Source organism: Amycolatopsis sp. NPDC003861 (assembly GCF_053605405.1).
This window is the reverse complement of the sequence record NZ_JBSGJD010000011.1, coordinates 1-57,671: the sequence shown is the minus strand read 5'-3', so window position 1 is coordinate 57,671 and position 57,671 is coordinate 1. Positions and strand designations below refer to the sequence as shown.

The window sequence follows — 57,671 nt, the reverse complement described above, 5'->3', positions numbered from 1 at the left end:
GCCATTTGTCCCTGATCAGCGACCTGGAGCTGGGATGGCCAGGGGAGTTGAGGGTGGCGGTCAGCGTGGAGTTATGGTGTTTGGCGGCCCGCGGGGGCTGGACGGAGAGATCGTGGTCTACAACGTAGCCGGGCAGATCGACTTCGGTTTCCTTCAAGGGCGCAGCAGCCGCCACGCGGGCCTACTACTCAACTCATGCGCAGCGGCTTGATCGTGAACAATTGGGTGCGCGGTGAACGCGCTTGGTTGGGTTTTGATCGTGCTGATCCACCGGCTCCGCATACAGAAATAGCCTGAACGTCGCGCTGAGGAATCTTTGCGAGCAGCTCGTGGAAGTCTGTGTCAGGAGCTTGCCTACGCGAGTGATGAGTTCGCGTAACGCGGCGTGAACCGCGAGCGACTGGCTGCGGGGAGAGGACGCCGGACGACCCCGCGGTGGATTGGTTGCCGGCGGCAGGACCATGACTGACAAGGGGAGTCAGGTGGAATCCAGACCGCTCGTCGTGTTGGGATGACGGCGTCCGCCGCGATTGGTGCACGTGGATGGTGGACCGCGTCGAGACGGCCGATTTCGTGGTTGTCATTGCCTCGCCGGCCTACCGAGCAGTGGGTGACGGCCTCGGGCTGGCCGACTGCCATCGCGGTGTGCAGACTGAAGCAGCTCTGTTGCGCGACCGCCTGCACGCAGACCGCCAACTGTGGACGAAACGTATTCTCCGGTCGTGCTGCCCGGTGTTCCCAGACTGGCTACCCGTCGTCGCGTGGCCCAGCACTGGCTCCCGCTCCGGTCGCGGCGACGGCACCGTCACCTACGCGCCGTAGGAGGAGCTGCCGGCGCCGGCGTGGGCGGCGAACATGGCCGCGCCCGAACTGCACATCTCGCAGTGGCAGATCGACTTCGCCGGTGCGAGGCAACCGCCGCACTGGCTGGTGTTCGACCTCGACCTCGGACCTGGGGCGTCGATCGTGGACAGCTGCCGGGTCTTGGAACAACTCCGCGGTCTGCTCGCCGCTGACAGACTCACCGGGTGCGCCGAGACCTCGGCCGGACGACTAGGTTGATTTGACGTGGCTGCTTAACCCGGTATCAGGTGCCCTTCGCAAGTCTGTGGTGTTTGCCTACCATCTTGGGCAGTTCGGACACTCGCGTTGCTGTTGGTCCCATCTGGGCAGATCGTGTTCGACCAGATCACATCCTTGATCGTCGCGCCCTTCAGATCTGAGTCTCTCAGGCTGGCGCCAGTGAGGTTCGCGCCGGTCAAGTTCGCGTTGCGTAAAGATGCTCCGTTGAGGTTAGTGTTCCGCAGGTCCGCATAAAGGAGTGATGGAATTGGCTGGTCGGGCTTCGCGGGATTGGCGGCCCAGGCGAACAGTATGATTCCTGCGGCCCCGACGAGGACGCCGAGTGCGATCTGCTGACGTAGCTTGCGGAAGCGTGCATCCAAGTCAACTGTGGCGCCGAGGTCTGACAGTTCGTCCATCAATCTGACGAGGTCCGAGAGGCCCTCACGGTCAGGCTCTGATTCGTCGTAGAGATCCTTGATCTCGGGGAGGGAACCATACTGGCCAAGGGATGATGGATGCTCGTGGAGATACCAGCCCACAGGGTTTCGTGCTCGGCTTCTCCACTTCTTGTATTTTGACTGCGAGGCAGTCTCGACTCTGTTCCATTCCGCAACAATGTCGTCAAAGGTCCAGCGTTTCCCGGAGAGGATGTCGACGACTCGCCACATCGCCCAAAGGATCGCGGCTAAGCCGGCTATGACACCGGCAACGGCAAAATAGAAGCGTGTCGAGTCTACTGGAAGAGATCCGATACTCGATAGTTGGCTTCCGGCGATTAGGACAACGCCAATGCCGCCGAGGCTAGCGATGAACCACTTCGCGGCGCTGCGAATTATCTCTCGCGCCGAAGAGAGTTGGGTCGTAGATTCCGCGTCTGGTGTTGATGCCATGACTAGCCACTAACCTATGTCGTTGTTGGGGTGGGCGGCAAAAACGGTAGGTCGCGGCTTTACTTTAATCTTGGGTTGCCGCTTCTTTGCTGGCTCGGCCTTTTTTGACGTTCTTGTAATCGCAGTTGATGTTGTTGCTGGGGATTTCATGTGGATCTTGGCGGAGTGAAGTGAGTGCCTTGCTTCGGTCAGCGCCTTGATGAGCGCCGCATTTCGCGTTCTCCTGGCTGCTGTCAGGGCTTCGTTGACGGCGACCTCGGCAGCGTCAAGCTTGTCCTGGAGGGAGCGGCCGCGCACTCTTGGCTTTCCTGGGGTAGTCATGGCATGTCACCGGCCCTCTCCTCGCCAGGTTGCTTCTGAGGTCTCCACTTGTTGTTTATGCAGGTCGCGAGAGCGTGAACTTGTGTTACCGCCGTGATCAACTTGAAACCTCTGGAGCTACGGGTTGAAATGCTGCGTGTTTGGTTAGGCGAGTCGTGGGCATGCTCCCGATCGGTGCGCCTGATGTTCGGACCTGTGGTCAAGGGATAGCTCCGAGGCGCCTTGTCCAGTCGCCACGTGGCGGGGATCAACGGCCCATGACCGCGGCTCGACCAAAGCGGTGAGCACGTGGAAGCGCTCCAGCAGCAGGTCTGCTGTATCCGGACGTGGTCGGCGAGGGCCTCGTCCGGTTCCATCTGCCCTGGCGCCGTCAGCACGCTGGGCGCGGGCGTACCGAACTACCGCGCTGCGAAGGCCGTAGGCGCGGTATTCTGTATCGTTGATCGTGGTGGCTCGACCGCCCGGGTGGACGAGCCGTGGGAATCCAACGCGCCCTGCTGGCCGGCTGAGCGCGTCGGCCATCGAGACCGAGGGCAAGAGGTCGGGATTGCCGTCGGCCTGCATAACGCCCTATTCAGGGGGCGGGTGGTCGGCGCGTACGTCGTCGTCGAAGATCGTGAGGTCTCGGACGCGTTCCCGGGCGGCAATGCGGTCCTGCATCGGCGGCTTGCGCTGCTGCCCCGTGACGTCCTGAGCGCCTGTTACTCGGCGCGGCGGCTCAGCTTACCGGCGGTCCGCGCCGCCAGCGAGCAGAACACTGCGGGCAGTGGCCGCTTGTCCTGGAGGCGGCGGGCCGCCACGATGCCGGCTTCCGCCACGCCGCTGATCGGGATCGTGCGCAGTCTCGGGCCCGGAGGAGCTTGTCGGTACGCCCAGGGGGCAGGGCAGATGGTGCCGTGCAACCCCACAGCCAGCATCAGCTCAGTGGCCGTGCAGGCCGGTTCCCCGACGAATCGCGGAGCCTCCTCGTTGCGGAGTTCACTCATCGTCCAGAACCGCCGGATGGGATCGGGGACCAGGGTGCCTATGTGCGGTAGCGGCTCGCTCAGGTAGTCCGCGACGCCGACCTCGTCGGCTTCCCAGAACGGATGCCTGCGCGACACCACCAGGCCCCGCGGCTCCGCCACCAGCGCCTCCCAGGTCAGCAACTCAGGATCCAGCGGCGGATACAGCAACGCCGCGTCCACCTCCCCGTCAAGCAGCGGCGTGACGTAGTCGGGCAGGCCGAGTTCGTGCAACGACAGCCGCACATGCGGGCACGCGGTCCTGAACGCGCTCACGATGGGCACGTGCAGTTCGTCCGGCAGCGGAGGACACACGCCGATCCGCAGGACCGTGCCTTCCGCCGCCATCCGCCGCACCTCGGACGCGGCATCGTCGATGGCTTCCTGGATGGCCCGGACCCGCCGGTAGAACACCTCTCCCACCGGCGACAGCCGGGTGCCCTCCGGACCGCGGTGGAACAGGGGGGCGCCGAGTTCGTGCTCGAGTTGCCGGACTTGCTGGCTCAACGTCGGCTGCGAGACATGAAGGCGAGCAGCTGCCTGAGTGAAGCTGCTGTGCTCGGCGACAGCCACGAAGTAGCGGAAATGACGAAGTTCCACTTGGCCACCTTTTGACCGACGGACATAGCCGAGCGTTATTGTCCCATAGCCACGGCGACTTTGACCTCGGCCCTTCGGGTTGACAGGCTGGTGCTCGAGACGGCCGACGGTTCCGGTGAACTCCGGGTGCACAGCGGAATCGGTGGCCGATGAACCTGCCGAGAAAGGAATCGCATGCGAAAGTCTTTTCCGATTCGAACGCCTGTTGCGGCGACGGCACTTCTCGCCATGGTGACAGCCGCAACGCCAGCCATGGCGGCGCCGTTGAGCCCCCTGGAACGCTGCACGAGCGGGCTGATCCCGACGACCGACTTGGTGCTCGAGCATCCCGGCGCGGTGAGCGTGGGTTACCCGAACGTCGCCGACCAGCCGAACATCATCTTTCCCGGCGACGTCTTCGCGATTTATTCCTCCGGCTCGGTCACCATCGACTACTGGGGCAACTCCTACGGGCCCGGCGGCAAGTCCGGCGACTTCGCCGGCAACGACTATCCCTTTCCCGGCCTGCCGAAGTACAGCTCGGTGCTCCGGTTCAACAACAATCCGACCGGCTGGATAGGCAAGCCGGACCTCACCGTCAACTGGGCGGGCTGCCACCTGTGGACCAGTTCGGCACCCGTGCGCGTCGGGTTCATCGTGAACGACAACGGTATGGGCGACAACAGCGGCCAGTGGCGATACCACATCATGCATTACAAGCCGTGACGACCCCCGGGCCGAGGATGGGGCAAATGATGCGCGGCCTGCCCGCGACGTTCGACGCGGTGCTGAGAGCGCAGCAGCTCAGCGGCTTGGATCGCTGTCAAATTCGAACGGACAAGACACTTGTTTGTCCGGCCGAAGTTGTCGGTGACACTGTCGGGTTCGTGGTAGTTGCCGGGGCGGTGGGTGCTGCTGGCTGCGCCGAGGGGTTCGCCCATGCGGGTGTTATGCCCCGGTACTTCGGATGGGAAGGGTGCAGGGCTCGTAGCGTCGGAGCGTTCCAGCGGCACGCGGCGGCCGGGAGACAGACGATGACGGTCTACGACCAGCAGCGCAACGACAGCACAGGCGCGGACGAGCAGGACCCCGCAGGGGCGGTCGTCGAGGTTCAAAACACGGCGGTCATGGCCACGGCATCGAGTGTGGTGCAGGCCCACACGATCACCGGCGGTGTCCACCACCACCACCACCACGCCCCGCCTCCTCGGCCGGTGCCGCGGCAGTTGCCCCCGGCCCCGCACGGGTTCGTCGGTCGGGTCGGCCACCTGGCCGACCTCGACCGCCGCGCGCCCGCTGCCGGCCCTGAGAAGGCGTCAAGTGGGGGCCGGCAGCAGCGGACAACGATGGTGGTGATCTCGGCGATCGGCGGGGCCGGCGGGATCGGCAAGACCTGGCTGGCCCTCGCGTGGGCACACCGCAACCTCGACCGGTTCCCCGACGGGCAACTGTTCGTCGACCTGCACGGGTTCGGCGCTACCGGACGGCCGACCGAACCGGCCGACGCGGTACGCGCGTTCCTCGATGCCCTCGGCGTCGACCCCGGCGGACTCCCACCAGACCTGGACACCCAGGCCGCGTTGTACCGCAGCCTGGTCGCTGGCAAGCAGATGCTGATCGTGCTGGACAACGCCGCCACCACCGACCAGGTCCTCCCGCTGCTGCCGGGCAGTGCGACCTGCACCGTGCTGGTCACCGGCCGCACCAAGCTGCCCTCCCTGATCGACCGGTACGATGCCCGCCACATGCCTCTGGACGTACTCACCCACGCCGAGGCCCGTGCCCTGCTGACCGGGCGCCTCGGCGACCAGCGGGTCGACGCCGAACCCGACGTGACCAACGAGCTGATCAAGTTGTGCGGAGGCCACCCGCTGGCGTTGGCCATCACGTCCCGCCACGCCGCCACCTGCCCGCAGGTCCCCCTGGCCGAGTTCGCCGCCGAACTGCGCGACCTGGGTCTGGAGATGCTCGACCACGACACCGACCCCACCGCTAGCCTGCCTGCGGTGCTGTCCTGGTCCCTGCGCCACCTCACCGACCATCAGCGGACGGTGTTCGCGCTGCTCGGGATAGCTCCCGGCCCGGACACCGACCTGCCGGCCGCGGCCTCCCTCACCGGGCGGCCCCAGGCACAGACGCGCCAGGCCCTGCGCGTCCTGGAGGACCACTCCCTGCTCGACCGGCGCCCGCACGATCGCTACTCGATGCACGACCTGATCCGCGCCTACGCTGCCACCACCGCCCACGAGCACCTCTCAGAGCCGGTGCGGCGCGCGGCACTGGAGCGGGTGGTCGACTTCTACCTCCACACCGCGCACACCGCCGACCACCTCCTGGCACCCCATCGTGCGCCGATCCGGCTCGACCCATCCGCCCCCGGCACCCACCCTCATTTGCTGCCGGACCATCCGACCGCACTTGCTTGGATGGACACTCACCACCCGCACCTGCTGGCCGCTCAATACACCGCCGCCGCCTACCACCGTCATCAAGCCGTGTGGCAGTTGGCCTGGACGCTGGGCACCTTCCACTGGCGGCGGGGCCACCGCAACGACGAGTTGGCCGTGTGGCAAGCCGCTGCCGACGCCACCACCCACCTACCCGGCTGCCCCCTCCGCGCCCATGCCCACCGACGCCTCGGCACCGCCCACTCCCGGCTGGGGCGACACGAGCAAGCCACCAGGCACCTGCACTACGCCCTCGCCCTGGCGGAGCACCACCATGACTCATCCCAACAGGCTCACACCCACCGCGCCCTAGCGCGGGCCTGGGGGCGCCGAGGCGACGACTGGCAGGCCTTCGAGCACGCCCGCCATGCCCAGGACCTCTTCCACCCTGCACCACCCGCTGGGGGAAGCCGATGCGCTCAACCTGATGGGCTGGTTTGCCGCCCGGCTGGACGACTACGACACCGCCCGCACCCACTGCCAGACCGCCCTCGCCCTAAATCGCCACCACCACGACCCCGACGGCGAAGCGAACGCCCTGGACAGCCTGGGCTTCATCGACCACCACACCGGCCACCACCGCAAGGCCATCAACCAGTACCGGCAGACCCTCACCCTGCGCCGCACCCTCGGCAACACCACCGCGATTACCGACACCCTCGACAGCCTTGGCCACCCCCACGTCGCCCTCGGCCAGCACGATCAAGCTCGCGCAGCCTGGCAAGAGGCCCTGGAGCTGTACCGGCAACAAGGCCGCGACGACGACATCACCCGCATACAGCGACAACTCGACGACCTTGACACCCAGGACCACGACCAACCACTCCAGAACACCGAAGCGGCCAACTAGGTCCGGACAGCCCGCCACCGTCCAGACCTACTTGGCGGATCGCAGGTCGTCGGCGAGCCTGTCCGCCAACGTCATCCGAAAGGACATGGTCGACCAGCGTGGTGTTCTGCTGGGCTTGCACGTCGAACCTCGCCACCGGCGCCGCGGCGTGGATCAGGGGCTGGCTCGCGCGGCGCGCCACGGTGGCCAGCCCGCCGATATCCGCGGCCGCGAGGACCTTCTGCGTCGCCGCCACGACGCCGGTCGGCACCTAGACGGACAGAGCGCCGCGAGCCCGCATCAGCTGTTCGAACACTTGCTGTCCGCAGCGCTGGAAGTCATAAGGTTACACCCGGCAAGGTTGCAGGGGCGGCATGCGAAGCTCCCGCAGCGGGTAGAGCCGGGTCGGGCGGGCGGCGGTGGCACAGCCGCGCGTCGTGACGCTCTGGCGATCATCACAGGCTAGGGTGCACGCGAGCGGGTCGGCGCCTACCGGAGGGCCAGGTCGAATGTACATATCGCGAGTCCACCTCGCGAACGTGAAGGGTTTTTACGGCGATCGCACCGTCGATCTGGAGTTTCGTCGCCCTTCCGGCGAATATGCCGGATGGACTGTGCTAGCGGGACGTAACGGTTCGGGCAAGACGTCATTGCTGCGCGGGATCGCCCTGGCAATCGGTGGGCCAGCCGTGGCGCGGAACCTGGTCCTGGGGTTCGAGAACTGGGTGTCCGCCGGTGAGCGCGAGGCGGTCGCCGAGGTCGTACTGGCCTTCGAGGCAGGGGCGGACCGCTTCACGTCGGGCCGACCCCCGGCAGGGACTTTCCGGGCGGGATTGTCGTGGGAAGCCCATGACGATGTCCACGCCGGCCGCCGCCCCGCGCAGCCTGCCATGCAGGAGTACATCTCCGGGCGCGCGTCGCGAGGCCCAGCCCGGCGGGGCCCCTGGCAGGACAATCCGGTCGGGTGGTTCTGCGCTGCCTATGGTCCGTTCCGGCGGCTGGTCGGCGGCACCGGCGACAGTGCAACTCCCAGCTGATCAAGCGGCAGTGGATTCTCGGAGGCCTGATCAACGAGTACGAACGAGCCGCGTGGGGCCACTGGTCAGCGCCAGTGATCGACTTTTAGAACCCCGCAGATACGACATCGGCCACTGGTGGTATTTGGTGCACGCTAGCGGTTCCTGGTGAGCCAGGTGGCGATCTGGGTCCGGTTTTGAACCCCGAGTCGTTCCATGATTGCCTTGACGTGAGATTCGACCGTTTTGAGGGCCACAAACAGCTGATCCGCGATGGCTTGATTGCTCTTTCCCAGAGCTATCAGTTCTGCCACTTGTCGCTGACGCACTGTCAGTTTCGCCGGGGCTGGACGTTGTTCTGGAGGCGATGTCCGAGTCTTCAGCGCGAGTGCGACAGCTTGCTCGTAGGTCAACTTGGCGCCAGCCTCGCGAGCCTTGTTGTAAGCCAGGCGTGAAACGTTCTGCCGGGCATTTCGGTTGGCTTCGGTGCTGGTGTCGTGCAACCGGTTTCGATTGCTTGGTTCAGAAGCTGTCGTGCGCAGGTGAAGTGCTGAATTCAGCAGCTGGATCGCTCTTTCCCAATCTCCGTCTGCGGCCGCGACCCAACCCATTGCATCGATTCCCCAACGGATACCTGTATGGCTTCCAGACTCATGATTGAGACGCAGGAATTTGGAGAAATGGTCTGCGGCGTCGTCGATGTTACCTTTGTCCCACATGGTCAGGCCGCGTATCCAGTGGGCACCCGAAAGGGCGAGTGTTGTATGATCGGCTTCTGCATCGTCGAAGCATTGTGCGCTGAGCTGATCGATGGCGCTGTCGCCCACAAGAAAGGCGGCGATCGCCGCGTACTGAATGGCCAGGTGTGCGTAGGATCTGTTGCTGGCCGTGCGAAACGACGTATAGGCTGCAGTCAGGCCTGTGATCGCTTCGCGGTCGTTCCGGGCGAACATCAGGTGCATTCCCGCGATAAGGTGGGCGATCGCGTCGGCTGGGAACGGAGGTGCCGACCGCGCCGCACGGAACGCTTGTTCCCGGCATGCATCCACGAGCAGGCCTGCTTGGGGGTCCGCCTGTTGCATAGCCAGCCAGGCCAGCAGGGCGCGGCCGCGGAGAACCAGAGTGGAGGGTGCTTGGCCGCCGGCGGCCTTGATAGCGGCGTGAAGCCAGCGTCGGCCTTCCTCGGTTGTGGCGATGTGGAACCAGATTCGTGCCTCTCCGAGTGCCACCGCGAGCTGCAGTGCCATTTCATGGTGGGCGGGCTGGGACAGGCACCAGTCGAGGGCGCTGCGGATGTCCGGCATGGCTTTGCGGACACGGCCGATCATCTCCACGTCGCGCGCGGAGAAGTAGGCGGAGGCGGCTTCGACCGCAAGGTGCCGGCAGTAGCCGGCATGGCGGATCCGCCACCGGTCCGGCTCAGCCGAGTCGAGCCCGGCCAGCTCTTCCTGGCCGAACTGCCGGATTGCCTCGAGTAAGCGGTAGCGCACGCTCCCACCGGTGTCGCGTTCGACGGACACGATGGATTTGCGGGCGAGTGCGTCGAGAAGCTGGGTGACCGGCTCGCCGTCCACCGTCGTACCGGGCGTGTCATCGGTGCTGTCGGCGCACACGGCCTGGACATCGTCGATGTCGAAGGATGCGCTGAAGACCGAAAGCCGTGCCCAGAGGGTCCGCTGGCCCGAGGAACACGTGCGGTGACTCCACTGGATGGCCGCGTGGAGTGACTGATGATGTTGCGGTGTGTCCCGTCTGCCGTTGACGAGCAGGCCGAGCTGGTCGTCCAATTGCGCGACCATGTCGGCCACGGAACGGGTGTACAACCCCGCCGCGGCGAGTTCGATCGCGAGCGGGATGCCGTCGAGCCGCCGGACGAGCTGGGCGACGAGGGCACCGTCGGCGGAAGCTGCGAAGCCCGGCACGCCCGCCGCGGCCGCACGTGTTGCCAGAAGCTGCACTGCGTCGTAGGGCATGGCGCCGACGAGAACGTCGCTCGTCGACCACTCGCTGGATGCGGGTGGCACCGACAGCGGCGGCACCACGATCACCTGCTCGGACTCGAGCATGAGCGGTTCGCGGCTGGTCGCCAGGACCCGCAGCAGCGGCGCCGCGGCCAGCAACTGCGCGACCATGTCCGCCACGTCGTCGATGAGTTGCTCGCAGTTGTCCAGCACCAGCAGCAGCTCGCGGGGCCGGACGGACTCGAGCAGGGCGTTCATGCCGCTCTGTTCCGTTCGGTAGTGCACCCCCAACACGCCGGAGACCGCCGGTACCAGCAGTGCCGGGTCCGTGTGCGGTGTCAGGTCGACGACTTCGGCACCGTCGGCGAATCCGGCGGCGATCTCCGTGGCAACCTCCAGGGCCAGCCGGGTCTTGCCGATTCCGGCGGGACCGGTCAGCGTCAGCGGACGTGCCTCACTCACTCGCTCGAGCACTGATGCCAGCAATGGCTCACGGCCGATGAACGCGCCAGGCGCCGGCAACGGGGGAACGTCGGCAGTGTGAATGCTGCAGTCCGGGTGCGGCGTCTCCACGTGGGCATTATCCAACGGATCGTCCGGCGTCGCACCGAGATCGGATCCCCCGTCCTTCGTTGATTCGCCGGGTTGACCGGATCCGGTCGCGGTGATCTGCTGATTTCCGGGTATACCCGGATGCGCCGAGCCGTCGTCGATGCGAGGGTGATGCCGAGGTGACGGAGCGTGTGGCTGCCGGGGCCGAGCGCAACCGGCGCCTCGCTCACCGACGAGGTTCGGAGTCAAACAGGAGGGCCGATGGACACAGTCGCTCATGAGCCGCTCCCGTATCCGTTCGGAGCGCCGGTGGCGCTGGAAGAGCACCCTCGTTTCGAAGATTTGAGGCGAGGCGAAGCGCCAGTCCGGATCACGATGCCCTACGGCGGGGATGCCTGGCTGGTGACGCGGTACGAGCAGGTGCGGTTCGTGCTCTCCGATCCGCGTTTCTCCCGTGCGGCGGCGGCCGGTGCCGACATCCCGCGGGCGCGGCCGGGCTTCGAGCCGGTGGGCAACCTGTTGTGCATGGATCCGCCGGAGCACGGCCGGATCCGGTCTCTGGTCGCGAAAGCCTTCACGGTCCGCCGGGTGGAACGGCTGCGGCCCCGGGTCCAGGAGATCGTCGACGGGCTGCTCGACGCGATGATCACGGCCGGTCCGCCGGCCGATTTCGCCGCGGCGGTGGCGTGGGAGCTGCCGGTGCAGGTGATCTGCGAGCTGCTCGGAGTTCCGCACGCCGACCGCGAGCTGGTCCGCAGGTGCACGGAGACCATCGTGGCCGTTGGCACCAGCGTCACCCCCGCCGACGTCGCCGACGCACGTGACCAGCTGGTCGGCTGCTTGTCGGCCCTGATCGACCAGCGGAAGGCCGAACCGGGCGACGACCTCTTGGCCGCGCTCGTGGCTGCGCGCGACGAGGGCGAGCGGCTCGGCGACAACGAGCTGCTCATGCTGGGTGTCGCCCTGCTGACCGGCGGCCATGAATCCACCGCGAACCAGATCGGCAGCTTCGTCTACCAGCTGCTGTCTCAGCCGCAGTTGTGGAGCAGGCTGGTCGATGACCCGGAGCTGGTGCCGGCCGCGGTCGAGGAGTTGCTGCGGTTCGTGCCGCTGGTGACCGTGACCGATCTGGCCCGGATCGCCACCGAGGACCTCGAGATCGGTGGCCGGAGGATCCGTGCCGGAGATGCGGTCCTGGTCCAGCTGGATTCCGCGAACTGCGACGAGCAGGTGTTCCCGCACGCGGGGGAGATCGACTTCGGCCGTCAGGTCAACCACCACCTCGCTTTCGGCTTCGGCGTGCATCGCTGCGTCGGTGCACCACTCGCCAGGCTGGAGCTGCGTGTGGTGCTCGAGACCCTGGTCCGGCGGCTCCCGGCCCTGCATCTCGCCGTGCCGGCGGAGGAGGTCGAATGGTTGACGGACCGCTTGATCCGGGGCGTCCGGAAACTTCCGGTCGGCTGGGAGGCCGGTGCGGCGAAGAGGAGGGCGATCCGCTGGTGATCATCCATCCTCGGGGCTGATCCCGCCGTAGGCTGTCACTGGGTGGCGGCAGCTCGGCGCCGCGGGGTGCCCGAGCCGCTCAATCGGGCTGTTGACGGCTTGGCGTAGTGAACGCGGCATCGGCAAGGCCTGAGGTATGCGAAGAGGAGGCGGCGGTCCGGCCGCTGGGGGAGGGACTGACAGTGAGCTCAGACGGGGAGGCCGGAGCGGTCCGAATGGATGTCCGCTTCCGGATCCTCGGGCCTGTCGAGCTGACGATCGGGCAAGACGTCGTTTCGGTGCCGCCGGGACGGCAGCAGATCATTCTCGGCGCACTGTTGCTCGGGGCCAACCGGGTGGTGAGCACCGACTTCCTCATCGACGCGGTCTGGGAGCAACGGCCTCCGTCGACGGCGCGCAGCCAGGTGCAGATCTGCATTTCCGCGCTGAGGCAGGCATTTCGCAGCCGCGGGCTGCCCAGCCCGATCGCCACCCGCGCCGGTGGCTACGTGCTGACGGTGGCTGACGGCGGGCTCGACGTGCAGGTGTTCGAAGGCCTCGTGGGCCGTGCCGACGCCGCCGAGCGGGCGGGCCGGCTGGAAGACGCCGTCGAGCTCCTGAGACAGGCGCAGGCGCTGTGGCGCGGGCCGGTGCTGGGTGGTGACGTCAGCGCCGCGTTGCGAAGCGGCGCCGTCCGGTTGGAGGAGGAGCGGCTGCAGGCACTGGAGAACCGGATCGATCTGGAACTGCGGCTGGGCCGGCGTCACCGACTGGTCGGGGACATGACCGGTCTGGTTGAGCAGTACCCGCTGCGGGAACGGCTCCGTGGCTTGTTGATGCTCGCCCTGTACCGCTCGGGACGGTCCGCCGAAGCGCTCGACGTCTACCGTGCCGGCCGCGCGACCACGATCGCGGAGCTGGGCATCGAACCGGGTGAGGACCTGAACCGACTGCACCTGGGGATTCTGGCCAGAGACGACGCTCTTCAGGCCGACGACGAGAGGCCCGCGGCACCCGCGCCGCAACCGGTGACCGAGCCGCATCTATTGCCCGCCGACACGTCGGACTTCGCGGGCCGGGAGGAGCTGATCGAACAGGCCGAGGACGTGCTGCTGCCCGGTGCCGGGCAGGGGCAGGCGGTCCGGATCCTGGTGGTCACGGGCAAGGCGGGCGTCGGGAAGACGACGCTCGCGATGCACGTCTCGCACCGGTTGGCCGAGCACTTCGTCGACGGCCAGTTGTACTGCAACTTCGCCGGTATGTCGGGATCCGCCCTCGATCCCGTCGACGTGCTCGGTCGTTTTCTCCGTGCCCTCGGGCTGCCCAGGTCGAGCGTGCCCGACGACGTGGACGAGCGGGCTGAGATGTATCGCAGCCGGCTGGGTGGGAGGCGGATCCTGGTGGTGCTGGACGACGTGACGGCCGAAAGCCAGGTCACGCCGTTGCTGCCGGGCAGTGAGAGCTGTGCGGTGATCGTCACCTGCAGGACGCGGCTGACCGGCATCTCGGGAGCCAGGCTGCTGGACGTCGACGTTCTGGAGCCGGGCCCGGCGGTTCGGCTGCTGGCGAGCGTCATCGGCGGCGACCGGGTGCACAGGGAGCCGGCCGCCGCGGAAGCACTGGTGAAACTGGTGGGTGGCCTGCCGCTCGCCCTGCGGATCGTGGCCGCGCGACTGGCCGCGCGGTCCTACTGGTCACTGGCGTCCATGCTGGGACGGCTGGCTGACGAGCGACACCGGCTGGACGAGCTCGCGTACGGCGACATGGAGGTGCGGGCGAGCCTGTTGCTGACCTACGAAGGGCTGGATCCCCGGCCGGCGCGGCTTTTCCGGCTGCTCAGCCTGGCCGCCGGTGACGGCGTTCCGGCTTGGGCCGGCGCGGCAATGCTGGACGTCGACGTGGAGCAGGCGACCGACGCGCTCGAAGTGCTGGTCGACTCGCAACTGCTTGAGGTGGTGGGCATGGACCCGGCGGGCCGTCCCCGCTACGGCTTCCACGACATCATCCGGGTGTTCGCCAAGGAACGGCTCGCCGAACAGGAAACACCCGATGTGCGGGCCGAGGCGCTGCACAGGATGCTCGGCGGCTGGCTGGCGTTCGTCGACCAGGCACATCGGAAGGTCTACGGTGGCGAGTTCACGGTGTTGCGGGGCAACGCGCGGCGCTGGCCACTGCCGGGCGACGTGGTGCTCGACGATCCGCTGCTGTGGCTGGAGATGGAGCGGATCAACCTGTGCCGGGCCGTCGGACAGGCCGCCGACGCGGGACTGCACGAACTGTGCTGGGAACTCGCGGTGCGATCGGTGACGCTGTTCGAGGCGCACAGCTACTTCGACGAATGGCAGCAGACCCATGATCGGGCGCTGGAGGCGGTGCGCCGGGCAGGGAACCGGCGCGGCGAGGCCGCACTGACCTGTTCGCTGGGTTCGCTGCACCTGACCCGGCACCGGCTCGGGCGCGCACGCTCGGTTCTGCAACCCGCGTTACGGCTGTTCAGCGAACTCGGCGACGACCACGGACTGGCGCTGACGCGCCGCAACCTGGCGCTTGTCGACTACAACCAGGGCGACCGTGAGCGGTCGGCCGACGAGTACCGGCTCGCGTTGGAGGGCTTCCGGCGGGTGGGTGACCTGGTCGGCGAGGCCCATGTGCTCAGCCAGGTCGCCCGCATCGAACTGGACGCCGGCGGCTACGGACACGCCATCGAGGAGTTAAACAGGGCGCTCGCCATCTGTCGTGAGGTGGGTGGCCAGCGGGTCGAGACGCAGGTGCTCTACTGGCTGGGCGAGGCCATGTTCCGGCAGCGCCGGTACGAGCAGGCCGAACTGCTCACCGGTGTCGTGCTGGACATGGTGCGCCGCAACGGGGATGCCGTCGGGGAAAGCCACGCGTTGCACACCCTCGGCCTCATCAAGGGTCGCGCCGGCGATCGGGAGCAGGCCGAGAAGCTGTTGCGGGCCGCGATCGACGTGTGCGAGCAGATCGCGGATCCCGTCGGCGCGGCCGCGGTGACGCTGGACCTGGCGGCCCTGCTCGGCGAGCACGAGGAGTACAGCCGGGCCGTCACGCTTGCCGAGCAGGCGCTGCGGGTCTTCGTGGACAGGGGCGCACCGGCGTTGGAGGCCAGAGCCCGTGACGTGTTCGAGTCGCTGACCGACACCCGTGGGACGTTGGACACGGAATAGTCCGTGTCCGCGCGCTCAGTGGCCCCACGGCGTGTCGCCCGGTGCTACGGCCGCGCTGTGGCCCCACGACGTGTCGTCCGGAGCCACCACCGCGCCGTGGCCGTCCCGCAGTCCGGTGGCCGAGGCGGGGAAACTGGGGCACAGCAGCAACGTCAGCAGCAGGATGCCGATCGCCGCGACAGGACGCACGAAACGCATGTCAACTTCTCCCATCGGTGGTGGAATACCTGGTGCCCCCGCCGGTGACGTTTTCCGGGACGGCTTGGGAACGACGCTAGGGCCGTACCACATCGATTGCTTATCGCGGTCCTTTTCCCGGCCCCATCGCCGCTGTTCCTCGCGCGTTGGTCTCGTGATAGCGCCGTGATAGGGCGCTATCGAGGATGGGAATCGCCGGCCGGACAGGTCGGCACGCGCGGTTCCGCGCGGACGTGCAGGGGAGCGGATACGTCATGCATTTTCGTGTGCTCGGACCCCTCGAGGTCAGCACCAACGGGGGACAGTTGTCCTTCTCGCCGCGGCAGCGGGTCGTTCTCTCGATGTTGCTGCTCGAACCCAACCGGGTCGTCGCCGTCGAGCGACTCGTCGACGCCGTGTGGGACACCGACCCGCCCTCGACGGCGAGGGAACAGATCCAGATCTGTGTGTCGGCCATCCGGCGGACCCTGCTGGGCGCGGACTCGCCGGGCACGATCGTCACGCGTGCTCCCGGCTACTCGATCGAGTGCACCGACGAACACCTGGACCTGCTGGAGTTCGACCGTCTGGTGGCGAGTGCCCGCCAGGCGTCGGGCCAGCACCGGCCCGCCGACGCCGTCGCCGAATTCCTGCGGGCGCTGGCGTTGTGGCGGGGAGCGCCGTTGGCCGGCGTCACCAGCGAACTGGTCGGCTCCATCGGCACCCTGCTGGCCGAACGGCGGCTCGGCGTGGTCGAGGAATGCGTCGCCGTCCGGCTGCACCTCGGCCACGAGCACGAACTGGTCAGCGAACTGCACGAACTCGTGCTCGCCCATCCCTTCCGCGAGCGCCTGCGGGCCCACCTCATGGTGGCTCTCCACCGGGCGGGTCGCCGCGCCGAGGCGCTGGAGACCTACCGGGTCGGGCGCCGGTTGCTGGTGGAGAAGCTCGGACTCGAGCCCGGCGAGGAGTTGCGCGCCATCGAGCACGCGATCCTCGCGGGTGACACCAAAGCCGTCGCCGGCGCTCCCCCGACGACCGAACCGGTGATCGACACCACCACCGTTCCCACGTTGCTGCCCGCCGACATCGGCGACTTCGTCGGCCGCCACGACGCGCTCCGGCAGACGCGGAACGCGTTGTGCCGGAACAGAAGCGGCAATTCGCACGCGGTCCGCATCGCACTCGTCACCGGGCGCCCGTGGATCGGCAAGACCACGCTGGCCGTCCACGCGGCACACGCCTGCGCGGAACAGTTTCCGGACGGCCAGCTTTTCGCACGACTGGATGGCGGCACCAGCCGGCCACGTGCGGCGGGCGATGTCCTGGCCCGCTTCCTGGGCGCGTTGGGCGTCCCCGAGTCCGCGATACCGGAGGGTACCGAAGCGCGCGCCGAGATGTACCGCGACCGGGTCGGTGATCGCCGGGTGCTGGTCGTGCTCGACGACGCCGCGAGCGAACAACAGGTGTTCCCGCTGTTGCCGGGCAGCCCGTCCTGTGCCGTCCTGGTCACCAGTAGGACCAGGCTGGCCGGGCTACCGGGTGCGACGCCCGTCGGCGTCGGCGCGCTCGGTCCGCCGGAGGCCGTCGAACTGGTGACGGAGGTCATCGGCCGGAACCGTGCGGCTGTCGAGTCGGGTGACGTCGCGGCACTGGTCGAGGTGTGCTCCGGTGAGCCACTCGCGCTGCGGCTGGCCGCGGTCCAACTGGCCGGCCGGCCGCACTGGCGGGTGCGCACGCTGGTGTCGCGGCTGGCCGAGGAGGAGCGCCGGCTGGACGCGCTCTCCCACGGTCGGCTGGACATGGTGGCCACCGTCGGCGAGGTGTACAAGTGCCTGAGCCCGTCCGGTCAACGGCTGATCCGCCGCATCGGCGTGCTGGGTGCCTCGGCGTTCGTCGGGACGATGTGCGCGCCGTTGCTGGAAACGGACGCCGATGCCGCCGAGGACGCCCTCACCGAACTGGTGGATGCGGGCCTGCTCGACGCGGAGCGGGTGGACAACGGGCCCGTCGTCTTCCACCTCCGCGGACTGCTGTGGGTGCTCGCCCGGCGGCTGGCCAGGGATGAACCGACGGCGGACCGGGCCGCGACACTGCGGCGCGTGTTCGGTGGTCGGTGGGCCCGCACCACGCCGGGTGCGGCGCGGACAGCACGGGGCGAGGTGCTGCTCCCGGCGTGCGCCACGACGCGTGAGGCATGGCCCGCCGTGCGACGCAGGGCCTGACCGGATGCTGATCGACTTCGTTGCCGTCCCGATAGGCCACCGATGGCGCACCCGGGTTCCCTGGAACCGGCAGCGACGATCCGACAACCGGGGGACGAACGGAGAGGGTGTGCCTGTGGCTTCCGGAGAACTTCCATCCCGGGTCGGCGTGCTGTGCGGTGCCGCCGCTGCAGCCCGCGAGCCGTACCGGGAGTTCGCACGCGAGCTCGGCATACGGCTCGGTCGCGCCGGCGTCGGGCTGGTGCACGGGGGCGTCGCCGCCGGGCTGGTCGGTGTCGCCGTACGTGCGGTGGTCACCGCCGGCGGTGAGGTGATCAGCGTCGTGCCGCATGGGCTGCTGCGAGCCGAGGACGGGCCGATACGGAGGCGCCAAGTGCACGTGGTGCGGACGATCACGGACCAGCAACGGATGGTGCACCGGCTTGCCGACGGTTTCGTCGTACTGCCGGGCGGTCTGGACACGCTCGACCAGTTCTGCGCGGTGGTGGCCAGGAACGACATGGCCAAGCCGGTCGTCGTCGCCAACCAGAACGGCTACTTCGACCCGTTGCTGGCCCAACTCGACCGCGCCGTCGCCGAGGCGTTCGTGACACCGGCGCGGCGCGGCGCGATCGAGTCGGCGACCACGATGGACGGTGTGTTGCGCGGGCTCGCCGCGCGCGCCACGTCAGTCGACGGGCAGGGGGTGCGCGGACCGCGTGAGGCTGCGCACGGCGGATGGCACGTCGGTCGAGCTGACCAGCAGGCGGCGGTCGGCGGGGGAGACGAAGCCCTCCTCGGCCGCCTGGTCGACCAACCGCAGTAGCGCGTCGAAGTAGCCGTCGACGTTCAACAGCACGATCCGCTTGCGGTGCAGGCCGATCTTGCTCCAGGCGAGTGTCTCGAACAGCTCGTCGAGCGTGCCGTAGCCCCCGGGCAGCGCCACGAACGCGTCGGCCAGGCCGTACATCATCGCCTTGCGCTCGTGCATCGTGTCGACGACGTGGCATTCGTCGATGTCCCGCTTGACCGGGTCATGGGTGGTCAGGTGGCGGGTGATCACGCCGATGACGTGGCCGCCCGCTCCCATCGTGGCGTCGGCCACCGTTCCCATGAGCCCACGGGCGCTGCCGCCGTACACCAGGCCGATCCCGTTGTCGCCAAGGGCGGTGCCCAGTTCCCGTGCGCACACGAGGAAACCTGGTCGCCGGCCCGGCCGTGCCCCGCAGAACACACCCACCCGGCCCACGGTCGCCTCGCGCGGCGGCGACCCGGCGGAGCGATCGTCGATCGACGTCATCGTGCCACCCTGAGCGCGGTGCGCAGCAGCGTGTCGGCGCCGGCCACCAGGTGAGCGGGAGCGGTGTACTCCTGCGGCGCGTGGCTGACTCCGTCCCGGCTGGGGACGAAGATCATCCCGATGGGTGCGGCATTCGCCACGATCTGGGCGTCGTGGCCGGCACCGCTGGACATGGCCGTGCAGCGCAGGTCCAGTTCGTCCGCCGCGGCGGCGATCGCGGCGGACAGCCGGTCGTCGGTTCGGGTCGGCGTGGCCGCGACATGAGCCTCGGCGTCGATGAGGGTCCCGGTGGCGCGGGCGAGCCGGGCCAGTTCGGCGGTCAGCGCCCGCTCGGCCGCGGCCAGCCGCACCACGTCCGGATCGCGGAACTCCGCGGTCAGCCGGACGACGCCGGGGATCACGTTGGTGACGTTGGGCTCGCCGTCGATCCGGCCGACCGTGCTCACCCGGCACAGATCGCGGCCGGCCGCGAGTTCCCGCACCGCCAGCACCACCTTGGCCGCGGCTGCCAGGGCATCCTGCCGCATCGACATCGGCGTCGTGCCGGCGTGCCCCTGCGCTCCCCGCACCACGACGTCCATGATCGTGCGTCCGGTGATCGCCTCCACCACGCCAATCGGCGTGTCCCGTGCCTCCAGTACCGGTCCCTGCTCGATGTGCAGCTCCAGGTAGCCGGCGATGGCACCGTCGGGCCACGCGGCGTCGGCCACGGTGTCGAGATCACCTCCGGCCAGCCGCAACGCGTCCGCCAGTGAGCGGCCGTCGCCGTCGGTCATGGTGGCCGCGCGGTCGACGTCCAGCCGGCCGGTCAGGCCGAGCGATCCGAAGAACGGGTACGGGAAGCGCGCGCCCTCCTCGTTGGTGAACGCCACCGCGACCGGTTCGTGGGTGAGATCGGTCCCGCTGTGCGCGAGCGTCCGCACCACCTCGCACGCGGCGATCACACCGTAGGCGCCGTCCAGCCGGCCGCCGTGCACGACGGTGTCCAGATGGGAGCCGAGCAGCAGGACGGGCCGGGACGCAGACAGCTCGGGGCGGTGCACGATCAGGTTGCCGGCCTGGTCGGTGCGGGCGACGAGACCGCTGCGCCGGTACCGGCGGGCGAGCCAGTGACGGGCGTCGGTCTCGGTGGCGCTCAGGCCGGTCCGGGTGATGCCCGGACCGGGTTGCGCCCCGAACTCCGCGAGCTCGTCCAGGCCACGCAGCAGGCGGGCGCCGTCGACGCGCGGTGTCGCGTGCCGAACAATGGAATTCACTCGAATAGTCATGGCCTCCGGCCCCCGCGATAAATCTGGCGATAACATGAAATGCCGAACCGTATGGATGCCGATCTGTCAGGCGACAGGAAAACACGCGTCGCTATCGACCGGGCATCGGCCCACGATCGCCGGACGCGCTTCCTTATTCCGTGCTTGACGTGGCGATGTTCCGTGTGCTCATGTGGAATGGCCGGGTGGTGCCGGGGCGAACCGTCCTCAGGCCGAGCCAGGGCAATTCGCGGATACCACCTGAATTTCCGACAACGTGCGGTCGCAGCAGCCGGTGTGGAGGCCTTCCGATGACGACTGTGTTCGCCGATGTGGTCGAGGCGCAACGGATTCCGACCGTGCTGCGGCTCGGCGCAAACCTGTATGCGCTCGCCTACCGGCTGATGAAGATGGTCCCGGCGCGGTACATCCTGCGCCATGCGCACCACACCGGACTGCTCGGCCGGCACACCACGGTGGTGGAGACGACATCCGGCACGTTCGGCCTCGCGCTGGCCATGCAGTGCGCGATCACCGGTCATCCGCTCGTGCTGGTCAGCGATCCGGTGATCGACGCGCGGCTGCGCAGGCAACTGGAAGACCTCGGTGCCACGGTGGACATCGTCGACCACCAGCCGGTCGACGGCGGGTACCAGGCGGCCAGGCTGGCCAGGCTGGCGGAGATCCGCGCCGGGTTGCCGGACACGTTCTGCCCCGAGCAGTACTCCAATCCGGACAACCCGGCTTCCTACTCCATGATCGGCGAACTGCTGGCCGACCGGCTCGGTCAGGTCGACTGTGTGGTCGGTCCTGTGGGATCCGGCGGCTCGATGTGCGGTACGGTGCGCAGTCTTCGGCAGGCGTGCCCCGACCTGGTCGCCGTCGGCGTCGACACCCATCACAGTGTGCTGTTCGGCCAGTCCGACGGTCCCCGGCTGCTGCGCGGGCTCGGGAACAGCCTGATGCCGCCCAACCTCGACCACACCCAGTTCGACGAGGTGCACTGGCTGGGCGCCGTCGAGTCCTTCGTCGCGGCCCGCCGGCTGCACCGCGACCGGGCACTGTTCATGGGACCCACCAGTGGCGCGTCCTATGCGGTCGGCTCGTGGTGGGCGGCACGTCACCCGGACGCCCTGACGGTGATCGTGCTGCCCGACGAGGGACATCGCTATCTCGACACCGTGTACCACGACGACTGGCTGGCCGCGCACGGCGCGCACGGTCAACGCGGGCGCGCCGAGCCGCTGCCGGTGCGCAGTCCGGCCGACGCGGACGACGAGTGGTGCCGCCACGCCTGGCGACGCCGGTCCCTCGCGGACGTCACCGGCCTCGCCGGCCTCGTGGCGGTGTCGACATGACAACGGCCGACGCGGGCACCGGGCGGTTGAGCCAGGGCCTGGTGGACCGGGCTGCCACGATCATCTTCGGTGCCACCGCCGACGCGGCCGTGGAGGCCGAACTGCCCTACGTCACCGCGATCGACGAGGCCCACCTGGTCATGCTCGCCGAGCGGCGGTTGGTCGACGCTGGCCGCGCGGCCGCACTGCTCGGCGAGATCGCGGCGTTGCGCGCCGCGGACTTCCGCCCGCTGTGCGGTGCTCCGGCACCCAGGGGCGTGTACCTGCGCTACGAGAGCCACCTGATCGAACGGCTCGGTGTCGATATCGGGGGCGTGCTGCACACCGGGCGCTCGCGCAACGACCTCAAGGCGACCATGCAGCACATGCGGGCGCGGGAGTGTGCCCTCGAAGTGCTGCGCGGCCTGTCGCGATTGCTGGCGCTACTGCTGAGCAAGGCCCGCCGCCACCGTACGACGGTGATGTCCGTGTACAGCCAGTTCCAGCCGGCGACACCGGCCAGCTACGGCTACTACCTGTTGGGAGTCGCCGAGTCTCTGGCCCGGGACGTCATCGGCCTGCTGGCCGCGTGCGACGGGCTGAGGGAGTGTCCGCTGGGCGCCGCGAGCGGCGCCGGCACCGACGTGGCCATCGATCCCGCGCGCACGGCGGCCCTGCTGGGATTCGCGGAGCCGGTGCGGCACGCGGCCTACGCGGTCGCGGCACGGGACACCGCGGCCCGCCTCCTGTCCGCGGCGGTGCTGGCGGCACTGACGTTGTCCCGGCTGAGCACCGACCTCCAGCTGTGGAGCACACCGCAGTTCGGCCTCATCGACTTCCCGGACAGCCTGGTCGGATCCAGTTCCGCCATGCCGCAGAAGCGGAATCCGTTCCTGCTGGAACACATCAAGGGCTCGGCGGGCGCGCTCATCGGCGCGTGGACGTCAGCCGTGACGACCATGAAGAACGTGCCGTTCGGCAATTCCGTCGAGGTGACCACCGATGCGATGGCCGTCCTCTGGCCGGCCATGGCACGCCTGGCGGACACGGGACAACTGGCCATCTCGGTGGTCGCCGGCGCGCGGCCGGAGCCGGCGGCCATGCTGCGCGACGCCGAACGCGGCTTCACTGCGGCCACCGCGCTGGCCAACCGGCTGGTGGCGCAGGGAGTACCGTTCCGCGCCGCACATCACGCCGTCGGCGCCGCGATCACCGAGCTGGTCGCGGACGGCGCGTGCGCACTGACCGATGTGGACGGTCCCGCGCTGCAGCGCCGGCTGGCGCTACTGCTCGGCTCGCTGGGGACACCGGCCGACGTCCGGGTCACCGGTGCGGACGTCGATCCGGCGGCTGTCGTGACCGCCACCGATTTCGGTGGCGGCCCCGGCCCGGCGTCCTTCGCCGCCGCGCACTCCCGGCTCGTCGAGACGTGGCGCGACTGCATGCGGCGCGTCACGTCGTGGTCGGAACGGCTGCGCGCCGCGGATCACGCGCGTGCGGCGGCCGTGCACGCGCTGCGCGGCCGGGGACCGTCCCGATGAGCGGGCCGTGGTTCGCCCTGGTGGAGAGCAACACGACGGGAACCGGCAGGGACTTCGCCGAGGCCGCGCGGCGCCACGGCCTGCGGCCGGTGCTGCTGGCCGCGTCGCCGGGCCGCTACCCGTACGTCGAGGAGCTCCGCCTGGACGTCCGTGCGGTCGATACGACGTGCCTGGCCGCCGTGGAGTCCGCCTGCCGGTCGCTGCTGTCCGACGGACTGGCCGGTGTCACCAGCAGCAGCGATTCCTACGTGCGCACGGCTGCCCTCATGGCCGGCCGGCTGGGGCTGCCGGGGCCCGACCCGCCGGCGATCGCCCGCTGCCGGGACAAGGCCGTGCAACGCACCTGGCTGGCCGAGAGAGGGTTCCCGGTCCCGGACTTCGCCGTGTGCTCGACCCCTGCGCAGGCGGCCGACGCGGCCCGGAATCTCTCGGTACCCGTCGTCGTCAAACCGGTCCACGGCACCGGCTCGCGTGGTGTGCTTGCCTGCGCAGGGCCGGACGCGGCCGGCGCGTGGGCCGATGAGCTGCTGGCCCTGCCCGACGTGCCCGCCGTGCTAGTCGAGCGGGAAGTCGTGGGAGCCGAATACTCCGTCGAGGTGCTGGACGGCGACGCCGTCGGCGTCACGCGCAAGCATCTCGGTGCGCCGCCCCACTTCGTGGAGACCGGGCACGACTTTCCCGCCGACGTGACCGAGCCGGCCGCCGCGCGGCTCGCCTCGGCCGCGGTCGAGGCCGCCCGGCTGATCGGGTTGTCGGCCGGTCCGGCGCACGTGGAGTTGCGGCTCGCCGCCGGCGGCCAACCGTGGCTGATCGAGATCAACCCGAGGCTGGCCGGCGGGCTGATTCCCCGGCTGGTGCGGTACGCCACCGGAAGGGACCTCGTCGACGAGGTGATCGCCTCGGCGGCCGGCCGTCCCCGCTCGCCCACGACGAGACGCGAGAGGTTCGCGTCGATCCGGTTCGTCGTGCCCTCCCGCGGGGGTGTCGTGCGCGGCGTGACCGGTGTGGCGGAGGCACGCGCCGTGCCGGGGGTCGTCGACGTGGCGTGTGCGGTGTCGGCCGGCACCCGGATCCGTGTCGAGCACTCGTTCGCCGACCGCGTGGGACACGTCATCGGCGTCGCCGACAGCGCAGCGGAGGCGATCCGGATCGCGGAACGGGCGCTCGCCGGCATCGAGATCCCCTACCGCGATAGCGCACCGATGGTGGAACGACAGGCAGAGCAGCGAGTCTGACGCCAACGACCCATCGACGTCAGGAGTTGTGTCGTGGTAAGCATTGAACTGCCGGATCGGCGTTCGGCACGGCCGAAGACGCTCTCGGAACGCGAATGGCAGCGTACCGGGATCGACTGGAACGCGACGGCGGAGGACTTCGGGCCGTGCCGGACGATCCCGCGGCTGGTCGCCGAACGGGTGGCAGCGACGCCGGACGCGGTCGCCGTCGTCGACGAGACCGGCGCACTGTCCTATCGGGAGCTGTACCGCCGGGCCGGCGTGGTTGCCGCGCGGCTCGCCGACGCCGGTGTCGGGCGGGAGTCGGTGGTTGGCGTGCTGGCGCACCGTTCGGCCGCGATGATCGTGGCCTGGCTCGGGATACTCCGCGCCGGTGCCGCCTACCTGCCGCTCGATCCGTCGCTTCCCCCTGCACGACTGGATTTCCTGACTTCCGACGCGGCCGTCCGGCTGGTACTGGCCGACCCTGGGACGAGCGATGCGGCGGCGGACCTGCCGGCCGGCACGCTCGTGCTGGACGACGATCTGTGGCAGGCGGACGACACGATGTTCGTGGATCCGGCCGTGACACCGGACGACCTGGCGTACGTCATCTACACGTCCGGCTCGACCGGCGTCCCGAAAGGCGTCATGGTCGAGCACCGCAATATCGCCAACACCGTGCAGTGGCAGATCCGGCACATCGGCATCGGCCCCGGTGACCGGGCCGCCCAGACCGTCGCCAGCGGGTTCGACGTGGCGACCGGCGAGATCTGGAGCTACCTGGCGGCCGGTGCCGAAGTGCACATCGTGCCGGAGCGGCTGCGCAGGTTCCCCGAGGAGATGTGCCGGTGGATCGCCGACCGCGACGTGACGATCGTGTTCCTGATCACGTCGGTCGCGGCTCTCGCGTTCCGGCACGGCTGGCTCGACTCCTCGAACGTGCGGACCGTGACCGTCGCCGGCGAGAAGCTGCACGCATCGCCGCCGGCGACCGCCGGCTACCGCTGCCACAACCTCTACGGCCCGACCGAGACGGCCGTGTTCGCGACGTGGGCGGAGGTCGAGTGCGGCGCCGAGGGCGTACCGCCGATCGGCCGGCCGATCGCGAACACCACCGCCTACGTGCTGGACGACGACGGCGCACCGGTGCCTGTCGGGACCGCCGGTGAGCTCCACCTCGGTGGCGCGGGCGTCGGACGCGGGTACGTCGGCCGGCCGGACCTGACCGGGGAACGGTTCCTGGCCGATCCGTTCCGCCCGGGCGGCCGGCTGTACCGCACGGGTGACCTGGTGCGGTGGCGGCACGACGGTCAACTGGAGTTCCTCGGCAGGACCGACGACCAGGTGAAGATCCGGGGTTTCCGGATCGAGCTCGGCGAGGTCGAGACCCACCTGCGGGCCCACCCCGCGGTGAGCGACGCCGCGGCGGCCGTCTGGGAGCCGTCGGACGGTGACCGGCGGCTGGTGGCGTACGTGTGCGGCGACCCGGAGCTGGACCGTGCGGCGGTGCGGCGGTGGCTCGGCGACCGATTGCCCGAATACATGGTGCCGGTCGCGGTACGACGGCTGGAGCGGATGCCGTTGACGCCCAACCAGAAACTGGACCGGGGCGCGCTGCCCGACCCCGCGTCGTGGGTGTCCGGCCGGGGAGCCGACGGTGATCCGCTGTCACCGGCCGAGCGGACGGTCGCCGGCGTGTGGCAGGACATCCTCGGCGTCGCCGACGTCGGCGCGGCGGACAATTTCTTCGAGCTCGGCGGCAACTCCCTGGTCGCCACCCGGATGGCGGTGCGGCTCCGCGAACTGTTCTCGGTCGACCTCCCGGTCGGCGACATCTTCCGCCACCCGACCGTGCGCGACCTGAGCAGCGCCATCACCGCGCGGGCGGACGACCGCACCGGCGGCCTTCCGGACATCATCCCGTCGGACACCACAGAAGCCGTACCGGCGTCGGCCAACCAGGAACAGATCTGGTTCATCTCCGAACTCGACATGGGCACGCGTGCCTACAACTACCAGGGCACGGTGCGGCTGCGTGGCATCCTCGACGTCGCGGCCCTGCGCGCGGCGCTCACGGACGTCGTGCGCCGCCACGAGATCATGCGCACGACGTTCCACAACCAGGACGGCGAGCTGGTGCAACGGATCCACGAGCCGTGGCCAGTGGAGCTGCCGGTGCATGACCTGTCCGGCATCACCGACGACGACGAACGGTCGGCCGCCTTCAACGCCGTGCTGGAACGCGCTGTTGGAGTCGACTTCGACGTGGCCGTCCTGCCGCTGGTGCGCTGGAGCCTGGTGCGGCTGCGGGCCGACGAGCACGTCTTCATCCACGTCGACCAGCACTTCGTGCACGACGGTTGGGCGTGGGGCGTGTTCCTCGCCGAGCTGGGCCGGGCCTACGAAGCACACACCCGCGGCACGGGCGACGTGCTGCCGCCGCTGCCGTTCCAGTACCGCGACTTCGCGCTGTGGCAACGTGACCTGCTGGCACGGGGCGCCTTCGACGACCAGTTGACGTACTGGCGGCGCGAGCTGGCGGACCTACCGGAGACGTTCACGTGGAAGACCACGGCGCACCGGCCGGCGACCACCACCCAGGCAGGCGAGCGGCTGCGCCACGTCATCGACCCCGAGTTGTACCGCGCCCTGCGCCGCTACTGCCGGGAGCGGGAGGTGTCGCTGTTCAGCTTCATGCTCGCCGGCTTCGACATCCTGGTCAACCGGTACACCGGGCAGGAGGACGTCGTCGTGGGCTCGACGTTCGCCAACCGGCCGACGCGCGGCTGTGAACAGCTGATGGGCATGTTCATCAACGTCGTGCCGATGCGCGGTGACCTGTCGGCGGACGTCACGGTCGGTGAGCTGGTCGAGCGCACGAAGGGCAAGGTGCTGGCCGCGTTCGACAACCAGGACGTGCCGTTCCGTGAGGTGGTGCGTGCGGTCGCTCCCCGGCGGGACGTCACCGTCCACCCGATCTTCCAGACGATGTTCAGCTTCCACGACGCGCCGGTGCCCGGTGAGGTGCTACCGGGCATGCCTAGCGAGATCATCGAGCGCAGCAACCACACCGCGAAGTTCGACCTGAACGTCATCGTGATTCCCCGCATCGAACAACTCGTCGGGGCGCAGGACGAGCCGGACGGTCCGCTCGTGGTGATGTGGGAGTACGCGACATCCGTGTTCGAGCGGGACACCGCCGAGCGGATGGTCGCCCACTATGAGAACATCCTGCGCGAGATGGTCGCCGGTCCACAGCGGCGGATCAGCGAGATCCGGATGCTCGGGGACGACGAGTGGCGGCGTGTCGTGACGGAGTGGAACGACACGAAGGCCGACTTCGGGCGGTGGCGGACCATCGTCGAGCTGTTCGAGGAGCGGGTCGCGGCCGTGCCGGACGCGCCCGCGATCGTCGCCGGCACCCGGACGGTGGCCTACCGCGAGCTCAACGAGCGGGCGAACCGGCTGGCGCACCATCTGCGCGGACTGGGAGTCGGTGCCGAGTCGCTGGTCGGCGTGTGTGTCGATCACTCGGTGGAGCTGTTCGTCGCGCTGCTGGGCGTGCTCAAGTCGGGTGCCGCGTACGTGCCGCTCGACGCGGAGCACCCGCGCGAGCGACTCGGCTTCATCCTGGCCGACACGCGCGCCGAGGTGGTCGTGACGGTCGACCGCTCGATCGGCGTCCTGCCGGACACGTTCACCGGCCACATCGTGCGCGTCGACCGTGACTGGCCCGCCATCACCGGATGTCCGGGCACCGATCCGGAGCCGGTGGCGGACGCGGAAGCACTGATGTACGTGATGTACACGTCCGGTTCCACGGGCACCCCGAAGGGCGTGCTGGTGCCCCATCACGGCGTCGCGAACTATCTGCTGTGGGCCGTCGACGGTTACGGCCTCGCGGGCGCGTCAGGAGCCCCGATGCTCGGTTCGATCGCGTACGACCTGTCGGTGCCGAACTTCCTGCTGCCGCTGATCGGCGGGAAGGACGTCACCCTGCTGGACCCGGACCGGTCGCTGGAGTCGCTGGCACGGCTGCTGCGGCAGCCGGGAGACTTCAGCCTGCTGAAGATCACCCCCGGCCATCTGGACGTGTTGCGCACCATGCTGGCCCCCGGCTCGGTGCACTCGGTGCGGACGTTCGTGGTCGGCGCCGACGAGGTCCGTCCCGAGACGGTGGCGGGCTGGCGTGCGATCGCGCCGGCCGCGAGGATCATCGACGAGTACGGTCCCACCGAGACGGTCGTCGGGTGCTCGACCTACGTGGTGCCGGACGACTTCGACCCGGCGGCGCCGGTCCCGATCGGCAGGCCGATCGCGAACACGCGCATGTACGCGCTGGATGACCACCTGCGGCCCGTGCCGACCGGTGTGGCCGGTGAGCTGTACATCGGTGGCGACTGCGTGGCAAGGGGATACCTGAACCGGCCCGGCATGACCGCGCGGCGCTTCGTGCCCGACCCGTTCGCCCCGACGCCCGGAGCGCGGCTCTACCGGACCGGCGACGTGATCCGGTTCGCGCCGGATGGGAACATGGAGTTCCTGGGGCGCAACGACGACCAGCTGAAGATCCGCGGCTACCGGGTCGAGCTGGGCGAGGTGCAGGCGCGGCTGATGAGCCATCCCGGCGTCGCCGACGCGGTCGTCGCCGCGTGGCGCGACGGCGACGGCCACCAGCGGCTTGCGGCCTACCTCGTCCTGGCCGGCGAGGCCGAGGTGCCGGTGACGGAACTGCGTGAACACCTGCGGCGAACGCTGCCGGAGTACATGATGCCGGCCAGGTTCGTCGTACTGGACGCCATGCCGCTGCTGCGCAACGGCAAGGTGGACCGCACCCACCTGCCCGCGCCGGAGTCCGTCGCCGAGCTCGGCGACACAGCGGCGGCAACCCGGCCGAGCACGGACACCGAACACGTGGTCGCGAGGGTGTGGGCTGACGTGCTCGGCGTGGAACGCGTTGCCGTCCAGGACAACTTCTTCGATCTGGGCGGGCATTCGCTGCTGGCCACGCGGATGGCGGCCCGGATCGGCCAGGAGTTCGGAGTCGAACTGCCGCTGCGCCTGATCTTCCTGAACCCGACCGTGGCGAGCTACGGCCGTGCGGTCGACGAGCGGCGTTCCGCCGCCGTGGCGTGCCGCTGAGCCGCTGCCGGGTGCTCTTTCCCGCCAGGAAAAGGAGATGTCGTGCCGAAAGCAGACCTGCGTCCGATACCCGATCCGGCCGGCGCCGTGCTCACCAGCGCCCGGCCACCGTCGGCCGACCGGCCGGCCACCAGGGTTCCGGTGCCCCGTGCGCAGCAACGACTGTGGCTGGCCGACCAGCTCACCGAGCACCACACGGCATTTCTCACCCGCGTCTTCGTCCGCTTGTCCGGCGACTTGGACGTGCCGGCGCTGCGTGGGGCGCTCGGCGAGATCGTGTCCAGGCACGAGGTGTTGCGGACCTCGCTGTCCGTCGAGGACGGTGAGGTGGCCGGTTACCTCCGGCCGGCCGGCGAGTTCGCGCTCGGCGTGGAGGATGTCGCACCCGAGGGACTCGACGGCGTGCTCCGCGCCGAGATGACCGAGCCGTTGGACGTCACCCACGGCATCCCGGTGCGGGCTCGCCTGCTCCGGCTCGGTGCCCGGGACCACGCGTTGCTGGTCACCACCCATCACTTCGCCTTCGACGAGGAATCAGCACCCGTTCTGCTGCGCGAGCTCAGCGCGTTCTACGCCGCGCGGCACGACGGCGGACCGGCGTTGCCCCCACTGCCCAGGCAGTTCCGCGAGCTGATGGCCGAGGAGGAGGCCCGCCACGACGCGGGAAAGCTGGCGTCACTGGTGGCCCAGCGGCGCGCGGCACTCGGCGACCGCGGCCCGTTCGAACTGGCCGGCGACCGTCCCCGGCCCACGGTCCGCACCGGCAAGGGGGCGCTGCGCCACGCTTTCGAGCTGCCCGCCGAGACCGTGCGCCGGCTGACCAGGGTCGGCTGCGGGCAGGCCGCGAGCCTGTACATGGTGCTGCTCGCCGGTGTGCACACCGTGCTGTACCGCTACACCGGCCGCGCCGACGTGACGACGGGCAGTTCGTCGTCGACCCGGGTCACGCCGGAGAGCGACCGGCTGATCGGACCGTTCCTCACCATGCTGACGCTGCCCGGCGATCTGTCCAGGAACCCGGCGTTCACCGAACTCGTCGGCCGGACCAGGGACGTGGTGCTGGACGCCTACGAGGCGCGGCCGCTGCCGTTCGAGACGCTCGTCGCGGAACTGGGCGAGGCGCGGGATCCGGCCCGCACCCCGCTGTTCCAGATCCTCGTCGACTTCACGGTGCCCAGCCCGGCACCTCGGATCGGGGACCTCGACGTCGAGCGGATCGCCGGCCACAACGGCGGCGCGAAGTACGACCTGTCGGTCGAGTTCCGCCAGGTCGGCGACCGCGTCCGCTGCGACCTGGAATGGGACACGGCCCTGTACGACGAGCCGACCGTCGTGCGCTTCGGCGAGCACCTGCGAGCCGTCCTGGTGGCGGTCGCCGACGACCCTTCGCTGCGGCTGGACGACGTGCCGATGCTGGCCGCCGGGGAGATCGCCGGCCTGCGCGCGCTGGGCACGCCGGAGCCGGCGGCGGCGCCGGCCCGGTGCCTGCACGACCTCTTCCGGGCGCAGGTGGCGCGGACTCCGCACGCGACCGCCGTGACCGGCGGCGACGCCTCCCTGACCTACGCGGAACTGGCGGCCAGGGCCACGGAGATCGCCCATGGTCTGGTCGCTCTCGGCGTCGGGCCGGACGTGCCGGTCGGCGTCCTGCTCGACAGGTCGGTCGACATGGTGGCCACCGTGCTCGGCATCCTGCTGGCCGGTGGCGCCTACCTGCCGATCGACCCGGCCGCGCCCCCGGCCCGGGTACGCCGGTTGCTGGGCGCCGCGAACGCCGTGGTGTGCGTCGCGGACCGGCCGGGCGGGGACGGCTGCCGGTTCAGCACGGCCGGCGAACTCGTCCGGCAGGCGGAGCGTGGCGATGGCGACCTCCCTGCCGTGTCCGTCGACCACCTGTGCGCCGTGTACTTCACGTCCGGCTCGACCGGCGAGCCGAAGGCCGTCGCGTGCACGCACCGCGGTTGGTACAGCCAGCTGGCGAACCTCCAGGATCGCTACGAACTGGCTCCGGGTGAGCCGGTGCTGCTGAAGACGCCGTTGAGCTTCGACGACGTGGCACGGGAGATCTTCTGGCCACTGATGGTCGGCGCCCGGATCGTGGTGCTGCCACCGGGACTGCACCGTGATCCGCGCGCACTCCTCGCGGCCGCCATCGAACACCGCCTGGTGTGGCTCCAGTTCGTGCCGGGCATGCTCGCGCCGTTCCTGGACGAGATCCGGCCCGAGCACGAGCCGGCGCTCCGCGTACTGCGGCACGTGGTGTCGGACGGCGATCGCCTGCGCCCGGAAACGGTCGCGGTGTTCCACGCTCGGCTCGGCGCGGTCGGTTGCTGCCTGAACAACCATTGGGGCACGACGGAAGCATCGATCGACTCGACACACCACAGGTGTGGTCCCGCCGACGCGCGGCACGGTACGGAAGCGGTCGCGTTGGGCCGGCCGATGGCCGACAACGACGTGTACGTCCTGGACCCCGTCCTGCAGCCGGTGCCCCGAGGGGCGGTCGGCGAGCTGTGCATCGGTGGCCCCGTGCTCGCCCGCGGCTACCTGGGCGATCCGGGACGTACCGCGCGTGCGTTCGTGCCGCACCCGTGGCGGCCCGGTGAGCGCCTGTACCGCACCGGGGACACCGGTCGCATCGGGTCCGACGGGAACCTGCGGTACCGCGGTCGTCGCGACCACCAGGTGAAGGTGCGTGGCGTGCGGATCGAACTCGGCGAGATCGAAGCGGCGGTGCGGGCGTTCCCCGGGACGACCGACGCCGTGGTCACCACGTGGGAACCCGTTCCCGGCGATCACCAGCTGGCCGCCTACGCCGTGGTCACCGGCGAGCCGGATGCGGCGGCCAGGGGAGGGCTGCGCGAGTTCCTGGTGGACCACCTGTCGCCGGCCATGGTCCCCACCGCACTCATCCTGCTCCCACGCCTGCCGCGGACACCGGGCGGCAAGGTCGACCGCAACGCGCTGCCCGCACCGCATCCCGACGCGCTGCGCGACACGCCGTTCACGCCGCCGGGCACCGACGCCGAGCAGGCCGTCGCCGAGATCTGGGCCGCCGTGCTGGGAGTGCCGCGGCTCGGCGCGGACGACGACTTCTTCACCGTCGGCGGCCACTCGCTGCTGGTGGTGCGGGCCGTGAACCGGATGCGCGACGCGTTCGGCGTGGACGTGCCGCTGCGCTTGGTGTTCGAGCATCCCACGGTCCGGGCGGCGGCCGGCGAGATCGAGAAGCTGATCATCGCCGAGCTGGAGGCGATGAGTGACGACGAGGCCGACCGGCTCGCCGTCGAGGCCGGCGCCACCCGGCGCACCACTGGAAGGTGAGAGGAGAACGACCATGTCCGAGTCCGGCGAGCGTCAGTTCACAGTCGTCGTCAACGACGAGGAGCAGTACTCGATCTGGCCGGCCGGCCGCACCGCACCGGCCGGCTGGACGGCAGTAGGCGTCACCGGCACCGAGGACGAGTGCGTGGCGCACATCGAACGGGTGTGGGTGGACATGCGCCCGCGCAGTCTGCGCCGCTGACCCGTACCGCCACCACCGCCACCACCGCAACCACGCCCAGGGAGCGATCCATGACAAGCACCCGGCCCGCCGGACTGTCGACCGCGAAGCAGGCGCTGCTCCGGCAACGCCTGCGGGGCGCCGCGGCGGGCAGGGCCGCCGGCATACCGCGGCGACCCACCGGCAGTTCGCCCCTTTCTCCCGTGCAGCACGGTATGTGGGTCACGAACCAGTTCCTCGCCAGTACCGCGCTCTACTGCGTGCCCAAGGTGCGACGGCTGCGGGGCGCCGTGGACGTCGAGGCGTTGCGCCGGGCGCTGGACTGGCTCGTCGAACGGCACGAGATCCTGCGGACGACGTACTCCGACGAGGCGGCGCCGGCGCAGCGGATCCTCCCGGCCGCCCCGGCCGCGCTGCGCCTGGCCGACGTGCGCGACGGTCCGGCGGAGGGGCGGTGGGCCGAGGCGATGCGGTTGACCACGGAGGAGATCGGCACGCCGTTCGACCTCGTCGGCGGCCCGGTGTTCCGTGCCCTCCTGGTCACCGTCGCCGCCGACGACCACGTCCTCGTGCTGAACACCCACCACATCGCCAGCGACGACTGGTCCAGCCAGGTGATGCTGCGCGAACTCGACGAACTGTACGGTGCCGGGCACGCGGGCCGCCCGGCTCGACTGGCGCCGTTGCCGATCCAGTACGCGGACTACGCGCACTGGCAGCACGACCGGCTGTCCGGCGAGCGGGAACGGCAGCAGCTGGACTACTGGCGGGACGCGCTGCGCGACACGCCGCACGTGCTGGAGCTGCCCACCGACCTGCCGAGGCCGGCCGTGCCCTCACACGAAGGCGACGTCGTGCGGTGCGTGCTCCCGTCCCGGCTGGCCACGGAGGTCCGCGGACTCGCGAACAGTCACGGCGTGACCGTCTACACGGTACTGCTGGCTGCGTTCGCCTTGGTGCTGAGGCACTTCTGCGGCCAGCAGCGGTTCGCGATCGGTTCGCTGGTGTCGGGGCGCAACGCGGCCGAGACCGAGCCACTGGTCGGGCTGTTCGCGAACGCTGTGGCGCTGCCCGTGGACCTGTCCGGCGAGCCGACGTTCGCCGACGCCCTCCGCCGCTGCCACTCCGCCGTCCTGGGCGCGTTCGACCACCAGGACGTCACCTTCGAGCAGGTCGTCGCGGCGACCGAGGCCGATCGGACCGCCTCCCGCAATCCTGTCTACCAAGTGATCTACCAGTGCTTCGAGGCGAGCGAGCGTTCCGCGGACCAGTTGTCCCACCTGCGTGCCGAACCGGTGGACATCACGGTGCCCACGGCCAAGGTCGACCTGACGCTCAACGCGGTCAACACCGCCCACGGCATCGAACTCGCACTCAACTACGCAGTCGACCTGATCACCGCGGGCACGGCCGATCGCCTGCTCAACCGGTACCTGGTCAACGTCGTCGAGTACGCGGTGGCGCACCCGGACGACGTGGTGAGCCCGCGGATCATGATGGGAGAGGCCGAACGGGCACTGGTCACCCGAATCTGGGCACGGCGCGCGGGCACCGAGCACGGCGCTCTCGGTGAAACCGTCGTCGACCTGTTCCGCGACGTCGCGGCCACCCGGCCCGATTCCGTGGCCGTGACGTGCGAGGACGCCGTTGCGACCTACGCTGAACTGGACGAGGTCACCGACCGGCTGGCCGCCGGACTGCGTGCGGCGGGCGTCACCGATGGCGACGTCGTCGGCGTCGCGCTGCCCCGGGGCGTCGACCTGGTGGCCGCGGTGCTGGGCGTGCTCAAGGCCGGCGCCGCCTATCTTGCGCTCGACCTGACCTACCCGGCTGCGCGACGCGAGCAGATCGTCGCGGATGCCGGCGCGCGCTTCGTGATCGCCGACGAACCGGGCGGGCTCCGGTTCGCCGACCTGTGCGACCGGACCGGCCCACCGGTGACCCGCGCGCGGCCGGAACCGGCCGACCTGGCGTACGTGATGTACACGTCGGGATCCACCGGAACGCCCAAGGGCGTGCAGATCTGCCACCGGGGCCTGGTCAATCTGCTGCGCGGCGCGCGGGACGTCACGGAGACTGGGCCCGACAGCCGCTGGCTGCTGCTCACGGCGCTCAGTTTCGATCCGTCCACCCTGGAGCTGTTCCTGCCGTTGATCACGGGTGGCCGGGTGGTCGTCCTGCCGGAGTCGGCCCGGGTCGACGGCGCCGAGCAGTGCCGCGTCATTAGGGAGCAGGCCGTGACGCACGTGCAGGCCACGCCGTCGGGTTGGCGGCTGCTCGTCGGCGCGGACTGCGTCGCGCCGGAGGTGGTCGCGATCACGGTCGGCGAGGTGATGCCGAAGGACCTGCTGCGCGAGGTGTGCGCCCGCACCCGACGGCTCGTCAACGCCTACGGCCCCACCGAGATCACGGTCTACGCGACGTACGCCGAGTGCACCGGCGACGGCGTGCCGAGCGTCGTGGGCCGGCCGGCCGCGAACGTGCCCGTGTACGTCTTGGACGAGCGGTTGGACCCGGTGCCGGCGGGTGCGCGCGGCGAGATCTGCGTCGGCGGTCCCGGCGTCGCGTGGGGATACCGCGGCCGGCCCGGCCTGACGGCGACCCGTTTCGTGCCCGACCCGTTCGGGCCACCCGGTTCCCGGCTGTACCGCAGCGGCGACCGGGGGCGGTTCCGGCAGGACGGCCAACTGGACCTCCAGGGACGGATCGACAACCAGGTGAAGATCCGTGGCCACCGGGTCGAGCCCGGTGAGGTCGAGGCCCTGCTCGCGGCGCATCCGGACGTCGCGCAGGCGGTCGTCGCCGCGGTGCCGGGACCGGCGGGACTGCGGTTGGTCGGCTACGTCGTGCCGGCCGCCGGGACTGCGCCGCGCCGGCCGGACTTGGAGCGCGAACTGCGACGACATCTCGCCGACCGCCTGCCCGGCTACATGGTGCCCAGTGGGTTCGTCGCCGTGGCACGGATGCCGCTCACCCGCACCGGCAAGGTCGACCGGAAGGCACTGCCGGCGCCGACCGGGGCCGAGCCGGTCGGCTCGGACGGCGGCGGGATCGCACTGCCGTCCACCGACGCCGAGCGTGTGCTCGCGCGCGTGTGGGCCTCGGTGCTCGGCCGGACGTCGGTCGGCGTGCGGGACAACTTCTTCGACATCGGCGGCGATTCGGTGTCCGCCATCTTCGTCGTGGCGGCTGCCCGGGACGCCGGCCTGCTGATCAGTCCCCGCCAGGTGCTCACCCAGCAGACCCTCGATGAACTGGCAGCGGTGGCGCGGCCGGTCGCCTCGGACGAGGACGCCGGCGAGGCCGTCGACGCTGGCGTGTTCCCGCTGTCGCCGCTGCAGGCCGGCATGCTGTTCCACGCCCTGTTCGAGCCGTCGAGTACGGATTACGTCGTCCAGTCCAGCTATGTGATCGAGGGTGACCTCGACGCGTCGGTCCTCCGGCGCGCCTGGGAATTCGTCGTCGCACGGCATCCGGTGCTGCGTACCACGTTCGCGTGGGAAGGCAGGCCGCGGCCGGTGCAGGTCGTGCACGAGCATGCGGACGTCGACCTCACCGAACTGGACTGGCGACAGGTCCCGATGGACCGGCTGGCCGAGCGGATGGCCGCACACCTCGCGGCGGAGCGGGACCGCGGCTTCGACCTGGAGCACGTGCCACCCCTGCGGTTCGACCTGATCCGGGTGGCCGACGGCGGTCACCGCTTCGTGTGGCACGGCCACCATGTCCTGCTCGACGGCTGGAGCATCCAGTTGGTGCTGCGCGAGGTGTTCGCGATCTGCCGCGGCCTGCGGGACGACGGCGTGCCGCCGGCACTGCCGGAACCGGTTCCGTTCAGTCGACACGTGGAGTGGCTGGCCGGTCGTGACGTTCCGGCCGCCGACGCGTACTGGCGGCGGGAACTCGGCGACGTCACCGAGCCGACCCGCCCGACGGTGCTGGCTCCGGAGCCCGGTACCGGACGCGATCCACGCCGGCAGGACGTGGCGTCGGCCCACGTCGACGTTCCCGGCGAGGTCGCTGCCGCGCTCCGCGAACTGGCCCGCGCGAACCGGATCACCGTCGGTTCCGTCGCGCACGCCGCGTGGGCGTTGCTGCTGCACAGGTACAGCGGTGTGCGGGACGTCGTGTTCGGCGCGACCATGACCGGCCGGTCCGGCGGTTTCCCCGGCGCCGAGCGGACCATCGGCATGCTGATCAACACATTGCCGCTGCACGTGCGGATTCCGCGGGACATGACGGTCGTCGACTGGCTGGCCGCCGTGCACGGCCAGGTGACCGAACTGCGGGACTTCGAATACTGCTCGCTCGTGGAAGCGCAGCGACACAGCCAGGTCCCGGCCGGCCAGCGGTTGTTCGACACCATCCTGATGTTCGAGAACTTCACGCACCAGCGGCCGGACGCCCGATCCGGCCTCACGGTGACGGCCGAACACCTGCGGGAACAGACCGGCTATCCGCTGGTGGCCAACATCCGCCTGCACGACGGGCTGGACGTGCGCCTCGACTACCAGCCCGACCGGATCGACGCGGACGACGTGCGCCGGCTCGGCGAGCACTTCCGGCTGTTGCTCACGGCGTTCGCCACTCGACCGGACGTCCCGGTGGCCGACCTGCCCGCGCTACCCGCTGCCGAACGTGCCTCGGTGATCGAGCGGTTCAACGACACCGCGGCGCCGTATCCCGCCGGGCGCTGCCTGCACGAGCTGTTCGAAGACCAGGCCGACCGCACACCCGATGCGACGGCCGTGCTGGCCGGCGGCGAGGCGGTGTCCTATCGCGACCTCGAGCAGCGGGCGAACGCGTTGGCGCACCATCTGATCGGCCTCGGCACCGGACCGGGGAGCCTGGTGGCCGTCTGCGTCGGGCGCGGCGTCGGCATGGCCGTCGCCGTGCTGGCCGTGCTCAAGGCCGGCGCCGCGTACGTCCCACTGGATCCGGAGTACCCGGCCGACCGCCTGGAGTTCATGACGGCCGACACCGACGCCGCGGTCGTGCTGACCGAGACCCGCGCGGCACGCCGCCTGCCCGCGATCACGGGGCACGTGGTGTGCCTCGACGACGCCGAGGAGGCCGCCCGCGTCGCGCGGTACCCGACGACGCGCCCAGACCGCGCGGCGACGTCCGACGACCTGTCCTACGTGATCTACACGTCGGGATCCACCGGCCGCCCCAAGGGAACCCTCATCCGGCACGGGGGGATCGTGAACTACGTGTCCTGGATGGCACGCGAGTTCCCGCTGACCGAAGGGGACAAGGTCCTGCAGTTGGCCGCGCTCAGCTTCGACATCTCCGTGTACGAGATGTTCTGGCCGTGGAGCGGCGGTGCGGCGACGATCCTCGCGCGCCCCGACGGTTACAAGGACCCGCAGTACATCGTGGACACGATGGTCGCCGAGTCCGTGACGGCGGCGCACTTGGTGCCTTCCCTGCTGCGCGCGCTGCTTCCACTGGCCGCCGACCGGAAGCTGCCGCTGCGTTGGCTGTTCGCGAGCGCCGAGGCGATGACGCCGGACGTGATCCGCGACTGGGAACGGCTCGGCCCGGGGATACCGCTGCTGAACCTGTACGGCGCGACCGAGGTCTCCGTGGACTCCACGGCGTGGACCTGTGACTCGACGGCGGGCCTGGTGTCGGTCGGCCGCCCGATCGCCAACACGCGTGTCTACGTGCTCGACGACGTGGACCGCCCGGTGCCCATCGGTGTCGCGGGCGAAGCGTGCCTGGCCGGTGCCAGCGTCGGCCGCGGTTACCACGGGCGGCCGGGACTCACGGCTCGGCGGTTCGTGCCCGACCCGTTCGGGCCACCGGGCAGCCGGATGTACCGGACCGGAGATCTGGTGCGGTGGCTGGCGAACGGGACGCTGGAATTCCTGGGCAGACTGGACCACCAGGTGAAGATCCGTGGGTTCCGCGTGGAACTGGGCGAGGTCGAGGCGGTGCTGACCGCGCACCCGCGGCTGGCGCACGCGGCCGTGGTCGCTCCGCAGGACGCGGCGGCACCGCGGCGGCTGGTGGCCTACGTCGTGCCGAGGGGCGACCACGTCCCGACGACGTCCGAGCTGCGGGCACACGTCCAGGAGAGGCTGCCGGACTACATGGTTCCGTCGACGTTCGTGGTGCTGCCCGCCCTGCCGTTGAATCCGAACGGCAAGGTGGACCGAGCGGCGCTGCCGTCACCCGACGGTGCGCGGCCGGAGCTGGACGCGACGTTCGTGGCGCCCAGCACGGAGACCGAACGGGTACTCGCCGACGTGTGGCGTGATGTGCTGGGCGTCGGCGACGTCGGCGTGCACGACGACTTCTTCGAGCTGGGCGGTGACTCGATCCTGTCGATCCAGGTGATGGTGCGCGCCCGCAGGGCAGGGCTGACGATCACCCCGAAGCTGATGTTCGCCAACCCGAGCATCGCTCAACTGGCTGCCGCCGTCGGCGCCACGCCCGCCCCCGCGGCGCACGCGGACCAGGGGACGGTCAGCGGGGACATGCCGCTCACCCCGATCCACCGCTGGTTCACCGAGCTGGACTGGCCGCACGACCACTACAACCAGTCGGTGCGGCTGCGCTGGACGCGGCCGGTGCGGGTCGAGCCACTGCGCGACGCGTTGCACGCGCTGGTCACCCATCACGACGCGCTGCGGCTGCGTGCCCGAAGCGTGGCGGGAACGTGGCGCGAGCACATCGATCCGGTCGAGACCGCCGACCTGCTGGCGGTCGTGGACACCGGTGGACTCGCACCCGAGCACGCGGCGGACGCCGTCCGGCGAGCCGCCGACGAAGCCCATCGCGGCCTCCGGCTCGACACCGGCCCGCTGCTGCGGGCGGTGCTGGTCCGCGGTGGTGCCCAGCCGGACGAGTTGATCCTCTCCGTGCACCACATGACGGTGGACACGGTGTCGTGGGGCATCCTGCTGGACGACCTGGCAACCGCCTACCGGCAACGGCTGCGCGGCGAACCGTGGCACCTGCCCGCGAAGACGACATCCTTCTGGCACTGGGCGAACCGGCTGGCCGGGTACGCCGGCGGCGAGGAGTTCGCGCCGGAAGCCGAGTACTGGCGGACACCGGCGCAGCCCTGCCCGATCCCGGTCGACCGTCCGGGCGCCAACGTCCAAGGCTCGACCGCGACCGTCACCACGGTACTGGCCGCGGACGACACCGAGGCGCTGCTCCGGTCCGCGCACGCGGCCTACCGCACGCGCGTCGACGACGTGCTGGTCACCGCGCTGGCCCAGGCCGTCGCCGACCACACCGGCCGCACGTCGGTGCACGTCGACCTGGAGCACCACGGTCGCGAGCCGTTGTTCGACGACGTGGACCTGACACGCACGGTCGGGTGGTTCACCACCATCCGTCCGCTGCGCGTCAAACTGTCCACACCGGACGATTTCCCCAGCTGTGTCCGGACCGTGCGGGAACACCTGCACACCATGCCGCACCACGGCATCGGGCACGGCATAGCCCACCACATGCGGCACCCGCGACAGGATCACGCGGTGGCGTCGCTGCTGTTCAACTATCTCGGCCAGACGCACAGCGCGTCACAGACGGGCGTGTTCGTCCAGGACGACGACGTGCCGGGCACCGTCCGGGCACCGGCCGGCGTACGGCCCTATCCGATCGAGGTCAACTGCGTGGTCGCCGACGGCCGGTTCCAGGCGCACTGGACCTACTCGCGCAACCTTCACCGGGACGACACGATCACATCGCTGGCCGAGCGCTTCACCACGCGGCTCGTGGCACTGCTGCGCCACTGCCGGTCCGTGGCGCAGCAGCGTTCCGGTACCGGTCCGCACAGCGCGGAACGACGTTTCGTGGAGCGGTGGCTGCCCGGCCTGCCGCTGACGCGGCTGAGCCTGCTGCGGCACCGCGTGCCCGGAGCCGCGGTCGCCGTGGTCGCGGACGGCGAGGTCGTGCGGGAATGGGGCGAAGGCGTGGTCGCGGCGGGCGCGGACGTGCCCGTGCGCCGGGACACGCTGTTCCAGGCCGGCTCGGCCAGCAAGCACGTGACGGCCCTGGCCGTGCTCCGGCTCGCCGACGCGGGGATTCTCGACCTCGACGAGGATGTCAACAGCTACCTGCGCGCGTGGCGTCTCACACCGCTGGACGCTCGGCGACCGGTGACACTGCGGCACCTGCTGTCGCACACCGCCGGCCTGACCGAGGACGAATACGACGGCGAAGGCGCACGCCACCCGGACCATCCGGTGCCCACCCTGGTGGACGTCCTGGACGGCCGCCCGCCCGCGGCCACCGCGCCGGTGCGGGCCGAAACAGCCGCCGGGCAGCGGTTCCGCTACTCCGGCAACCACTTCGTCGTCATCGAGCAGGTGCTGTGCGACGTGACCGGCCGGCCGTTCCCTGCCTTGATGCGCGACCTCGTGCTCGATCCGCTCGGCATGCGTGACAGCGGCTACGGCACGGAGTTCGCGCGCGGCCGGGGCGACGCCGTGGCCATCGGCCACGACCGTGACGGAACGCCGGTCGACGGTGGCTGGCGTGTGTACCCGTCGGCGACCGGTGGTCTCTGGGTGAGTGCGGGCGACCTGGCGCGGGTGGCGGCGGCGATCCATCGCGCGGTCACCGGCGGCGAATCGGTGCTGTGCCGGTCCAGGGCCGCCGAACTGCTCACCCCGGCCGGCGGCGCCGCCTACGGGTTGGGCACCGTGGTCCGCACCGTGGACCGGGTCCGCTGGTTCGGGCACTCGGGCGAGACCACCGGATACCGCTGCTGGTCACAGGTCGGCCTGGAGTCCGGAGCGGGATTCGTGCTCATGGTCAACGGCGACGCGGGTCGTGAGGTGGCCGCCGATCTGGTCACCGAACTGGAATGCGGCCTGCACGTGTGGGTGGACCGGCAGGAGACGGTGACAGCCGTCCGATAGGAGTGCGAAGTCACTCGAATAGCCCGTGGCGAGACGCTTTTTCCGGATCGAGGAGGCAGGCGTGACGAACGACGAGACCGTGGCGACAGATGGGGTGCGGCGCCGGGTGGAACTCCGCAGCGACACCTTCACCCTCCCGACGCCGCGAATGCTGGCCGCTATGACGGCCGCCGAGCTGGGCGACGACGTCTACGGCGAGGACCCCACGGTCGGCGAGCTGGAGGCCCTGGGAGCGCGCCTGCTGGGCAAGCAGGCCGGGTGCTTCATGCCCAGCGGCACCATGGGCAACCTGGCCAGCATCATGGTCCACTGCCCGCGTGGCGCCAAGGTGATCGTGGGGGAGGAATCGGACATCTACGTGTACGAGGCCGGTGGCGCATCGGTGTGTGGTGGAGTCGTGTACCACCCGATTCCGAACCAACCGGACGGCACGCTGCGTCTCGACGCGATCGAAGCCGCGTTCCCGCCCGACCCGGCCGACCCGCAGTTCGCGCGTCCGGCGTTGCTGTGCCTGGAGAACCCACAGAACCACAGTGGTGGCCGGATCCTCCCGGCGACGTACCTGCGGGAGGTCGCCGACCTGGCCGCCGCGAACGGCATCGCCGTGCACCTGGACGGAGCGCGGATCTTCAACGCCGCGCTGGCCGGCGGAACACCCGTCGAACAGATCGCCGGCTACGCGGATTCCGTCCAGTTCTGCCTCTCCAAGGGCCTCGGTGCGCCGGTCGGCTCCATGGTCGTCGGGACGACCGAGTTCGTCGGGCGGGTACGGCGCGTGCGCAAGATGCTCGGCGGCGGCATGCGGCAGAGCGGCGTGCTGGCGGCCGCGGGGCTCGTGGCCCTGCGCAGCCGGGATCGGCTGGCCGACGACCACGCCACCGCACGGCGGCTGGCCGACGGGCTCGCCACGATTCCCGATGTCCTCGTCGATCCGGACGAGGTCGTGATGAACATGGTCTTCTTCCGGATCGACAGCCCCGGCGTCGCCGTCTGCGAACTCATCGCCGCCTGCGGTGCTCGCGGCGTGGCGCTCGCGGAGCTCGGCCCCGGGCGGATCCGGTGTGTCACGCACCAGGGCGTCACCGCAGAGGACGTCGACTACGCGGTCGAAGTCCTGCGTTCCCTCATCGCCGCTCCACCAACCAGTTCTCAGCCGGTCAGGAGAAGCCATGCCATCCACGAACCCGTCGTTTCCCGTTGACGTCCGTCCGGGGCTGTCACCGGAGGAGTTCCGCGCGAGCTACGTCAACCGGAAACCCGTTCTGATCAAGGGGGCGCTCGACCACCTCGCGGCGACGACGCGGTGGTCGCTGCCCTACTTCCAGTCCCTCGCCCCCGACCTGCCGGTCCGGTTGAAGACCGGTCGCGTCGCCGACGGCCTCACCACGACGGTGCGGCTGGCGGACTACTGCCGCACGGTGGCCGACTGGGAGGCGCAGGTGGCCGCGGGTACGGCGACCAGCGACCCGCCCGCGTACATGCACGACGTGCCGCTGCTCTCACTGCTCCCGGAGCTGCGGGCGGACCTGGAGAAGTTCCCCGCCGAACTGCTGCCCAGGTTCTTCCGCGACCAGTGGTGGATCTTCCCGCAGTTCTTCATCGGCCCGTCGCGTTCCCAGACGCCGTTGCACTTCGACACGCTGCTCACGCACAATCTGTTCTTCCAGTTCGAGGGCAGCAAACGCTTCGTGACGGTCGACTCGGCCGACCGGGACCGCTGCTACACCTACCACTGGCGCTGGTCTCGCGTCGACCCGGAGAATCCGGACCTGGAGCGGTTCCCCGGCTTCCGCGGCGTGGCTCTGCGCACGTGTGTCGTCGAAGCGGGTGACCTGTTCTACATGCCGCCCGGAACGCTGCACAAGGTCGTGTCTCTCACCGAGTCGGTCTCCTTCAACATCGACTGGCACGACCGGCGCAGTGCGGTGGCCGGCCTGGCCGCGGTGCGGCACGGTATGCCACTGCCGAACCTCCGCTACAACGCGTTGCTGGCCCTCGGCGTCTGTGGCCGGGTACCGCTGCGCGCCCTCATGCCAGCCCTCAGGTCCTACTTCGAGTACATCTCCTAAGGAGCCGTCGTGCTACGCACCCTGATGAAGTCCAAGGTCCACCGGGCGACAGTCTCCGAGGCGAACCTGCACTACGTCGGTTCCCTCACCCTGGACCGGGAACTGATGGATCTCGCGGATCTGGTCCCGAACGAAAAGGTCCAGGTCGTGAACGTCACCAACGGCGAACGGCTGGAGACCTACCTCCTCGAAGGCGCACCCGGTTCGGGAGTCCTGTGCCTCAACGGCGCCGCGGCACGCCGGGCGCAGGTCGGGGACACCGTGATCGTCATCGCGTACGGCGTGTACGACGAGCAGGAGGCACGGCGGCACGTGCCGAAGGTCGTGCTGTGCCAGCAGGACAATCGAGGCACGTTGCTGGGTGACACGGAACCGGCCGGCACGACCACGGACGAACTGCTGGCGGTACCACGATGATGCCGGGGCGCCACCGGCCGGACCACGCACCCGGGTCCGGCCGGTGGCCTTCCCCGGACGACCGTCAAGCCGTCACCAAGGCACCGTCGTTCCGTCACGGAGCCGAGTAGTCGATGCTCACCGAGTCAGTGAGCCGGTGGCAGGCGGCCCACAGCTGGGCGAGCTTGTCCTCGTAGTCCGGGTCGGCGTCGTCCAGCAGCACGCCGAGCGTGGTGCCGCTGTGGGCCGTGACGACGCCGAGTGCGCCGACCTCACGACTGAGCGCCACGGCGTCGTCGAGCAGTCGCTTGGACTGCAGTCGCTGGTTCATCTCGGCGCTACGGGTGGCGAGCCGGCCGAGTGTCCGCGTGTCACCCGCCGCCACGGCATCCCGTGCCTCGGCCAGCATGGCTTCGTACGACGACATTTCCTTGGTACTGTAGGCCTTGGGCACCTCGTTGAACGCGATGGTGTCCACCGTGCCGCCCTCGTCCATGCCGACGATCGTCAGCGGCGGCAGCCCGCCGAGTTCGACCAGGAGCCGGACCTCGCGGTGGCAGAAGGCGACGGCGGCGTCGTACATGACGCCGTCGGTCGGTTCGACGCCGCGGAGCAGTTCCTCGGCAGCGGCGGGCGTGAGGTCCAACTCGAACGCGTCGGCGATCGCGCGTGCGCACGCGATGAGGTCGGCCGACGAACTGGCCATTCCCTTGCCCACCGGTAGCGTGCTCTCGATCGTCAGCAGGCCACCGCGTGCCAGGCCGTAGCGGGACAGCATCCGATCGGCGAGCGCACGGGACTTGGTCCGGCCACCCGGCTGGACGCGCAGCGGCTCGCCGGGTTCGGAACGGAACCGGGCGTGCGACCAGCGCCCGACCGGTAGCGTGACGAGGAAGTCGCGTCCGTCCGGCGGTAGCGCACCTTGGATCAACTCGCCGAAGGTGCCGCGGCAGCGGCCGTTGCCGACGACGGACGACACAGTCCTGTCCATGACCGCAGCTCTCACCGTACCGGCACCGCCTTTCGCTTCGAACGGAAACATCGAACCGTCGCCCGGTTCCCCATGCAAGGTTCGGTGTGCCGGCTATTGGTTCACCCTCTCCTCCCTATCGACGGCGGATCATCTCGTGCCGTCGGCACCGGAGTGCGCGATACTGATTCCGTGGACGACGACACACCGACAGGGGAAACGGACGTCAGGCCTGCCAGAACCGGCCGCGGTCTCGGGCCGGACTATTGGCGACTGTGGACGGCTGAAGGCCTGTCGAACCTCGCCGACGGGATCATCAAGGTCGCCATACCACTGGTTGCCTTGGCGTACACGCGTTCGCCCGCGTTGATAGCCGGCCTCACGTTCGCGTTCACCTTGCCGTGGCTGCTGTTCGCGCTGCCGGCCGGTGTGCTAGTGGACCGCGTCGACCGCCGCACCGCGTTGCTGGCCGCGAACGCGGTCCGGGCCGGTGTGCTCGCCGTGCTCCTGGTGGTCGTGCTGTCGCATGCGGGCTCGATCTGGTTGCTCTATGCTGGCGTGTTCTGCATCGGAGTCGCGGAAACGGTGTACGGAACGGCGGCACAGTCGATGGTGCCGCGGTTGGTGTCGCCGGACCGGTTGTCCCGCGCCAACAGCCGTCTGTTCGCAGTCGAACTGACTGCCAACGAGTTCGTGGGACCACCGTTGGCCGGCCTGCTCGCCGCCGCCGGCGCTGCGATGGCGTTCGCGACGCCCCTTGGCCTGTGGGCGGTGACTCTTGGCGCGATCGTTTTGCTGCGTGGTCGTTTCCGGGCCGAGCGGACGGTCCGCACTACGATCCGCGCCGACCTTGCGGAGGGACTGCGCTTCGTGTGGCAGGACCGGCTGTTGCGCGTCCTCGCCGCCATGACCGGCGCCTACAACTTCGCAACCAACGCGACGTTGGCCGTCTTCGTCCTCTACGCCATCGGGCCCACGTCCGCGATGGGCCTGTCCCAGCAGGCGTACGGTCTCCTGCTGGCCACGATCGCCGCCGGTAGTGTGATTGGTTCCTTCACCACGGAACTGGTCACGCGACGGCTTGGCCGGGTGCGTTCCCTCGCGCTGGCCGTTCCCGGCGGGGCCCTGCTGGTTGGCATACCGGCCGTCACCAGCAATCCGTATGTAGTGGGTGCCGGTTTCTTCCTGGGCGGCGTTGCGAACATCGTCTGGAACGTCATCGTCGTGTCGCTCCGCCAGCAGCTCGCGGGTGACCGGCTGATCGGCCGGGTCAACAGCGCCTACCGGCTGCTCGCCTGGGGCATGATGCCGCTGGGCGCGGCGGCCGGCGGCATCCTGGCCCAGTTCGTCGGACTGCGCGCGGTGTTCGTCGTCATGGCCGTGATCATGCTCGTGATGACCGTCGGCATGCGGACCGTCGCCGCGTACCTGCCGGCGGCGGAGCAGCGAACCACAGGGCGGACCTGACGCGGACCGGCCAGCACCCACGCGGCCGGCACGAACAGGGAGTAACACCCGGTGTACCGCGAGTCATGCCCCGCGTGCGCGGGGACGACAAGCTGCAGGACCGGAACTGCGCCAAGATCGAGGGACCAGCCCCGCGTGCGCCGGGACGACAGCAGACGGGCCGGGTCGCTGCACGTCACCACGGGACCAGCCCCGCGTGCGCGGGGACGACGGCGGAGGTGATGTGCTCAGCGAGCATGCTGCGGGACCAGCTCCGCGTGCGCGGCATCAGTTTGCCGCCGCCGGCACCGACGCCTACGGACCAGCCCCCGCGTGCGCGGGAACGACGACAGCTCGGGCGGCACGGGTTCGCCGGTGAGGGAACCAGCCCCGCGTGCGCGGGGACGACGCGGGGACGGCGGCCACCGGCAACAACACGTCGGGACCAGCTCCGCGTGCGCGGGGACGACCGTTGGCAGCACCGCGGCCCGCCCCCCACCTTGGACCAGCCCCGCGTGCGCGGGGACGACGCCGTGTCGGTGGCGATCGAGGCACCACCAACGGGACCAGCCCCGCGTGCGCGGGGACGAGCTGGTTGCGGACGGCGTGACGTCGCCGCAGTCGGGACCAGTCCCGCGTGCGCGGGGACGACCTGAATCGGCACAAGGCCGAGTGGCGCAAGGACGGACCAGCCCCGCGTACGCGGGGACGACACTTGCTGACCTGGGAATCTACCACTTGAAACAGTGTTTCCTGTTCACTTGTGGCTTGGGCCGTCAGGATCCTCGCTCAGAGACGCTGCCACCCGGGCTCCGCGAGCTGTGGTTGTGACTGGACCACGGATGACGCCGCAGACGGGCGAGGACTGCGCGTGCTGCTGGAAGAACCTTCGGCCCCTCGCCACGGGCTCAGACATCGCCCGGCGATCCAGGCTGAGACCGCCTCCGCGCACCCGCGGCGATCGAATTCTTGAACGTCTGCACGGGCTGATCGAGGCAGCATCTAGGTAAGTGGCCGGAACCCGACACGTTCGGCGTCATCGGGAGTTCGAAACCACACTTCGGCAACCATCTTTCTGAAAGAATCGGATTCTTCGGTGCAGTAACGCAGGGCGGTTACGCTGGCTTTGACTTTGAAGTCCTCTCCTGGACAGGCGCCGCCTGGTAGAGGCATTGCCGAGCCGGGCCCGAATGGCCCTATAGGCGGTTGAGGCGAACGCGGCCTGATTGGTGAAACCTCTGGTGCTTCGGTCACCTGTGCGATGGTCTGCCCGTTGAAGACCAGTGATCCCGGGCGGAGTTTAATCGGGCTGATATAGCCTGACACGGGAGTTCGCAAGTCGACAACGACACTGTTGTCAAGGATGACGCTTAATACTATCTCGCCACGGGTAATGCGACGACTTCTGTTCGCCACTCTAGTTGCACGTCCGGGAAAAATTTCTATCCGAACCGCGAATTCTCCATGTGTGCTCTTCAGGACCGGGATAAGAAGGTGATGAAGTTTATCGGACGGTGACTTCTTTGCTAACAGTTTCTCTGTATTGGTCCGACGATGCACTTCGGGTGGAGTGCTCGTGGCCATGATTCCGTCGGGAAGAATCTTCTTGCGGATTTCCAAGAGGCATCCGGAGTGAGCGGCGAACAGATCCAGCCGCGAGTTCTCGGCCCTTCTGATGCTAACAAGATGATCGCCTTCCTTGAACCAGGTGCCTGGGGCGATCCTCCACTCCTCGACCCAGCTTCTCACTGTGGCCAGGTCGATCGTCTCTTCCGGTGGGGCGCACAACAGAGTCTCCCTTGAGGCTTTGTGCACTTGGTGGACCAGGGTCTTTCCGAGGACCTCGGGCGATGGGACGGATGGCTCTGGCTCCGGTTCGGCACTGATTTCTTCTGTCGTCGGATTGTTGCTCAATTCGTCAACAAGTGTGCGTATGGATGGCGGGTGTTCGAGGCTGCGCAAGACTTCCAGGGTTCTGCTTACTTGCGTGCCCTCGTTGCGCTGTCTGCCGGGCTCATTGAATCTTGTTGCTGGATCAACGGTGCGGTGCAGGGCGACGATCTTCCAATTGTGGTTAAATACGGGGGCACCGAGGCTGTCGTCGTCAATTTGTCCGCTGTAATGGATGAATCCGGAAAATGTGTCGACAATCTGACTACTTCTTGTCGGAGCAGGATTATCATCGTCAAGTGGATTCTGAATGACGGTGACATGGTCGCCGACGTTGACTTCTTGATCGAGTTCTGCCAGATTGTTGTACCCAAAATGGGCGAGGTCGGCTGGTTCGGCTTGTAGTGCGACGAGCGTGATGTCAAGCGACTCGTCCGTGAAGAAAAAGCGATCTGGAGAGAGAGCAAAAGTTGCTGTGGGAAGCGAATTTTCGCCGCCTTCACCCCAGGAGCCGAACTGCACTTGGCTGAACCGGGCTTGGCCCGCGTCGGGAAGCACGTGGTGGAGGGTGATCAGCAGGTGCGGCGAAACCATCGAGCCGGCGGCATGTCCGACGAGCTGTCCTCGGCCGTCCCGGAGAAAAATTCGCCCGACTGCCCGTGCTGCCACGGCAGCCCGCTCCAGGTGATCGAGGCGGGCGCTGAGCGTGCGGTACCTGCCACCGAGCTTAGCGAGCACGGTTGCGGCGACGTGCGCGAGTGGGCGCCCGGTGCCGGCGCCGAGAGCGGGCAAAGCGACACCGTCGGGGTCGGCGAGCAGCGCGGCGAAGTCGAACGTCTGGCCGAATCGGTCGGAGACGAAGTCGCTGGTAGCACGGAGGACCCGGACGAGATCGTCGCGGAGCAGGTGACTGTTCAGCGCTTCGCGGACGCCGTCCGCGAACTCGTACTGCACGAGTTCGGGGTCGATCGGGCTGTCGACGGGTTCGCAGCGGTGGAGCAGGCCGCCGAGGAACACCTCCGCGAGGTGGGAAGTGCTGGAGTCCGGCAGCATCACTCGCTGTACCAGTCGCATCACCGGCAGGTTGAGCCAGGATGCCGACAGGTAGCAGGCGAGCTGGAAGGCGGTCGGCGAGGCGGCCGCCCGAAAGCGCTCGACCAGGATGGCCGGTTCGTCTTCAGCGGAAAAATTCCCGTGCCGACTCGGCTGAGCTCGACCGAGCACGGCGGCGCGCCGCCACCCTGAGCCGCCGGCCACGAGCCTTGCCCAGCTGTCGAGCCATCGGTGGGACAGTTCCAACACGGGAATCGGCGTCTCGCCGACCGAGCCGTTGGTATTCGCATCGCGAAAGCGGCACTCCCACTCGGAGTTGGCCATCGCCGCGCTCGGAGCGTGCAGTTCGACGGGAGTCGCCCGTAGGCCGGTTCCGCTCCACATGCGCTGCGGGAGCAGCGTCAGCACGGAGGTTGCGCTGGTGCTGCCCCAGCGGTGCAACAAGTCAGACATCCGGCCGTCTCGCCATGCTCCGCCGACCGCGTCGGTGACGACGAGTACGGCCTGACGGCCAGCGGGGTCCATGAGAACTGAGGGGGCTTCCCGGAGCCGGCCGTGGTCGAGCGCATGGCCAATCACCAACGAGTCGCCCGGCGAAGTGGAGCTGTCGACGGCGAACACCCGGACATGGCGAAAGGCACCCAGCTGGTCGGCGAGGGTGAGCAGTTCGGTCACGGTGCGCTTCCACACGATCATGGAGGGCGCCGCGTCGACGACCAGCGCGAGGTTCAGCCAGCGGCTGGTGGTCGGCCGGAATACTGGGGCCCAGAGGTCTTCATCGGCGATCCGGCGTGCGGTCGCGTCCTCGTCGACGACGAACTCCGTTCGGGACGGAACCCGTTTCTTCAGCGGCCGCAATGCCCGTGCCAAACTGAGTTTCTCCCGCAACGCGGGTACAGCGGGGCTGCGGGCCGCTACCCCGCGGATTTCGTTTCCGTCGCCGGCAGCGGCGTAAAGCTCACTGGTTCCGCCTGCCGTGGTGGTCGTCGTGTCGCGCGCGAGCTCCTTCTCGGGGTGCGGCACCGGGGTGCTCGTCGTTTCAGGTGCCGGCCGAGCGGCGGGCGGCGCTTCCGAGTGATCCGTCTGCTGCGGAGAGCCAGGCACGGTCAGGTTTCCGGCCAGCCACAACGCGTCACGTAGCTCCCGCGGCGTGAGCTGGATGTCGCCCGCGGCGAGGACTTCGAGCAGCCGGTCGATCATTCCGGGCCGGTCAGCGGACGCAGGACGGCATCGACGAGCTCGTCGAGTTCGATGACCTCCTCGGGTGACTTTCCTTCGTAGCGGCTGCCGGAGGTCGCGAGGTAGACCGCGTTGAGCAACTGGTCGGTCGTGATTTCGGCCCTGTCCCGCTTGGCGAGAAACGCTCGGACATGCCGATCGGCCGCGGCCGCGGCAACCGGTCCGAGGTGCGCGGAGACGATCGCGGTGAGCTGAGAGGCGTCGGGCGGCTGCAGATCGAGGCGCAGGCAGCGGCGGAGGAAGGCCGGAGGGAACTCGCGTTCGCCGTTGCTCGTGAGCACGACGAACGGAAATGCGTTGCAGCGCACCTGTCCGCGGTTGACCTCAACGCGGCTCCCCGAGTCGGCGGTCATCACCGGGACGGTGCTGGCCTCCTCGGGCAGCTGGGTGAGTTCGTCGATCTCGTATTCGCCTTCCTCGAAGACGTTGAGCAGATCGTTGGGCAAGTCGATGTCGCTCTTGTCGATCTCATCGATGAGAAGCACGCGAGGCTTCGCGTACGGGAGCAACGCGGTGCCGAGCGGGCCCAGCCGGAGGTGCCGGCCGATGCTGTCGGACAGGCTTGGCTCCGCGGAGGCGTCGTCATCGCGCGGACGCTGGCCCTGTCGCTGCTTCTCCTCACGCAGACGACCGATCGGGTCGTACCGGTAGAGACCCTCGCGTAGGGTTGACCGGCTAGTGATGGGCCACCGCAGCACGGAGCCGAGCTTGAGCTCTTTCGCCACCATGTACGCGATCGTCGACTTGCCCGTGCCCGGCCGGCCGGTGATCAGCAGTGGGCGGCGCAGGAAGAGCGCCGCGTTGATCATCTGAAGTTCCTGCGGGTCTGGCTCCCGCTGGTGGCTGTCCATGCCGAGCCGTCGCGCAGTACTGGGGTCCGGCGCACCGTTGTGTTTCACCGGTGAGGGAAGGAGTGGCTGACCGTCGAACGACCGCCAGTTCGGCGGTGCGGGAAGTGTGTCGATACCGTTGTGCGGATCGCCGACGCCGGTGTAGATCGGCCAAGCGGTCACGAGACTGCTCCTTTCGGGAACGGGGGAAGCCACTCCAGGCCGTGGGGGACCCGCGTGGGGTCATCCCACATCAAGACGAGGTCGTGGCCGGCGTGGTCCATGTCGATGCCCGCCGCACGTGCGGCGACGCGCTGCCGGTGGACCCGGTCCGGGAGAGCCTTTAACGCCCACGCGTTCAGGATTTGCTCCAGAGCCTGTCGGCGATTCCAACGGCCTGTGCGCGTTCGGTGCCACAGCACGACCGGGACACCCGAGCTGAGCACCGATTGGAAAATCCCGTCCTCGTGGGGACCGGCAGGGAGGTCGTAGGCGAGTGCCAGGCAGACGTGTCCGGCCGGATCGGCCTTTTCGGGGAGACCGGTTCCCGGACGCTCGGCCCAGAAGATCGCGGCCGGGTCGTACGAGTGGCAACGGGCGTCCAGGCCTTCCCAGCAATCCTGCCACGCCTGGTGCCAGGCGGACTGGCTGATGCGGTCGAGTGGCCGGACCACGACCGGGCAGACCGTTCCCACTTCCCGCTCGACGCCCTCGAAGCGAATGGGTAGCGCTTCCAGGGCGTGGTCGAGTAACTCCAGGGGTAAGAAGAACTCCACGATAGGAAGCGTGGCATCCGGGTCACCGCCGAACTCGTCGACGAGCCCGCTCAGCATCTCGGCGATGTGCTCGAGGCTCCTCGGCTCGTCCGTGGTCATGACTTGGCTGCCGGCGGCACCGGTGAAGCGCCAGACCGTGACCTGGAATCCGCTGCCTAGCAGGTCCGGCTCCATCCGCACTACGAAGTACGTACGCCGCAGCTCGTCGTCGAGGTTTTCCAGATCGGTGAGCTCGACGCCGTAGTTCGGCGCCGTGGTGCGGATCCAATCCCAGAGCCGGCTATGGACGAACTCGGTGAAGCCGGCCGCCAAGCGGGTGAGACACTCGAACAACGGCTGTGGATTCACCGCGACGCGCAAGGCTTCGACCGACAACATCACGTCATCCGGATTCTCCGGAAGTCTGGCCAAGCCGGGCACACTCTGCGTGGCTTCTCGGTAGATCGCGCGAAGCGACGCCGGTGTGGAGGCGGCCATGAGGATGTTCCTGAGCCGGTGCAGCTCACGCCGATCGAGGATTCTTTTCTCCGGCACCTTGCCGGCTGGGTCGAAGGTGGTGAAATTGGTGATGTGGGCAGTGACATCGCGCGCGGTGGTGACGGCAACCCCTCCGTTGCCGGTGCTCGAGGACCTTGGCACTTCGGCCTTGGTGATGTTTGCGGACAGGGACGAGTGAGCGTGGGGAAAGCCGGTGGCGGGCTGCTCTACACCCGGCCCGGCGGATGAGGGTCCGACGGCCAGTGGCCCAGGCGGACATCGCGGCCAGCGGCGCCGACGCGATGCTCCCTTGACCACTGGCCGTTGCGGTGCCGGACACCGCGTTCTGGCCTTGAGCGGCGACGAGGGACGGGTGTTTGGCGGCCTCGTCCAGCGCTGCGTTCAACGCGGTTGCGAATTCGGGGTCGTCGTCGTCGGCGGCGTACCCGATCGCGTCACTGACGCGTTGTCTGGTTCGTGGGGACACGATGCCATCCTTCGCCACCTCCGTCTCCAACCTCTGCACCGCGCTTTTTACCGCGGAATCGGACTCGCGCTTGCCTAGCACGATATCCCGGACCTTGTCCTGTGCCCGGGCCGCGCTGGCGTCGATCGCCACATCCACGACCCCGTCCAGTGCCTTTCCGGCACGGCGCGCCTTGGCGGCCGCCCACGCGATCAACGCACCCAACACCAACTCGACGCTCATGGGCGATCGACCTCCTCTGAGGCAAACCCGGTCATCTACAGCACCACAGTCGCTGGAAAGTGCCGAGATGCAACACTCATTCGACGGCAGATTCCTGCGAGCTCTCCGGGCGGTCGCACGAGCAGGCGAAAACGCGTGGTCAGCGGACGTTTTCGCCGATCTCCTCAAGACGGCGGCCGCGGGTGCGCACATCGCCTAGGCCCACGGTCAGGCTGCACAGCAGGATGAACACGGCGGTAAGAGCGAACACGCCACCGAAGCCGAAAGTGGCGGCGACCGCGGCGATGACGAACGCGTTGCCGAATCCGGCGAAGCGGCTGACGCCGTTGGCGAGCTCGGAACCGAGGTACCGGCGCCGGCGAGGTTGGCCGATGAGCCGAAGAGCGGCACGCACGCCCGCGGAGTGGGTCAGGTGGACGACCTCCTCCGGGAGGCGGCCGTTGTTCAGCAGCATCGCGAGGGTGCCGCCCATCGTGCTGGCGCTCAAACACTGGGATGTCCCCGTTGTTGGCGGAGCCGACGACTGGCGCAAAGGGCTGGTTAGGCATTGCCGACCGGCGTGTCGTGCTGTTCGAGTTCGTGAATTGGCAGCGCTGGCGTCTGGGTGGGTCTCTTGCCGTGCTGCTCGCCCCTGTTCGCCATCGCCGGCGGGATCGCGGTCGCCGTGTCGCGTCTGCGGAGGGCGCGGTTACCGTCGAGCTGGAGGCGCGAATAAGGTGGCGGTTCGTGATCGCCGCCTGTTCAAGCTCCTGGTGTTCCAGAGGCTGCCCTGGGACGCCTCGGAACAGGGTCGCCTACCTTGAGCGCTCCAGCACCGGGGCTGCGGTCGGTGTTCCCCGCGCCGGCCGCTCGGCTGTGCAAGAGTCGTGACTGTGCGCTACAGTGTTGGGGTGATCTCCCTTAACACGGGAGATATCCCACGTGTGGGGGTTCAAGTCCCCCTCGGACACAGTATTACCCCACGGATCGCGACACGCGATCTTGAAATACGGTCGGTCGTCGCTTAGCTAGAATCGATCTCCTCCAGTCGCCATCGTGCGCCGTCGTAGACGATGGCCTTCCCTGAGTCGCGCAGCGCCGCGGCTACACGTCTGTGTCCGGCCGATCAAATTCCGGTGTGGCGTGGCCGTGGCGGCAATAGTAGATCGGGCGTCCGTGGTTACAGTGCGAGTCCAGTCGACCGTCGCAGGTACCGCAGTGGATCAAGTCGGCTAGAGCGAACCGGCGTGGGCGAAACGCGGTCACGCGATCGGCGTTTAGTGCTCACGGTAGACGCCACCGGGACGCGGCAGCGCAGGTCTTCGCGGACGTCGTAGAGGTAGATGCTGACGGCCGGAGCGTTGCGCCGGGCCGCCCAATCCTTAGCGGGCGCCTCGAAGGCGACCGCAACCTCGCTGCGGTGCAGCGCCTCGTCGACCTTGTGGATCACCGGCCGCCCTCCTCACCAGTGCGTTCCTCCCGCGATGATCGCAAGGAGCCGGCCCGGCCGACCTCGCGGTGGCGAACCTTCGGGTACGCCCGGCTGCCCGTATGTGCGGGGTCAGTCCAGGCGGGTGAAGACGAAAGTGGCAGTGCGCCCGGCGTCATCGCTCCAGTCGCCTTCGTACCGGAGCGGGCTCGGATCGGCCGAGACGAGTCTCCCCCGGTAAATCTGGTTGCCAGCGCCGTCGGAGTCGGTGGCCGAGAAGCCTCGCGGGGCTGGGGCGGCCGTCGCGACGAAATTGCTGCTTCCCGCCACGCCATCGGCGGTCCACTGGCCGCCGTAGCAAGGCGCCGTGCCGGCGCACCGGCTGTCGTCGAGCCGGCGCAGAGTGATGGTGGCCGTATCCGGATCGGTCCAAGGATTGCCCTTGGCGAGCTTCTTGGAAAAGACGATCTGCCATTGCCCGGTCAGGTCGGGGGCAGGGGTGGAGGGGTCGTCCCGGACTGTCGCGCTGTCTGCGGAACCGCCGAGCGGTTCACCGGGGCCAGAGCCGGGTGGCGACGACGGCCGGGTGGCCGGATCGGGCGACGAAACGGCCGGAGGCGGCGCGGGCAGCGGCGAGTCCGCCGCGCTCGGCGAGGCCGCGGCTGCCGGTGGTGTACTCGTCTCCGGGGGAACACTCGGTGCCGCGAGGGCGGACAACGAGCTCGGCGCACTACTGGCCGAAACGGGCGGGCCGGCGGACGCGGGCAGCCCGAACAGCACTCCGGCCAGGAGCAGGATCCCGGCGACGGCCTTGCGCAGCACAACCGGGTGCTCCTGCACCAGCCTGAGCGCCGTGCCGTCGAGGATCGGAACCCGCAGGAGCACCTGGGTGACGGATTCCGTGCCTCGGCTAAGCAGCCCGGGTGCGCGGGTGACCAGGCCGTTACGCAGCGCGCCAGCCCGTTCGGCGAGCCGCCGGTGACCGTGCGCCCTGGCGGAGTCGATCAGGGCCGTGAGGAGCTCAGCCGCTTCCGCAACGCGCCCGCTGTCGGCCCGGCGCGCGGCCAGCGCGTAGGTGAAGTAGGCGATGTCGGTGCGGGAGCCCGTGTGCCAGGCCGCGCGGAGGCCAAGCTCAAGCACGTCGTCGCCGCGGTACCACCAAGGCGTCGGCAGGAGCTTCACCGACACGACACGCGCGAGCACCAGGGCGTCCCACGGCCGGTCGTGCGCCAGCAGCCGACCCAGGGTGCGTTCGAGGACGTCGAACTCGGCCGTGAGCTGGCCGGCATCGGCCGTCTCGTGGGCCCACGAGGAGACACGAGCGAACAGTGGCCACGGTGGATTGGCCGGGGTCACCACCTGCGGGACGAGCGGGCGCACCCGGTACCGGCCCGATTCGTCCTCGACCAGGCCCCCGTCGACGAGTTTGCGCAGGCCGGCGGTGGCCAGCAGCCCTGCTCCCCAGGAAGCATCGGGGAAGACCAGCAGTTCCTGCAACGTCGTCACGGCCGGCTCACCCAGCTTGGCGAGCACGCGGCAGACGATCATGGCATAGGCGTCGGGATCAGCAACGTCGGTCACGATTCCCTGCACACCGGCGGTCCGCAGCGCGGCGGCGAATTGCGTCAGCGTGCCGGGATTTCCGTCGCAGCTGTCGAAAATGCGTTCAGCCTGTTGTTTTTCCGCTGCCGAAAGCGGCGCCCCGAGCTCGTTTTGCCACAGATCGACTGCGTCTGCGCGGCTCAGCCCGGCCAGTGGAAGGGACTTGACCAACCGGGCGGAATCGGTGCGCCGGGTGGCGATGACGAACACGCTGCCCGGCATGGCGTCGAGCAACTGCCGGATCTCTGCGGCCGGCCACTCGACGCCGTCCAGCACCACGAGGGCACGGACGCGGCCGAGCAGGCGCCGCGAAGCGGCCTGTTCGCCGTCGTAGCACTCCAGGGCCAGGTCGCGCAGCACGTCATCGGGTGTCATACCGGGAACGAGCACCCGCCGCAGCACTCCCTCGCAGCCGGGAACCGTGCTGGCGGACAGGACCGCTTCACCGGTTGCGTATTGCAGAAACAGTGTCTTGCCGATGCCTGCTGGGCCGCTGACCAGCAGGTGCCGCCCAGCGGCGAGCTGCTCGCGCAGTTCCGCCAGCTCACGGTCACGACCCAGGCACGCGGCTCGCTGCGTCCACGGCAACGAGGACGGCAGGCTCTTCCGTCGGACGGTGCCGGTGGCCCGTCGGCGCGCGTCGACGGCCTCGAACAACCGTTCCAGCGTCGATTCGTCCAGCCCGGTCACCTGGTAAAGGTGACCGGCCTGGACCGTGATGCCGTTGTTGACGTTGACGAAATTCGAGATCTTTCCGAGCTCGGATGCGTCCGGGCCGCCGGACCCCGTGGACTCCACTGCGGATGCCCCTGTCCTATGAAACGAAAGGAGTAGATTAGCGCAATTCCCGGGCGGTCTCGCGCCGCCCCCGCGGTGTCAATCTTTTGTCCGGGAAACGTCGCGATCCGGCCATCGCCCGG

33 protein-coding genes, 4 pseudogenes and 1 CRISPR repeat array are annotated in these 57,671 nt (G+C 69.2%); of the genes and pseudogenes, 21 read left to right on the top strand and 16 right to left on the bottom strand.

What is annotated here, in order from left to right; translation table 11 throughout:
• Positions 1 to 543 precede the first annotated feature (543 nt).
• Entirely contained in the window at positions 544 to 822 is a 279-nt protein-coding gene (locus tag ACWEVN_RS05220) for a hypothetical protein (protein ID WP_452050356.1), read from the top strand.
• A 6-nt stretch (positions 823 to 828) separates the two neighbouring features.
• Complete coding sequence (gene ligD, locus ACWEVN_RS05215) at positions 829 to 1,062, top strand: non-homologous end-joining DNA ligase LigD (protein WP_452050369.1); 234 nt, start codon at positions 829 to 831, stop codon at positions 1,060 to 1,062.
• A gap of 14 nt (positions 1,063 to 1,076) precedes the next feature.
• Here ligD and ACWEVN_RS05210 read toward each other — a convergent pair whose 3' ends face one another.
• The 3 genes from ACWEVN_RS05210 to ACWEVN_RS05200 all read right to left on the bottom strand — a co-directional run bounded on the left by ACWEVN_RS05210 (position 1,077) and on the right by ACWEVN_RS05200 (position 3,880).
• Complete coding sequence (locus ACWEVN_RS05210) at positions 1,077 to 1,955, bottom strand: pentapeptide repeat-containing protein (protein WP_452050355.1); 879 nt, start codon at positions 1,953 to 1,955, stop codon at positions 1,077 to 1,079.
• Positions 1,956 to 1,964: 9 nt separating this feature from the next.
• Complete coding sequence (locus tag ACWEVN_RS05205) at positions 1,965 to 2,252, bottom strand: hypothetical protein (RefSeq protein WP_452050354.1); 288 nt, start codon at positions 2,250 to 2,252, stop codon at positions 1,965 to 1,967.
• A 725-nt stretch (positions 2,253 to 2,977) separates the two neighbouring features.
• Positions 2,978 to 3,880, bottom strand: a complete 903-nt coding sequence (locus ACWEVN_RS05200; protein ID WP_452050353.1) for a LysR family transcriptional regulator — start codon at positions 3,878 to 3,880, stop codon at positions 2,978 to 2,980.
• 174 nt (positions 3,881 to 4,054) lie between these two features.
• Here ACWEVN_RS05200 and ACWEVN_RS05195 point away from each other — a divergent pair, with 174 nt between their 5' ends.
• From ACWEVN_RS05195 to ACWEVN_RS05180, 4 genes and pseudogenes are all read left to right on the top strand, one after another.
• Complete coding sequence (locus tag ACWEVN_RS05195) at positions 4,055 to 4,585, top strand: hypothetical protein (RefSeq protein WP_452050352.1); 531 nt, start codon at positions 4,055 to 4,057, stop codon at positions 4,583 to 4,585.
• A gap of 17 nt (positions 4,586 to 4,602) precedes the next feature.
• Positions 4,603 to 5,688: pseudogene (locus ACWEVN_RS05190) on the top strand (hypothetical protein); the annotation flags it as partial.
• A 985-nt stretch (positions 5,689 to 6,673) separates the two neighbouring features.
• Complete coding sequence (locus tag ACWEVN_RS05185) at positions 6,674 to 7,156, top strand: tetratricopeptide repeat protein (RefSeq protein ID WP_452050351.1); 483 nt, start codon at positions 6,674 to 6,676, stop codon at positions 7,154 to 7,156.
• 488 nt (positions 7,157 to 7,644) lie between these two features.
• Positions 7,645 to 8,172, top strand: coding sequence for an AAA family ATPase (locus ACWEVN_RS05180; protein WP_452050350.1), 528 nt, complete (start codon positions 7,645 to 7,647; stop codon positions 8,170 to 8,172).
• A gap of 134 nt (positions 8,173 to 8,306) precedes the next feature.
• Here the strand turns inward: ACWEVN_RS05180 and ACWEVN_RS05175 are convergent, their stop codons facing one another.
• On the bottom strand, positions 8,307 to 10,685 hold the full coding sequence (locus ACWEVN_RS05175; RefSeq protein ID WP_452050349.1) for a LuxR C-terminal-related transcriptional regulator: 2,379 nt from the start codon (positions 10,683 to 10,685) through the stop codon (positions 8,307 to 8,309).
• A gap of 240 nt (positions 10,686 to 10,925) precedes the next feature.
• Between ACWEVN_RS05175 and ACWEVN_RS05170 the strand changes: the two genes are divergently transcribed.
• Both ACWEVN_RS05170 and ACWEVN_RS05165 read left to right on the top strand, forming a co-directional pair.
• A complete protein-coding gene (locus ACWEVN_RS05170) occupies positions 10,926 to 12,167 on the top strand; it encodes a cytochrome P450 (RefSeq protein WP_452050348.1) in 1,242 nt (413 codons plus the stop codon).
• Between the two features lie 215 nt (positions 12,168 to 12,382).
• Entirely contained in the window at positions 12,383 to 15,331 is a 2,949-nt protein-coding gene (locus tag ACWEVN_RS05165; protein WP_452050347.1) for a BTAD domain-containing putative transcriptional regulator, read from the top strand.
• Positions 15,332 to 15,346: 15 nt separating this feature from the next.
• Here the strand turns inward: ACWEVN_RS05165 and ACWEVN_RS05160 are convergent, their stop codons facing one another.
• Positions 15,347 to 15,529 carry a hypothetical protein gene (locus ACWEVN_RS05160; protein ID WP_452050346.1) on the bottom strand — a complete coding sequence of 61 codons (183 nt, stop codon included), beginning with the start codon at positions 15,527 to 15,529 and terminating at the stop codon, positions 15,347 to 15,349.
• Between the two features lie 254 nt (positions 15,530 to 15,783).
• On the opposite strand from ACWEVN_RS05160, the gene ACWEVN_RS05155 reads away from it, so the two are divergent.
• Together ACWEVN_RS05155 and ACWEVN_RS05150 are read left to right on the top strand one after the other, a co-directional pair.
• Positions 15,784 to 17,733, top strand: a complete 1,950-nt coding sequence (locus ACWEVN_RS05155; protein WP_452050345.1) for a BTAD domain-containing putative transcriptional regulator — start codon at positions 15,784 to 15,786, stop codon at positions 17,731 to 17,733.
• Between the two features lie 4 nt (positions 17,734 to 17,737).
• Positions 17,738 to 18,370 (top strand): annotated as a pseudogene (locus tag ACWEVN_RS05150) (LOG family protein); the annotation flags it as partial.
• 30 nt (positions 18,371 to 18,400) lie between these two features.
• Here ACWEVN_RS05150 and ACWEVN_RS05145 read toward each other — a convergent pair.
• Positions 18,401 to 19,012 (bottom strand): LOG family protein, encoded by a 612-nt coding sequence (locus ACWEVN_RS05145; protein WP_452050344.1) that lies wholly within the window; start codon positions 19,010 to 19,012, stop codon positions 18,401 to 18,403.
• Positions 19,009 to 20,268 carry an allantoate amidohydrolase gene (locus ACWEVN_RS05140; RefSeq protein ID WP_452050343.1) on the bottom strand — a complete coding sequence of 420 codons (1,260 nt, stop codon included), beginning with the start codon at positions 20,266 to 20,268 and terminating at the stop codon, positions 19,009 to 19,011. Before ACWEVN_RS05140 ends, ACWEVN_RS05145 begins: the two co-directional genes overlap by 4 nt.
• 302 nt (positions 20,269 to 20,570) lie before the next feature.
• Here ACWEVN_RS05140 and ACWEVN_RS05135 point away from each other — a divergent pair, with 302 nt between their 5' ends.
• The 10 genes from ACWEVN_RS05135 (at position 20,571) to panD (ending at position 44,372) form a co-directional block, all read left to right on the top strand.
• Complete coding sequence (locus ACWEVN_RS05135) at positions 20,571 to 21,617, top strand: cysteine synthase family protein (protein WP_452050342.1); 1,047 nt, start codon at positions 20,571 to 20,573, stop codon at positions 21,615 to 21,617.
• Positions 21,614 to 23,137 carry a lyase family protein gene (locus ACWEVN_RS05130; RefSeq protein WP_452050341.1) on the top strand — a complete coding sequence of 508 codons (1,524 nt, stop codon included), beginning with the start codon at positions 21,614 to 21,616 and terminating at the stop codon, positions 23,135 to 23,137. The genes ACWEVN_RS05135 and ACWEVN_RS05130 overlap by 4 nt, the downstream gene beginning before the upstream one ends.
• Positions 23,134 to 24,372, top strand: coding sequence for an ATP-grasp domain-containing protein (locus tag ACWEVN_RS05125; protein ID WP_452050340.1), 1,239 nt, complete (start codon positions 23,134 to 23,136; stop codon positions 24,370 to 24,372). The genes ACWEVN_RS05130 and ACWEVN_RS05125 overlap by 4 nt, the downstream gene beginning before the upstream one ends.
• A gap of 33 nt (positions 24,373 to 24,405) precedes the next feature.
• Positions 24,406 to 29,496, top strand: a complete 5,091-nt coding sequence (locus ACWEVN_RS05120) for an amino acid adenylation domain-containing protein (RefSeq protein WP_452050339.1) — start codon at positions 24,406 to 24,408, stop codon at positions 29,494 to 29,496.
• A 42-nt stretch (positions 29,497 to 29,538) separates the two neighbouring features.
• Positions 29,539 to 32,820 (top strand): non-ribosomal peptide synthetase, encoded by a 3,282-nt coding sequence (locus ACWEVN_RS05115; protein ID WP_452050338.1) that lies wholly within the window; start codon positions 29,539 to 29,541, stop codon positions 32,818 to 32,820.
• 13 nt (positions 32,821 to 32,833) lie between these two features.
• Positions 32,834 to 33,022, top strand: a complete 189-nt coding sequence (locus ACWEVN_RS05110) for an MbtH family protein (RefSeq protein WP_452050337.1) — start codon at positions 32,834 to 32,836, stop codon at positions 33,020 to 33,022.
• 50 nt (positions 33,023 to 33,072) lie between these two features.
• Positions 33,073 to 41,886: an amino acid adenylation domain-containing protein gene (locus ACWEVN_RS05105; RefSeq protein ID WP_452050336.1), complete on the top strand. Its 8,814-nt coding sequence runs from the start codon at positions 33,073 to 33,075 to the stop codon at positions 41,884 to 41,886.
• A 61-nt stretch (positions 41,887 to 41,947) separates the two neighbouring features.
• Positions 41,948 to 43,087, top strand: a complete 1,140-nt coding sequence (locus ACWEVN_RS05100; protein ID WP_452050335.1) for a GntG family PLP-dependent aldolase — start codon at positions 41,948 to 41,950, stop codon at positions 43,085 to 43,087.
• Positions 43,056 to 43,955: a cupin-like domain-containing protein gene (locus ACWEVN_RS05095; RefSeq protein ID WP_452050334.1), complete on the top strand. Its 900-nt coding sequence runs from the start codon at positions 43,056 to 43,058 to the stop codon at positions 43,953 to 43,955. The genes ACWEVN_RS05100 and ACWEVN_RS05095 overlap by 32 nt, the downstream gene beginning before the upstream one ends.
• Positions 43,956 to 43,964: 9 nt before the next feature.
• On the top strand, positions 43,965 to 44,372 hold the full coding sequence (panD, locus tag ACWEVN_RS05090; protein WP_452050333.1) for an aspartate 1-decarboxylase: 408 nt from the start codon (positions 43,965 to 43,967) through the stop codon (positions 44,370 to 44,372).
• A gap of 94 nt (positions 44,373 to 44,466) precedes the next feature.
• Here the strand turns inward: panD and ACWEVN_RS05085 are convergent, their stop codons facing one another.
• On the bottom strand, positions 44,467 to 45,342 hold the full coding sequence (locus ACWEVN_RS05085; protein ID WP_452050332.1) for a GHMP family kinase ATP-binding protein: 876 nt from the start codon (positions 45,340 to 45,342) through the stop codon (positions 44,467 to 44,469).
• A gap of 171 nt (positions 45,343 to 45,513) precedes the next feature.
• On the opposite strand from ACWEVN_RS05085, the gene ACWEVN_RS05080 reads away from it, so the two are divergent.
• Entirely contained in the window at positions 45,514 to 46,788 is a 1,275-nt protein-coding gene (locus tag ACWEVN_RS05080) for an MFS transporter (RefSeq protein ID WP_452050331.1), read from the top strand.
• Between the two features lie 359 nt (positions 46,789 to 47,147).
• Positions 47,148 to 47,479: a CRISPR direct-repeat array (repeat unit 27 nt; unit sequence GGACCAGCCCCGCGTGCGCGGGGACGA).
• Between the two features lie 290 nt (positions 47,480 to 47,769).
• On the opposite strand, the pseudogene ACWEVN_RS05075 reads toward ACWEVN_RS05080, so the two are convergent.
• The 8 genes and pseudogenes from ACWEVN_RS05075 to ACWEVN_RS05040 all read right to left on the bottom strand — a co-directional run.
• Positions 47,770 to 48,012, bottom strand: a pseudogene (locus ACWEVN_RS05075) (sunset domain-containing protein); the annotation flags it as partial.
• Positions 48,013 to 48,828: 816 nt separating this feature from the next.
• Positions 48,829 to 50,910, bottom strand: a pseudogene (locus ACWEVN_RS05070) (SAV_2336 N-terminal domain-related protein); the annotation flags it as partial.
• Positions 50,907 to 51,962 carry an AAA family ATPase gene (locus ACWEVN_RS05065; RefSeq protein WP_452050330.1) on the bottom strand — a complete coding sequence of 352 codons (1,056 nt, stop codon included), beginning with the start codon at positions 51,960 to 51,962 and terminating at the stop codon, positions 50,907 to 50,909. The pseudogene ACWEVN_RS05070 and the gene ACWEVN_RS05065, both read right to left, overlap by 4 nt.
• Positions 51,959 to 53,032: a VMAP-C domain-containing protein gene (locus ACWEVN_RS05060; RefSeq protein ID WP_452050329.1), complete on the bottom strand. Its 1,074-nt coding sequence runs from the start codon at positions 53,030 to 53,032 to the stop codon at positions 51,959 to 51,961. The genes ACWEVN_RS05065 and ACWEVN_RS05060 overlap by 4 nt, the downstream gene beginning before the upstream one ends.
• Before the next feature lie 25 nt (positions 53,033 to 53,057).
• A complete protein-coding gene (locus ACWEVN_RS05055; protein ID WP_452050328.1) occupies positions 53,058 to 53,741 on the bottom strand; it encodes a hypothetical protein in 684 nt (227 codons plus the stop codon).
• Between the two features lie 139 nt (positions 53,742 to 53,880).
• The gene (locus tag ACWEVN_RS05050; RefSeq protein WP_452050327.1) at positions 53,881 to 54,228 is read right to left on the bottom strand and encodes a hypothetical protein; all 348 of its coding nucleotides are present in this window, start codon (positions 54,226 to 54,228) and stop codon (positions 53,881 to 53,883) included.
• A gap of 672 nt (positions 54,229 to 54,900) precedes the next feature.
• Entirely contained in the window at positions 54,901 to 55,170 is a 270-nt protein-coding gene (locus ACWEVN_RS05045; protein ID WP_449679345.1) for a Pvc16 family protein, read from the bottom strand.
• A 111-nt stretch (positions 55,171 to 55,281) separates the two neighbouring features.
• On the bottom strand, positions 55,282 to 57,549 hold the full coding sequence (locus ACWEVN_RS05040) for a hypothetical protein (protein WP_452050326.1): 2,268 nt from the start codon (positions 57,547 to 57,549) through the stop codon (positions 55,282 to 55,284).
• Between the last annotated feature and the right edge of the window lie 122 nt (positions 57,550 to 57,671).

What these genes read in the sequence shown, in the direction of transcription:
- ACWEVN_RS05220 (WP_452050356.1), top strand. Translation starts at nt 544, where the DNA reads ATGGTGGACCGCGTCGAGACGGCCGATTTCGTGGTTGTCATTGCCTCG.
- ACWEVN_RS05210 (WP_452050355.1), bottom strand. Translation starts at nt 1,955, where the DNA reads ATGGCATCAACACCAGACGCGGAATCTACGACCCAACTCTCTTCGGCG.
- ACWEVN_RS05195 (WP_452050352.1), top strand. Translation starts at nt 4,055, where the DNA reads ATGCGAAAGTCTTTTCCGATTCGAACGCCTGTTGCGGCGACGGCACTT.
- ACWEVN_RS05185 (WP_452050351.1), top strand. Translation starts at nt 6,674, where the DNA reads ATGCCCAGGACCTCTTCCACCCTGCACCACCCGCTGGGGGAAGCCGAT.
- ACWEVN_RS05180 (WP_452050350.1), top strand. Translation starts at nt 7,645, where the DNA reads ATGTACATATCGCGAGTCCACCTCGCGAACGTGAAGGGTTTTTACGGC.
- ACWEVN_RS05170 (WP_452050348.1), top strand. Translation starts at nt 10,926, where the DNA reads ATGGACACAGTCGCTCATGAGCCGCTCCCGTATCCGTTCGGAGCGCCG.
- ACWEVN_RS05165 (WP_452050347.1), top strand. Translation starts at nt 12,383, where the DNA reads ATGGATGTCCGCTTCCGGATCCTCGGGCCTGTCGAGCTGACGATCGGG.
- ACWEVN_RS05160 (WP_452050346.1), bottom strand. Translation starts at nt 15,529, where the DNA reads ATGCGTTTCGTGCGTCCTGTCGCGGCGATCGGCATCCTGCTGCTGACG.
- ACWEVN_RS05155 (WP_452050345.1), top strand. Translation starts at nt 15,784, where the DNA reads ATGCATTTTCGTGTGCTCGGACCCCTCGAGGTCAGCACCAACGGGGGA.
- ACWEVN_RS05145 (WP_452050344.1), bottom strand. Translation starts at nt 19,012, where the DNA reads ATGACGTCGATCGACGATCGCTCCGCCGGGTCGCCGCCGCGCGAGGCG.
- ACWEVN_RS05135 (WP_452050342.1), top strand. Translation starts at nt 20,571, where the DNA reads ATGACGACTGTGTTCGCCGATGTGGTCGAGGCGCAACGGATTCCGACC.
- ACWEVN_RS05130 (WP_452050341.1), top strand. Translation starts at nt 21,614, where the DNA reads ATGACAACGGCCGACGCGGGCACCGGGCGGTTGAGCCAGGGCCTGGTG.
- ACWEVN_RS05125 (WP_452050340.1), top strand. Translation starts at nt 23,134, where the DNA reads ATGAGCGGGCCGTGGTTCGCCCTGGTGGAGAGCAACACGACGGGAACC.
- ACWEVN_RS05110 (WP_452050337.1), top strand. Translation starts at nt 32,834, where the DNA reads ATGTCCGAGTCCGGCGAGCGTCAGTTCACAGTCGTCGTCAACGACGAG.
- ACWEVN_RS05105 (WP_452050336.1), top strand. Translation starts at nt 33,073, where the DNA reads ATGACAAGCACCCGGCCCGCCGGACTGTCGACCGCGAAGCAGGCGCTG.
- ACWEVN_RS05095 (WP_452050334.1), top strand. Translation starts at nt 43,056, where the DNA reads ATGCCATCCACGAACCCGTCGTTTCCCGTTGACGTCCGTCCGGGGCTG.
- ACWEVN_RS05085 (WP_452050332.1), bottom strand. Translation starts at nt 45,342, where the DNA reads ATGGACAGGACTGTGTCGTCCGTCGTCGGCAACGGCCGCTGCCGCGGC.
- ACWEVN_RS05060 (WP_452050329.1), bottom strand. Translation starts at nt 53,032, where the DNA reads ATGGCCGCCTCCACACCGGCGTCGCTTCGCGCGATCTACCGAGAAGCC.
- ACWEVN_RS05055 (WP_452050328.1), bottom strand. Translation starts at nt 53,741, where the DNA reads ATGAGCGTCGAGTTGGTGTTGGGTGCGTTGATCGCGTGGGCGGCCGCC.